This window comes from Enterococcus hulanensis, from assembly GCF_005405485.1.
Taxonomy (GTDB): domain Bacteria; phylum Bacillota; class Bacilli; order Lactobacillales; family Enterococcaceae; genus Enterococcus_A; species Enterococcus_A hulanensis.
On sequence record NZ_BJED01000017.1, the window covers coordinates 1 to 57,671 of the forward strand.

Below are 57,671 nucleotides of genomic sequence, written 5' to 3' on the forward strand. Positions count from 1 at the left end.
TTATCTCGCAATTACTATTTTACAAGGAAATCATCTATGAGTCTTTTTTGTGTTGCACTTAAAGTGTAAATCCGCCAGTCAAAAAAAAGCGATTGAAATCAAATTGATTTCAATCGCTTTAAATTTACTTTTTACGCTTTTTTAGTGTTGTCACAGTTTGCCCCTGCTGCACCCTCATTCGTATTCGCTTTAGCTAATCCTTTGATCGCCGCACGAATAATCATCGAAGCCGTGAAACCAACCAACGCTAAAACTGCGAAGATTCGTAAAACATTCGTATAAGAATGGAACATCTCAGTAACCTTGCCTAGGAAAATTGGGCCAAACATTCCGGCCGCAGCCCAAGCAGTTAAGATATAACCGTGAATCGCACCGACTTCTTTCGAACCGAAAACATCCCCGATATAAGCGGGCACGATCGAAAAGCCTGCGCCGTAGCAAGTCATCAATAGACAGATCAATGCTGCAAACAGCAACGGTGAATTTACTACTGATAAACTCAATAGAACGACGATATCGATCACGAAAAGAATCGTAAAGACATTTTTTCGACCTAAGACATCTGAAATCAGCGCCCAAACCAAGCGGCCGCAGCCGTTGAAGACACCCATCACACCGACCATCGTAGCAGCCATTCCAGCTGACATTCCGGTAATTTCTTGAGCCATTGGCGAAGCTTCTGAAACAAGCGAGATTCCGCAAGTAATATTTAAAAATAGCATAAACCATAATAACCAAAATGTTTTGGTTTTGATTGCTTGATTGGCGGTCAATTGCACACCGCTGTATTGGACCTTCACTTCTTCTTTTGGTTCTGGCGCTTCAAAGCCTGCCGGCGTCCAGCCAACTGGCGGTTTTTCCAAATAACGCGAAGCAGTGAACATCACTAAGAAATAAGCAACCCCTAAAATATAGAAGGTATTAGAAACACCGACACGCACCATTAATTGTTGGGCGATCGGTCCGGTGATCATGGAAGCAAAACCAAAGCCCATGATAGCAAGTCCGGTAGCCAAGCCTTTTCTATCCGGGAACCAGCGAATCATTGTTGACACAGGTGTAACATACCCCGCTCCTAAACCAATCCCGCCGATAATTCCGTAAGTCAGATACAGCATTGGCAATGATTGACTAGAAATGGCAAACCCAGTCGAAATAATTCCTAAACCAAATAAAATCGATGCGACCGTTCCGGTTTTTCTCGGGCCAAATTTCTCCACAAATTTCCCCATAAACGCCGCTGATGTTCCTAAACAGAAAATCGCTAAACTAAATGCAAAAGAGATCGACGATTTGTCCCATCCCGTCAATTCTTTGATCGGTTCTTTAAATACACTCCACGCGTATGCTGAACCGATAGACAGATGAATCGCTACTCCTGATAAGGCGATCAGCCATCTATTTTTTTCCCTGCGCATTCTTTTCCCTCCTGATTTCAATCCATTTGTCTGTTTGAGTGCGATAAAAAAGAGATAACATCTGTTATCTTTTTTTATTTAAAAAAATATTTTTTTCAAACACCCAATAATCACGAGTATACGCTCTCATTTACTTAAATTCAACAAAAATTTTAATATAATCCGATTATATTCGACGTTATTAAAAAAAAGAATTTTTGCTGGTACTTTTGATAGAAATTTCCCCTATTTTTAAGCTGTTCAACCTAGATCAGACTGATTATTCCAAAGAAAAAGGTCGATGAGTAACTTTAACAGAACTCATCAACCTTTCGACTCTTTTTAAATTACGGGTCAATCAATTGTCCACTTCAACAATCGATTCTTAATTTTCTCAAATATCTGCATCACCAACACTAACACTAATACCATGAAGATGAAGCCGCCCCACATATTTTTGTATATTCCTAGGCTGGAATAGCGTTTGACATAAAATCCTAAGCCATAAGTTGCGCCATACATTTCAGCATAAACCAGCATCACGAAAGAGCTGCGCAGAGAATTGACAAAGCCTGATAAAATCGACGGACTAGCAGCAGGCAAAATCACTTTAAAAAATTTCTTCGCCCCATGCAGTTCCAATGTCGCCGCGTTATCCAAATAACGTTTATCAATCGTTTGGATACCTGTAATCGTCGCGAAAAGTGTGGCCCAAACCGTCCCATAGACGATTAAAATGACTGATGCCCACCAAAAATCGGGAGCTAATAAAACGACAAATGGCGATAGTAATATTGATGGCACACAACTGAAGGCATAAATGATTGGGTGCAAAATCTCCCGCAATCGTGTATTCATCCCCACTAACACGCCTAAACCCAAGGCAATCACTAACGTTACCGAAATCGAAGGAATCAAAAGCTTTAATGAGTACAGTAGATTAAGCACTGCATAATCGCGATCCTTAACAAAAGCTTCCCAGATATCCTCAATTGGCGGAAACATTAAGGCGTTAAACATTTTATTGTCCGAAACATACTTATATAGAAAGACAAAACCGACACAAATCAGAAAAGTGATCCAATATTTTTTGATGAATAGACTAATTTTTTTCATCTATATTTTCCTTTAGTCGGCTATAAATTGTTCTCTTCATAGAACTCAACGGCATTCTTATAAAACTCTGGATCTTCGTCACTGTATTTTTCTACAGCATTATCCAACGCTTCCTTATATAGATCAGAGTAAATCCGGTCTTCAAGCTTCACGTTTTTGTCCTCTTGATCAATTCCGCCAACTGCTTTCATATATTTGTAATTATCCATGACAATATTCTTAACCGTATCCGGATTGATACGATAGTGTTCATTCAGCATGTAGGCCTCAACATACTCTTCATCGGTTCCTAACTGCTCTGCCATCAAGCCTACACATTTTTCACGATTTGCTTCAAAATAGGCTTGCGCACGAATCAAAGCTTCATTCAATAATTTAACCGTCTCAGGATTTTTTTTGACCCATGAATCCCGCGCAACCATCCTGCAGCATGAATAATTTGGAGTAATATCGCTACAGTAGTCCACAATCTTGATGCCTTTAGTATTTTGGACTTGGTACATCTTGCCAGTACCGATCACAGCATAATCAAGCTCACCTTTTTGAATTGCGGTGATTTCGTCATCATCACTGATATCGACAAATTCGATTTCCTTTTCTAGATCATGACCCTTTTCATATAATTCATGCAAGGTCGCATAACGAGAGATCGTATCTCCGTATTTACTGCCTAATAAAGATTCAGGCCCATTCCATTCTGCATCTTCTGCAGCAATGATTGGCATCGAACCAGTCAGCATGAAGCCGCCGATGATCGCCATGTCATCTCCAGCCGCAATCATTTGTACAGGTGTCCACGTTCCTGAATTAGAAGCAATGTCTACTTGTCCAGTCGTAACGGCTTCCAACTGTCCTTCATCCAATGGAACCTCATCAATCGTCAAACCCAGCTCCTTGAAATAGCCTTTGTCTTTAGCGATGCTTACCAACACATTCCCACTATTTCCTTGAGCCCAAGTAATTTTTTTAGACTCACCTTTTTCTGCCTTAGAGTCCGTTTTATCGATCTTCGCTGAATTTCCGCCGCAGGCACCCAACCCTAAAACCAATGTGGCTAGTGCCAATAAAGCAATCAATCTTTTTTTCATGTTTCTCCTCCTAATACATTTCCTATTCAATATGTTTCTCGACATCACGATTAATGTTTTTAATTAACGTGTTACGCAGCTTTAAAACTTCTAGATTTTCAAACTGGGTATCACGGGTCGCTCTTTTTTCCTCAGGAATTCGGCATTCGTAAATAATATTGCTTGGAGACTGTCCCAAAACAACGATTCGATTGGCTAAAAGGAGTGCCTCATCCACATCATGAGTTACGAAAAAGACCGTCTTTTTCGTTTCTTCTTTTGACCACAAATCTAAAATCAAATCCTGCAATCGAGCCCGTGTCACCGCATCAAGAGCTCCAAAGGGTTCATCCATCAATAAAATCGGCGAATCGACACTCAATGAACGCGCGATTGCACATCGTTGCTTCATCCCGCCCGAAAGTTCCTTTGGCAATTTTTTATAAACAGATGGGGCCAAACCAACCTTTTCGAACATGTCTAAAATAAGCGACTTTAATTCCTTTTTGTCTTTTTGCGGATACTTTTGTTTTAATGCCAGCAAAATATTTTCACCAGCACTCATCCACGGAAACAAACCGTAGTCTTGAAAAACTACGCCGCGCTCCAAACTTGCCCCTTTAATCGGTATAGAGTCTATGGTGAGAGTTCCCGATGTTGGCATTTCTAATCCTGCTAACAACCTTAAAAAGGTACTCTTGCCACAACCCGATTGTCCTAATAAACAAACAAACTCGCCCGACTCTATCTCCAAATTAATGTCCTTCAAAATCAATCGATTCGGGACTTCCTTGTACGCAAATGAAACGTCGGTAACTCTTATCTGCTCCATACTTCTCCTTTCTCAGTTAAAATATCTTTTTCATTTCACCTATGAAAAACACTCGTTTACCTCAAAGTATCTATGATTTTAAAACGGCAAAAGCTTGCTCAAAATCGGCAATGATATCTTCTTTATTCTCTAATCCACAAGATAAACGGATCAAATTATCTTTGATACCTGCTTTTTCCCGATCCTCTTTTGGCATATTCCCATGAGTCATACTAGCCGGATGCTGTACCAAAGTTTCCGGATCGCCGAGACTCACAGCGATTGAAGCGACCTTCAATTGGTTCACAACTTTTTTACAAGCAGTAAAGCTGTCCATGCCATTAATCTCTTCTTTTAATTCAAAAGCCATGATACCGCTGAATTGGTCATTCATCTGTTTCTTAGCCAGTTCATATTGCTGATGACTTTCTAAGCCTGGGTAATAAACTTTTTCGACAAAAGGCATATCCTCAAGATATTTTGCGGCCGCCAGACCATTCTCACAATGACGCGCCATCCGTAATTCCAAAGTCTGCATACCACGCAATACCAAAAATGAATTAAACGGACTCGGTGTTGAGCCGCACAGTTTCGTTGCAGCATCCTTGCGAATCGTCGTGACATCCTCTTCATTTCCGATCACAAAACCAGAAATTACATCACCATGCCCATTGATGTATTTCGTACCGCTATGAACCACGATATCTGCACCCAGCTGCAATGGATATTGGATTGGCGGCGGCGCAAATGTATTATCGACAACAACCTTGATATCATGCTGATGCGCTAATTCAGAGATTGCTGCAATATCCGTTAACTCCAAGGTTGGATTTGTTGGTGTTTCAAAGTAGATCATCTTTGTATTCTCTTGAATCGCCGTTTCCACTGCAACTAAATCACTAGTGTCTAAAAATGTAGTCGTCACACCAAATTTCGTTAATGTATTCTTTAAAACGAGTGATGAACACCCATAAATACATTCGCCGCTAATCACATGATCCCCCGCTTGCAGCAATCCAACGAAAACCGAACCAATTGCACCCATACCAGAAGCCGTTGCAATACACGCTTCACCGCCTTCTAAAGCAGCTAGCTTATTTTCTAATGCTGTTGTGGTTGGATTTCCGCCACGAGAATAAGCATATCCCGGAACTTCCCCATCAAAAACTTGACTTCCTTTTTCAACGGACTCAAAACAAAACGTCGATGTTTGATAAATCGGTGTTGCTAATGCGCCATACGCTGGGTCCGGTTCTTGTCCGGCATGAATCGCCAAAGTACCAAACCCTACTTGTTGCAAATCAATCTTACTCATTTTTACCCTCCAACTTGTTTTTAAATTTCATAGATAGTTTGGATTCATTCGATTAGAATGCTTTTTAATACGAACGTTAGTAAACAGACAGCACTTTTTGTGCACGACAAAAAGAGGCATACCAGTTAGTATGTCTCCTCATTTTCCAATCACAAATAAACCCACTAATTATTGAAAAAAATGAGGTGAGAAAGTCTGTCTATTCTGTTAGCTGTCCTAGAAACTCTAAGATTTAGCGATCTTCACGCTCAGTAACGCTGCATAAACATTTTCTCACCTCCTGCTTCATTCCACCTAAGTGAATTCCATCACTAGTATACCTTTTCACGATAGCGTTTACTATATCATCGCTGAATATTATTTTTTTAATTCTTTTTGACAATAAAAAGACCACTAAACGATCAACGCCTAGCAGTCCCTTATTTCAAAGTGAATCCCTTCGTCTACTATTGTGCCTTTTTCTTAACTGGCGCATAGAATGACAGCTTTCCGACACTTGTATATTCCTCTAAATTAAAATTACCGGCAATTTGATAAGCCTCATTTTGCATCAATTCGCCGTAACTCTGACCGATTAATTGATCTAGCTCCACTTGATCTGTGTAGCTCAAGTCAAAGCATGTGTAAGTTCCAGCGGGCAGCTCGAACTCCGAGGGACGTGTTTCTGCTGTTTCGGTATCACCGATCAGATAACACTGATCCCCATCGATCACCGCATTCACAGCCAACAGCTCTCCCTCAATTTTCGAGGCATACTCTTCTTTAGCTCGCATTTTTTGTTTGCTCATCTCAGCCAATTCCTCCGGCGAATTCGACGGCTGCAAGGTCGTCAGCCATCCATGAACCGTCACCGCTTCTCTCTCAACTATCTTCAACATGACTAGATTCCTTCTTTCTTCGTAGCTATCTATCATTAAACTTTCTTCCAATAAAGAAAATTCGGGATTCACGTATTACATGCTAAATATATGCCCCTCATCTAGCCAATGCAATAAAAACGCTTACTGAAATACCTGTAACAAGACCATCAGAAATGAATCAATCCCATCGCTGCAAGAATGAAAATCATCAAACATAAAAGTGTCACAAATAAAGCCGCTAATAAGAAAACACTGGCGGCCGTTCGAATAGGAGCAGCCATTTCCTCCTTCAGATTTTTGAAGTGGATCACACACAACCATATCGCAGCGATCACGATCAAAAGCTGAACTGGGATAATATTTTCCAGTCTGCCGCCATTGGACGCTGTCAAAAAACTAATAATTGAAAAGATCAGCAGCGCTCCCCCACAGATTCCTGAAAACAATCCGATCCGGATCGTCTGCAGCAGCCTCGCCTCGTTTGCCATCTTAGCCATGTACTTCGCATCTCCTTTCATCAAATAATCAAGAGAAATCTCATAATAATCACTGATAGCCACCAGCGTTGGAATATCAGGATAATTTTTCTCATTCTCCCAATTCGAGACCGTTTGGCGAGTCACATTAAAAATCTCCGCCACTTCTTGTTGCGTCTGTCCCCGCTTTTTTCTTTGCGCCTTCAAAATTTCAGCAATCACAGTGATCCCTCCTTCTTAATTTAATGATAGAATTTCTTTTTTAATTATACTAGAAAGCCCCGCTTGCTTACTGGTTTTATCGCGCAAGCATTATTTGACATTCCTAATTTAGCGGACTCCTTTTGCAACAAACACATCTTTTAATGCAACAAACGAAAAAAAGATTCTTTCTGTAGCAAATCCTTGCTATGCTAAAGTCACAAAGGAGGAAACACATGAATATCAACTTTACCTGGGTGAAAGAAAAAGCATTAAACGAAATAGATATCTTCGCAAATCCGGAAAATAAACCAAGGCTGCTGCACCTTGAAAAACACTTAAATCAAGAACAAGAAATCCTAGCGATTGATCCAAAAAATAATCGCTCCGTTAAATTACCGTTACATCAAATCGAATCATTCGAAACGATGGGACATCTCGTCAAAGTAAATTTGCTGAATCAGCAGAACTATCTCATGCAAAAACGTCTTAAAGAACTGATCAATCTAGAGAAGGAAAACTTCTATCGGATCAATAATTCACAGATTTTAAATCTAAGCAGTATCCAATCTTTTCAATTAGGAGAACACGCCCGCTTAGAAGTTCAAACTAAAACCGATACTACTTATGTCGTCAGCCGCCACTATGCAAAAAATATTAAGGAGAGACTTTCATGTTCAAACAATTAAAAAATTCTTTCTTCCAAGCCGCTTTCGGATCGTTGATTTGGATCACGATTCTTTGTTCCATCACCGATTTATTTTCACAGATCCCCTTCACTTATACCTGGCACTTGATCGGGATCAGCAGCTTGGTCGGTCTAGTATTTGGTGTGATCTATCCCTACTTATGGAACTATTCAACCTTGAAGGCATCGACTAACATTATTATCTGTACACTGGTTAATACCTTTTGTGCCTATGCAGGCGTCTACCTTTACTCCGTTCAAATGTTTGATTTTATCCGCCCATTCTTTGTTGGCGTACTATTATTGACCCTGATATTGCATATCATTGCCTTCTACTTTTATTCCAAATACGACAACAAAAAAATGGCTGCCAGCTTAAATCAGTTGAATAACTAAAAAATTCCCTGACTTGATGATCCAAGTCAGGGATTTTATTTATTAGAATGTCACGATCTTGTCTGCCCACTCCACCATTTCCACGCAATCAAACATCGTTGAGATCGGACAAGAGGTCTGATCTTCTAATTGTCTAGATTTTAAGCAAGTCCCGCAGGCCAATAATTCTCCGCCATTTTCCTCCAGCTTCTTCATTTCAGCTGGCACATCATACTGTTCGTCTTCGATGCTTTCGACTTCTACTGCTTCTCCCATCAAGAAAAATTTAACTTCATGCGTTTTCTTCAGGGCAGCCACACCAAAGCGAAAGGCATTCCACGCTTTTTCGTGCTCCTTTGTTTCCAAAATGATCGCTAATTTCATTTCATCCGCTCCTTTAATTGATAAAAAATTTGGTAGATATTTTTATCCTAATCACTTTAAAGTATAGCGTTTTCAAACGCTAAAAACAATCTGCCTAAGATTCTAGGTGCACGCCAAAAAAGGTATCAGCCAATACCTGCCGATACCTTAATTAAAATGATTCATTAATCTTCGGAATTGATGACATTTTCCTGCATTTTTCCTTGCGCAAGGATATCTACTCGGGTTTGCATCTCTTCGTACAGTGACAATACAGATTGACGTGATTCGATCACTTCGTCGGAAATTTCCTTCGCCTGTTCATTGATTAAGGCCAACTCTCTCTTAGCTTCTTCAATGATCCTGTGAGCGTCCATCTTAGATTTTTCTACCATCCGATTGGCTTGTTTCCGTGCTGAAATCAACACTTCCCCAATTTCTTGCTGGGTCGAAACGGCATCTTGCTTCAACTGCTCATTTTCTGCTTGGAGCTGCGCAACCTTTTCACGTAGTTCACTCGTTTCCTTTGCCTGAACTTCTTTGGCTGCTTGTTCTTCGATCATTCGATCCATCGCCTGATCCTTCTCAACGATTACTTTATCTAATTGAGAATACTGTTCGTCCTTCTCATTGATCTCCGCAATAAGGTCATTGATTTGACCTTCCAGTTGATGGATTTTTTCAAGTCGTTGGATTTCTTCATCTTTTTGCTGAGCAACCAGCGCTTGATGTTCTTCGTGAATTTCTTCCAGCTCCTGTTCAACTGTAGCTAAATGTTCCACTGAATCTTTCAGTTTTTTGTTTTCTTCCTGCACTTGTTCTAATTGCTGTTTCAAATTATCCAGCTCTTGCGTTTCTTTTAGTCGCTGAACTTCTTGGCGTGCTCGTTGAACCTCTGCCTCCAAGTCTTGGATTTGACGACGGTTTTGCGCCTTTTCCTCACCCATTCGTAAAACTGATTGACGATAGTTTTCATTTTCCTTCGTCAATTGCTGGGTCTGAGCCGTCATTTCTTTTTTATATTTCTGTAAAACCTGCTCCTTTTCAAAAATCAAACGTTTCAGTTCTTTGATTTCTTCTGCCTGTTTTTCCGGCGACTCAGGAACAGTGTTATCAGAAACCATTTTTAATGCAGGTGCAGATTTTGGCTGCGCTGGTGCTGGGGTTGGTGTTTGATTTTGTGTTGGTGCCTGCGTTTCATTTTCCACTTTCTCCTCCGGAACGGAATTGATTTCATCGATAATGTTCTTATTGAAAAACCATCCGCTCTTCTTTTGTTGTGCTACCATTGCTTTCCCTTCTTTCCGTTAGTCTTCTTCTTGAATCATTACAAATTTATCTTCTCCATTCTCACGAGAGAAAGTACAACTATAATCTTGTTTCTGCTGCTCGCCATCCCTTACGTTCAGCTGGAAGGTGATCTGTGTCAGATTTACTACCCCCTCTGCTTCAGCCGCAAACGACTTGATATTATCTTTAATTTGCTGCCGATTATCTTCACTAGTCAAATCTCCCGCCAGAGCAATGTTCAACGTTTGGGTCGGTATATCTAAGACGATCAAGGTCGTCGGCAAACCAAAATAAGGACTGAGTTTGTTGGAAAGATCACTCTCCATCGCGTATTGCTTTTCGCGACTTTCATCGGTGAATAATTCATCCCATGCATAATCCTGCAGGCCAAGCCCTTCTTTAGGGTACTCTTTGACCGGCAGCTTATTGATCAGCTTCTTTTGTTCCTTCTTCATCACCTGAACATCATCTCTCAACGTACTGTTTTGTTCATTGGCCGCATATAGCTGATCCTGCACTTGAAACAGGCTGAAAGTATTCAAAAAAAGGACTACTGCTAAACAGAAGGTGACGAATAATAACGCCGATATATGCTTTGATTGTTGAATTTGCTTGACGTAATCCAACTTTCGCTGAAAAGTCGCCGAAGCATCTCGCGGCGGCTTAATCAATTGCAATCGAACGTTGATAATCATTCGATACAACCACACTAGGAGCACTATAATAATAAGCCCTACGCAAACCCAATTAATGATTATCACGTGTTTTCCCCTTTTCTTTTAGTTTTTTACTTTAGCGAGATGAATCGCTGGGAAACGGAATTGGACAGTGCCTTCGATTGACTTCCGATGAACAAACCCAAACGTCCGGCTGTCTTTAGAAACATCGACATGGTCCCCGATCACAAAATAAACATCCTCTGGAATTCTGTTTAACGTTTGAAATTCATCTGCCACAGTCGGCGATAGGTGAAACGTGTTCGTTGTTTCAAAATCACCCTGTTCGCCGATATTCAAAACCATTCGATCATTTCGGACAAACATACTGTCGCCGGGTAAACCAATCACGCGTTTGACAAACATCCCCTCTTCCTTATCAACTGAGAACGTAATAATATCGTAGCGTTGGATTTGAACATTTTTTTTCACTAGAACCTGATCCCTTTCAGTGAGCGTAGGAATCATCGAAGTCCCAGAAATTGTATGAACACTGTAGCGCTTTTGTAACTGTCCTCTCATAACAAACAGCATCGTTACAGATAAAATGATAAGAAGGACGATGGTTAAAATGACTGCCCTCCTGTCATGCGGCGGATCCTCTGCGTGCTCGTGTCGCCTATTTGCCATGAGTAATGGCACCCCTTTATTTTGCTTTAATATAAGTTACTAAATCAGATTTCGCTAAATTCGCGTCGATCACACGATAGGAAATCACCGTACCTCCATATACGTTACCTTCTGAAATCAAAATCCCCTCTGGTCGAACTGCCTCAACAAAAGCTACATGACCATAGCGCGGATCTGACCCGGCCGTACCCGGTGTGAAGGAAATCAGCCAGCCTGCTTTAGGTTCGCGACTAACCTCGTAACCCAGTGCTTTGCCTTTTGTTCCCCATTCACCGCCATTGCCCATAAAGTCGTCAACGCTCTTTCCTAACTGTTTCACACGATTAAAGGCGTACCAAGTACATTGTCCAACTGGATACGAACCTGAGGTATTGTAATTGACTCCGTTATAATCCGGATAGCGCATCATAGAGCGATATTCTTCTGGGATCTCATCTTTACCTTTAATAAAGACCCCTGATGACTGATCGACTTTTACACGATCGTATTGCGTCAAATTGTAGACCGCGATGATCGAATTCAACTTTCTATCATAAGATGTATCTGTCGCATAAGTCCCCGTCAGCGCATGGGTTGACCGTAAATAATTCTTCGCAGTCGAACGCCAAGTTTTTTGATAGTACCCGTCATTGCCAGAGATGCCGCCGCGTAATAATTGAACGTAGTCACCTAATGAAGCGGCATAGTTTGGATACTTGCGAAATGCGGAATTAATCGAGTACAGATCCCCATTTCCGCGATCTTCTTGAGTCGCCATGGAGACGGCTTGTCCTTGATAGGTTCCCTTCACTCCGAAAAGATTATAGTTCGGTGGCAACGATAAGCTGCTGCTGCCAGAACCGCTTTCCAATAATGCCTGAGCGATCATTACTGATGCAAAAACATCATATTCTTGTCCCAGCTTGCGTGCATCTTCCGCAATCGTCGAAATGAATTTCTTCGACGCTTCATTTTCGGTGAAATTGATCGAAGCAGGGTATTCTGCCAAGGTAGTTTGACCATATTCAGTCAAAGTAACCTCTGGTAAAGCCTGCACTAACAGCTCTTCATCAATATCCATCGGCTGCAAAACGACCTGCCGCTGCTTTTCTTTTTCGGCTGAATCTTCAGTAGTTTCTTTATCCTCGTTCGGATCAGCCTCTTTTGCATCAGCGTCTTCGGTATTTGTTGAATCCGCGGAAGCCTCTACTTCTACATCCTCAACCGTTAAGTAATAATCTTTGCCGATGTATACCCCGATCATTTCAAGCTGATTATTTTTCTTTTGATAAAGCAAACTGCCGACACTGATTTCGTCCGTCTGCTTTTCAGGTGTTCCTGTGATTTCAATCGCGAAAAGATCGCTGTAAAGCTTAGCCGCTAATTGCTCTACATTGAAATCCTGCTCTTGTTCAACCCCAAGTTTTTTGATTCCATCATAGATCAATGCCGCATGTGCTTTATTTTCAAAACTAGAAAGCAAGGGCAGCTCATAGCCTTTCAAATCTGATTGAGCGACTTCGGCTGTCTTCAATTCACTTGGTAGTTGTAAGGTACTGGTTTCAGAAAAAGCATCCGGTGTATCTTGGATAACAGCGGTGCTAGCTTGAACTTTAGGTTCGCTTGGTGCCGGCGGTGTTGGCGTGTTTGGTGACGGATTTTGAATCGAGCCTGGTGACGTCGGAACCGACGGCGTACTCGGTTGCGGCTGTTCCTGACTAGTCGCTGGTGGCGGTGTAGACGAACTAGTTGTCGTCGTCCCTGTCGAACCATCGTTGCTTGAGCTGGTAGTGCTGCTCGGAGTACTGCTAGAAGTTGAAGTATCGCTTGTAGAAGTACTAGGTGTCGTTGAACTGGACGTTTGACTTGTAGTAGTCCCGCCAGTTGAACTTTCACTCGTTGTTTCTCCGTTAGTCGTGCTTTCAGTGGCCGAACTTTCACTCTTCGGCGGTTCAACCGTACTGCTTTCCGGCGTTGATTCCGGAACAGGCTCCTTTGCCGGCGTATTTTCTTCTGGCGCTTGTTCCACCGGGGCCTCTGGCACAGCAGGCGGCTCAGTTACAGGCGGTTCCGGCGCCGGAGTTTCTGGACTTTCTGCCGGCTCAGCTGGAGTTTCCGGTACAGCTGGCGCTGGTTCTGCCACAGTTGAGCTTTCTGGAACTGTCATCTCCACGACAGAAGATTCTTGAAGTAAGTTATCAGCTTTTAGTGCCCCGCTGCGCAAGCTAGCTACTCCCCAACAAAATACTGCTACCCCACAAATTGCCATAACAATCTTTTTCATGAACATTTCCCCTTCTTTCTATTCCTAAATCAAGCTAAGTATTCTTTAAAAATACTGGGGCAACCAATGATTTAAAAAAAATCAAGGATGCTGACAATAATCCGCATCCTTGATTCAAACTTCGATAATGATGCATCCATTCTTTACAAGTTACCAATGAATGCTGATCATCCTACGCCGCTCATCGCTAAGACTCTAACTAGCATCTGATAAGTCACAATATTTCACTGATTCGCGGCATTTTGGCTTTTCCTGATAAGGAAAGATGCTATCAACATGATTCATTGATTGAGTACCCATCAACCTTCAGCATGCTGTCAGTAATAAAATTACAATGACCGGATCTCTTATGTATATTATTTGATTTGTTTTTTTATGTACTTTAATAGTAGACAATTGACCACTCTAAAAATTCTCAAAATGAAATCCTTCGATAGTCTCATAAACCAGAGAAAACACCTTCATTACGCACACCATTGGTTACAATATTATTCTACCCGCATTTATAAGGAATGTCTCAGCCATTTTTAAAATATAAAATTTAATTTTTGGGTAAAAATAAGCAATCCACGCGCATGTATCCGCTTTCTTTTCTGTGCTTGCTTACATCTAGCTATATTTCAAAGCTGTAAATAGAACTGCAAGACAAAAATTCTTTTTTTGTTTTTTTTATTCACTTTTTGGGTAATTCATTCAATCGTTATATTCTTCCTAAAAAACAAATAAACACCGACTATAAAAGTCGATGCTTTGCTCTAATCAAATACCGTTTCGATTTTTTTCCCGCGCAATTTTTGAATCGTCGAATGCTCTTGTAAAACCTCTGCTAACTCCAATAAATTTTTTACACAAAAATCGGCGCCATGCTGGTAGAATTTTTCAGCTGTCAGCTGGTTCAAACGTTCCATCTCTTCCTTTGAAAGACTTTTATACTCTTCCAACGAAAGCCCCATCTCCGAGCTGCCTTCTGTTACCGCGATACTCAAGACGCCAGCGTTCTTACCTTCTTTAATATCAGAGATGGTATCTCCGACTTTAATCACTTCCTCCATCGAATGATTTTCAAAATAGCGCATATTCTCAAAAATCATAAATGGATAGGGGCGACCCAACGAGTCCACATCATCCGGCGTCACAACATAGTCCGGATGGTACCCTTCGACTTTAGCCGTTTCAAAAACGACGTTCATCATTTCTTTAGTGTAACCGGTAGTCGAACCGATATTGTAGCCTAGCTGCTTGATTTTTTTCATCGCCTGCTTGGTTTCTGGTTTTAGGTGACTGTTTTCCGCCAGATCTGCAAATAAATATTTTTCAAAGTCTTGATAGATACTTAATACATCGGCTTCCACTGAGGGGCGGCCATACAGCTCCAACCATTGCTTTTTTACTTTATCAAGCGAAAGCAGCTGCTTGATATGATCGATTTTAAGCATTCCCATGGGTTCTCGAATTTCTTCATACGTAAGCTCGATCTTTTTATTTTCAAATGCTTTTTTAAAAGCTTCGACCGGAGCCATACAGCCAAAGTCAACGGTCGTTCCCGCCCAGTCTAAAATAATTGTATTAACTGACATACGCCACCTCCGCATAATTTTCAATCACCTTAACTAAACGATGAATATCTTCAGGATAGATATCACCAATATTACCAATCCGAAAACAGTCTGCTGTGCTGATTTTCCCTGGATAGATCACAAAACCATTCTCCTTCAAATGCTGATAAAAATTGTCAAAATCAAAGGACGCTTGCTTTGGAAACAGGAAAGACGTGATAAATGGTCCTTGATACTGCTTGATAAAGGGGTGATATCCCAACTCCTCCATTTTTTGCCGCAGCAGTCGATTATTGGTCAAATACCGCATATAGCGCTGGTAGATTCCCCCTTCCTCATCCAGTTCTTTCAATGCTTGCTGAAATGCCAGAACTGTATGAGTTGGCGAAGTAAAGCGCCACTTCCCATCTTTTTCCATCGTTTCGTATTGGTCATAAAGATCCAATGACACCGTTCGAGCATAACGCCGTTTTTCTAACTGATCTCTTTTCGCTAAAATAAAGGAAAAGCCCGGAACTCCTTGAATACATTTATTTGAACTTGAGATCAAAAAATCAATCGACAGCCCGGAAACATCAATGGGAATCCCGCCGAAACTAGACATCGCATCAACAATAAACAGCAGTCCATTTTCTTTAGCCAGCTGCGCAATATCTTCCAGCTCATTTAGAATACCGGAAGTCGTTTCACTGTGAACCATTGCGATGGCTGTGATAGAAGAATCATTCTTAAGAATTTCCGTAATAGCTTCTGCTTGAGGAATCTCATCCTCAGCAACTTCATACACTGTGTAGGTCAGATTGTGGCGTTCGCTCATACTGACAATTCGGAGACCATAGGCACCATTTACACAAATCAATACATGATCCTCTTCTCCGATGACCGAACTCAAGACAGATTCCACCCCAAATGAGCCGCTGCCCTGCATCAAGATCGTGGTATATTCCGTATCTGTTACTCCTGCTAGGGTCAATAGTTTCTGACGAATATCTTGAGTGATCGTTTTATATTCTTGATCCCACGTACAGTGATCGACCATCATAGCCTGCTTAACTGATTTAGTCGTCGTCAATGGTCCAGGGGTTAATAATTTATATTCCATACTGAACTCCTTAATCTACCAATTTTTGGTGTTTTTCTAATAATTCTGCGGTTAATTCGTCTGGGAACACTTTCTGATCCTTCGCTACTTGTTCCGAGTTAACCGTTTCTCCTTCGTATAACGCACTAGGGTAAATCTTCAATAAATCCTTGCGGCCTTTTTCTAAGATCAGGTTCAGCATTTTTTCTGCTTCTGGATTCGTCTTTTCCCCTTTATCAACCACCGCCAGAGATTCCGTCAACGTGTAAGTCCCCTCTGATGGCTCAACAAAATCAATCGGCAATCCGTCCTGTTTATCTTTGACTGCCTGATGCCGCAGTCCAAAACCAATCGCGACTTCTCCTAGGCGAACCTTTTTCAAAGGACCAGAACCAGAACTTTCTAGGTGATCTCCGGCATTTTTATAGATTCCTTTTAAGATCGTTTTGGCTTCAGCTTCTCCATAGCTGTCAACCAAGCCTTGGAACAATAACCATGCGGTAGAAGATTGCTTGATATCCGAGATGGATATCGCATCTTTGTATTTAGGATCTGCTAAATCTTTTAGACTTGTAGGAACCGGCAGCTTCAGTTCGTTTAAAACATCCGTATTGTAAAAAATCGTTCCTTCTTGTACCGTGAAAGGCGCGGTATAGTCAGGAATCTTCGTCAATGAATCGACAGACAGGTCCAGCTTTTTAAACATCTTTTCCTTTTTTTGAGCACTATTTAAATAGAAGGTACTCATCGTCACTAAGTCAGCTTCGATATTTTTTCCCTCTGCTAGAAGTTTGCCGCCTAACTCCGACGTTCCAAAAGATTGCAGCGTGTATTTGCCTTTGTAGCCATTTTTGTCTAAAACATTCTTAATCACTTCCACCGGCTCTTCGTCGGCATTGGTGTAGATGGTGACTTTCTCGTTCGCCGCATTACTTTTGCTGCAGCCTCCTAATAATAGAAGGAACAGCAGACTACCTAGTAAAGCAACTAGTTTCCTTTTCTTCATTCATCATTCTCCTTTTTCAAATTAGTGGATTAATTTTTAAGCTTTTTTTCTTTGTACAATAGTAGTTACTTTTGTGTTTAGCTTTCTTTTCGCTTGTCGAACTGGTAAATGTGAAACGGACATTTTTTTCAATAGTTGGGTAAGTCCCTGCATAATTAAATTGATTATCAGTAAGAACAACGAAAGCATGAAGATATCGTTAAAGCGGCCAAAGTGCTGCAGTTCCTTCAATTTGGCGGTAATAACCATCGTATTGGCGCTGGTTAAAAAAATCACCGCGCTGATCGTGACCATCGAATTGAAAAAGTAATAGGCAAAAATATCTATAATCGTCACTCTGGAGTTGGGAATCAAAATTCGCCAGACTGTTTTTAACCAGCTGTCCCCCATTAATTTGGCGGTATTCTCCCAGTTCAAATTCATTTTTTGCAATGCTTCTTTAGCCATCTGATAGGGTGTCGAAAAATAATGGACGATCGTCACAATAACTAAAACCAGCAAGGTGTTATGCAGCTGGCTGCCGCTAAATAGTAATAAATAGGCAACACCCAGAACCATTCCTGGAATCGAATTCGTGATCGTCGCGATACTGTCAATGATCTGGTTCACTTTATAGATTTTACGTTCTCTAGAAGTCAAAATCGCTGCCAAATAAGCAATGACCGTTCCAAGCCCAGCCGTCAATAACGCCATTAGCAAAGAATTTTTCAAAGTTAGAACCAAGCTGTCATCTTGGATAAACTGTGCAAAATTGTTTAAGGTCGGCTTTAGGTCATACGGCCAATTCGTTACCATTGGAATAATAATCAAGACCGCAAATACTCCTAAAATAAACAGAGAGATACTGACAAAAAGCAGTTGGAAGCACCAATCCCTCACATCATTCTTTTTGATTACTGCCTGCCGCGGCCGTTCGTAACGGACCACCTTCTTTTGCAAATGATTCAGGATCAAAATACTAATGATCGACGGCAATAGCATTGTTAAAGCGACTAAAGAGCCAAATTGGAAGTTCGGAATCGTCCCCATAAAACCTTCATATAGCAGTGTGGTAATGAAGGGTGTTTGCCCACCCACCGCACTAGGAATCCCAAAATCGGTAAAGGACATGAAGAACCCCTGCAAAAAAGCCACAGCCAAAACCCGTGTCAATGGCGTCAAGATCGTCTTATAAAGTGAACGATACCAGCTATCCCCCATCAAGCGAGAAACGATGAATAACTGCGTATCCAAATATTTCATCGAATTATTGATCAAAATAAAAATCGGCGGCAGCGTATAAATGATAAATCCCAATAAAATACCAATGGAGCCATAGATGTGGAACAGTTCCTGTTGAAAAACCTTGCTCCATAATCCCTGCTTGCCAAAAGCATAAATAAGGACAAATCCATAAGTGATCGTTGGTAAAAGCATCGGAAAATGCAGGATGCTCTCATTCAGCTTCAAAAATCTCCGATTGATTCGCGTAAAATTATTCCCATAAGCGAGTAAAAAGCCTAGGACCGTCGAACAGCTAGTTGCGGCCAGCGAATATTTCAAGCTATTGCTAAAGGAAATCCGCCAATCGTGATTAAAGATATCCAGACTAGCTTTATCTGTTTGCGAAAAAGCTGTCAGGATGATTTGAATGATCGGATAAGCTAAAAACAGAAAGAAGAATGCCAATACGATCCAGCTGATCAGCTTTTTCAATGAAACTGTGATTCTCATGATGCCGCTCTTTTCATTGATTGTTGAAAAATTTGTTGAATGTTATGCTGTTTGATCGCTAATTGATTGACGATAAATTCTTCGACGAAATGACATGAAGCTTGGCTCATGATCTCAATCGGCGAACTGCACTGCGCAATTTTCCCTTCATCAAGAACGACGATTTTGTCAGACATCGTCAGGGCTTCCTCTGGATCATGAGTAACGATCACAATCGTTAGATGCAGTTTGCGAGCAATCTCTTGGATTTTTTCTTTGATCGATTCTTTGATGACCCCATCTAAGGCGCTCAATGGTTCATCTAATAAAAGCAGCTGCGGCTTCATCACCAGCGTTCGGCCTAGAGCGACCCGCTGTTTTTGACCGCCTGATAATTGATGGATTGGTTTTTCTAAATGCTTTTCCAAATTCAGCAATTCGATCAACTCGTCTACCTCTGCTTTAGTCGAACATTCTTTATTGTTGCGCAATCCATACGTCAGGTTTTGATAAGCCGTCAAATTCGGAAACAGCGCATAGTCTTGAAAGACAATGTTGAACGGCCGCTTTTCCATCAGCGTGTGTGTAATATTACTTCCATTAAAGAAAATCTCGCCTCCGCTAGGTTCCTCTAAACCTAAAATCAGATTCAGCAAAGTTGTTTTACCAGAACCAGATTGACCCAAGATAGAAACGATCTCGCCAGACGCAATTTCCAAATTGATATTTTCCAGCACCGTCGTCTCTTGAAATTTTTTCGTGATGTTTTCGAGTTTTAGCACACTTATTTCCCCTTTTTTCGTAATAAGGAGCCCATTTCGCCAATACTTGTTGAAAGCAAAAAGCGACTAGCACATCGACATCCTTTGATAAAAAGTATACCGATGCAGTGTAAAGACACGATCAAGTTTATGCAAAGTTAAAATAAAGATTGTTATGGTTGTGTAAAGAATGTTAATTATTGCACATGGCTTTAGAAAAAATCGGTTGAAAAATCTCAAAGCAGCCTATTGGGAAACTTTCAGCTCATAATCGTTGCGCCCGCAACATTTTTCTTTTATACTGGTATGTGCTTGTTTAATGAGAAATACCGAGGAGGATTTTTTTAGATGGATTCTTTTGTTAAAATGGTCAATCGCATCTCACGGCTGTCGGCTTTGTACCGCGAAAAGGAGTTCAAGAAGCTGGGCTTAGGGGAGATGCACCACGCGTATATCCTAAGTGTCTGTGCTGAACCAGGGATTTCGCAAGAGGAATTAGCCTGCAGGATATTCATCAATAAAAGCAATGTCGCACGCCAATTAGCTCAGTTGGAACAAAAGGGCTTTATCATTCGCCAAAGCGATCAAAAGGATGCCCGGCGGTTAAGAATTTTTCCGACAGACAAATCCTTGGCACTAGAAACAGAAATTCGTTCGATTTTAGCAAATTGGAACCAAACGTTGTTAGCTGAAATTCCGGCTGAACAGCAAGAAGCCGTCTTGTCTGGTTTACAAACCATCATGGAAAAGGCCGAAACGGAAATGTGCGGAGGAAAATAAAGCCTTCAAAGTTTTTTATGAACTGATACAGAATCAAACAACTATGTGAGGAGCAAAAATGAAATTAATAATTAACTACCTGAAGCCCTATCGTTCTCGGGTAACCTTAGGCGTGATCATTAAATTTTTAGGAACCATGATGGAATTGGTTCTTCCATGGAACTTGGCGTATATCCTTGACCAAGTCATCCCGCAAAAAGATCCCAAGAAGATTCTTTTTTGGGGCGGTGTGATGCTGGTAGCTTCTGCCTTTGCTTTATGGGCAAATATCGTCGCCAATCGGATGGTCTCACGGATCGCAAAGGATACGACCGAGCACATTCGTGGGGATCTCTTCCATAAAATTACTTATTTGGATACGACGCAGATTGAAGATGTCGGAGTGTCCTCTCTAGTTTCACGTGTAACATCTGACACCTACAATATCCATTTGACCTTGGGAGTTATGATGCGGATGGGGATTCGCGCACCGATCCTTTTAGTCGGTGGAATATTGATTACCACCACATTGGACCCGATTTTGACATTAGTATTAGTCGCAATCATGCCGATCGTCTTCGTGATGGTGACACATATTTCTAAAAAGGGCGTTCCGCTCTTCGGCAAGCTGCAAAAGCAAGTCGACCAGCTCGTTTTGACGGTACGGGAAAATGTGACCGGATCACGAGTGATCAAAGCCTTATCCAAAGAAGCCTACGAGCGTCAACGCTTCGAAAACGTCAATCAGTCGTTAGTAAATGCTGAAACAACCGCAAATGTTACGCTGGCTGCCTCCCCTGCTTTGTTGGATCTATTTTTAAACTTAGGTCTGACATTAGTGATCGTCGTCAGTGCCTATCGAGTGAACGCTGGCTTGACACAACCGGGCGTCATCGTGGCTTTCTTGACTTACTTCACGATTATTTTGAATGCGATGCTTTCCATCACGCGGATCTTCGTCTTGTATTCTCGCGGTCTGGCTTCGGCTAATCGGATCAATGAAGTTTTACGCAAGAAACCGACAGTAGTTCCCGGAGCTATCGATCAAAGAAAACCAACTTCTACAAAATTGGTTTTTGATGATGTGACGTTTGCCTATCCTGACGGCGGACCGGCGATTGAAAATATTAGTTTCAGCGTTAAGCCCGGTGAAACCTTAGGGATCATGGGTGCTACCGGCAGCGGAAAAACCACGATCGCCAGTTTGATTTTGCGTTTATACGACCGAACCGCTGGGCAGATATTATTCGACGGGCAAGAGATTAAACATTACTCGCTGGATGCTCTGCACCAAAGAATCGGTGCGGTTTTGCAAAAGGATGTGCTTTTTGCTGATACGATTCGGGAGAATATTTTATTTGGCCGCACATTTTCCGAGGAACAACTTCAGCAGGCAATTGACGATGCTCAGGCTCGCGAGTTTATCGATAAATTAGCGGATGGCCTCGAGCATCATTTGGAAGCCAAAGGTCAAAACCTTAGCGGCGGACAAAAGCAGCGGGTGCTGCTGGCGCGGGCACTGATCGGTCAACCGGTTTTGCTGATTTTAGATGATTCTTCTAGTGCGTTGGATTACCACACTGATGCCAATTTGCGAAAAGCGCTGCGAACACATTTTGGTGATACAACAAAAATCTTGATCGCTCAACGGGTCAGCTCAATTCAACATGCGGATAAAATTTTATTGTTGGATAAGGGCAAAATGATCGGCTACGGTACGCATGATGAATTGTTAGCCGCAAATCCAACCTATCAAGAAATTTACCAAGGACAGACGGGAGGGCAAGTCATTGAAGAATAACGATTCACGCCGAGGCACGCTGCTCCGTTTGTGGGGATATCTGTACCATTTCAAGTGGCTGCTGTTTTTAGCCGTAATCCTGACGATCGCCAGCAATTTATTTGCTTTAGTCGGTCCCCTGCTGTCTGGTTACGCCATTGATGCGATCCAGATTGGTAAAGGCAACGTCGCCTTCCAAAAAGTTTTCTTCTATTGTAGTTTGATGGTGGGCTTCTATTTAGCCTCTGCGATTTTAAGCTACGGGATCAGCCGCTTGATGATCTACTTGAGTCAAAAAATCGCCTTTCGTCTACGGAAGGATCTATTTAACAAAATCGTTTCGCTGCCGGTCGGTTATTTTGACCAGCATCAAACTGGGGATATCGTCAGCCGTATGAGCTACGACATCGACACGATCAATACTTCTTTAGCGAGTGATTCGGTGCAGGTCCTAAGCAGTTTAGTAACGATCATCGGATCTTTTGTCATGATGCTAGTAATCTCGCCATTAATGGTGACGATCTTTTTAGTGACAGTACCGGCTTCGATTTTATTGACGCGCTTTTTGACCAATAAGTTCCAACCCTTATTCCGGAAACGTTCGGCTAAATTAGGTGAATTGAACGGGTTAACAGAGGAGCTCTTATCTGGGGAACAAACGACCAAGGTTTATCATCAGGAAGAAACCATGATTTCTCGCTTCGGCAAGAAAAACGAAGAAGCCATGAATGCGTATTACAACGCGGAATACTACGGCAGTATGACCGGCCCTTCTGTTAACTTCATCAACAATGTGTCACTATCATTGATCAGTATTTTAGGTGCCTTTCTATTCTTATATGGTCACCTAACATTAGGGAAGCTTTCCTCTTTCGTCTTATATTCACGGAAATTCTCTGGTCCGATCAATGAGCTGGCAAATATTTTCAGCGACCTGCAATCTTCTATCGCAGCGGCTGAACGAATCTTCAAGCTATTGGATGAAGAACCAGAAGTCCAAGATGTGCCGGATGCTCATGTCTTTGAAAAAGCCCACGGAGATATTCGCTTTGACCATGTCTCTTTCAGCTATCAAAGAAAACAGCCGGTGATCAAGGATTTATCCTTTGATATTTCTGCCGGCAGCGTCGTGGCCATCGTTGGTCCGACTGGTGCTGGAAAAACGACCATCGTTAATTTATTGATGCGTTTTTACGATCCTGATAGCGGCGCGATCTACTTGGATGGACAAAATATCAAAGAAGCGACTCGCGCTAGCTTGCGCAAGCAATACGCGATGGTCTTGCAGGATACGTGGCTCTTTACTGGGACGATCTTTGAAAATCTGACCTACGGGAATGAAACAGCCACTTTAGAAGATGTCATCAGAGCAACAAAGGCCGCCCACATCCATGATTTCATCGCGCAATTGCCAAAAGGCTATGACACTGTGATGACGGAAGATGGCTTAGCAATCTCTCAAGGGCAAAAGCAATTACTGACGATTGCTCGGGCAATGCTTTTAAACGCCGAGCTCTTGATTCTTGATGAAGCCACGTCAAATGTCGATACGCAAACAGAATTGCAAATCCAAGAGGCTATGGGGAAATTGATGGTGAATAAAACCTCCTTCATTATTGCCCACCGCCTTTCAACGATCCGTGAAGCTGATTTGATTTTGGTCGTCAATGACGGAAATATCGTCGAGCAAGGAACCCATACAGAATTATTAGCGAAGCAAGGTCGTTATTATGAACTGCATCAAGCCCAATTTGAAAATTAAAAAAAAGGTGAAGACCGCGGCGGTCTTCACCTTTTTAGCTATTTAACATATTTTCGACGATTTCTTTACCTAAAAATGTTTTCTCACCTAATTCATCTACGGTCATTCCCTCTGCCGCCAATCGTTTCACCATGACGGTCAGATCTTCACCGACTTGGATTACATGCTTATCGGGATCGTAGAAACAGGCAACCTTTTGTCCCCATTCCATCGTTGCGACGTCTCGCAAGAATTCTAATCCCTCTCCTTTAGTCCGTTCAATGAAGGCGTCAAAATCCTTCGTCTCAAAATAGAATTCCACTGTATTATTTTTATAGTTGAATATCTCTTTGTCACAACCGGTAAAGCGAATCCACGATTCCTCCGTTTGCAGCGATAAGCCCCCATTAAACGTCACATTTTCTCCAAAATCAGAAATAATATCTACTTCTAAAAACTTTCGATAGAACACTTTTGACCGTTCCATATCTTTTACTACCAGCATTGGTCCGCGATATTCCATTCAATCCCTCCATTTTTTAAAGCGTTTACATTATTGTTTACTATATCACAAAAGGGTTGTTTCGTGTTTGGAAAAATTAACAAAAAACTTGGAGCCGAAAGACTCCAAGTGTTCAAAATTATTTTGCTTCTATATAAGTCAGTTTTTTCCCAGTCATTTCTTCATAGTCATTAACCATGATATCCCATGCTTTAGCGATATCTTCGTCTGAGCCGAATAGTCCGCTGCGACCAACGATATAGATATCTGGGCCGGCTGCATCGATTCGTTTGAAGGATTTGCGATTGGAAGAGCCATCCATCTCGATTACGTAGTCATAGCCTTTTTCTTCTCGTAATTCTCGTAGTGCAACGATTTTATCTAACGTGCTTTCGATAAAACGCTGTCCGGCAAAGCCTGGATCGATCGTCATGATCGTAATTTTATCAACGAGTTCAATATAAGGGAAAATCGTTTCGATCGGTGTTTCAGGATTTAAAACAACTCCCGCTTTCAAGCCAGCATCATGAATTTGATCAATCAAACGAAAGGCTAAGCCGTCTAACACTTCGGCGTGCATACAGATCCATTCGCAGTGCAGATCGACTAGCTGCTGAACCCAAAAGCTGGGATCAGTCACCATCAAATGGGCCGACATCGGCAGTGTGGTAATTTTTCGCAGCTCTTCGATAAACCACGGAGAGAGCGTAATGTTCGGCACATAATGTCCATCCATAATATCAATGTGATACGAATCTACCTGATCGTTCAAGAAAGTGATTTGTTCTTTAAATTTATCCAAGTCCATCGTCATTAGTGATGGAGAGAATTCTACTTTTTTCATGTGTCGTCACTCTTTCTGCCTTAGAAGATTTGAATATCTTCCAGATTAATATCGTCTTCTTCTTTTTCAACGTGCATCGCTTCATCTTCTTCTGTAACATTTTTCTTGATGACTGCCAATACGACAGCCGTTACAACTACATTGACAAGAATCGCGATCACCCCTGCCCATGGTCTCGACATGGTCGGGATCATCAAGACTCCGCCAAACGGTACGGTCGCATCTGCACCTAAGATCATGGTAGTTGCTCCGCCGGCAAAACCGCCGATCGCTGTTGCGACAACACCGCGCACAATATCATTCATGACTAACGGAATGACCCCTTCAACGATGTTAATGACACCCATCGGTACCGCTGATTTCAATGTTTCGACTTCCAGTTTTGTATAAATATTTTTTCCGAACAGCTTCGCGATAAAGAAGGCTAAGCCAAAACCAATCGGTGTTGCAGTATTAACTAACTGTAAAGCAGTGATCGGGCCATTCAAGCCTTCCGCCTGCATCGTCAAGACAAAAGCGAAAACGGTTTTGTTGATGGGACCGCCATAATCGACACCACTTAATAAACCAATCACACCACCAAAGACTAATAATGAAGAATTGCCTAAACCATCTAAAAAGTTTGTTAATAGTGAAGTCAGTGCTGCGATCGGTGCGCCAATGATATACACCATGATCAAGCCGCCGATGATTGATGTTAGAAATGGAATGATCAGCGTTGGCATCAAGCCTTTCGCCCAATTTGGCAGTTTCACATATTTTAAAATTGCTACTACTAGATAACCTGCTAAGTAACCGCCTAAAATTCCGCCGATAAAACCAGCGCCGATGGCATTGGCCGTCAGTCCAATAATAAAACCGGGAGCGATCCCTGGTTTGCCGCCGATAGAAAATGAGATCCCCGTCGCGATCACAACCGGCAGCAGGCCTAAGCCTTTACCGCCCATCGTTGCCAAAGCATCCCAAATCGTAAACTTGCCTTGCACCAATGCATCCTGACTTGAACCGCCAAAGGCCATCCCGATGGCGATCAAGAAGCCGGCACCGCAGACGATCGGAATCAAATATGAGATCGCCGTTAGTAAATGCCCTTTAAGATTTAACTCTTTAATTTTTTTCATTTTTCTTCCTCCATTAAGCGAATGCTTCAACAACATCTTCTGGCTTTTTCGCCTGCAACAGATTACCAACTACTTCATCGTTTCCTAGTTTTCTGGCAAAAAGCGACAATAGTTTTAGATGATTGGTCGCACCGTCATTGTCATTTCCCACCGCAAAAAGAATGATCCCCTTCACGCCTTTGCCGTCTAATGTTTCCCAAGGGATCTCCTCTTGATTAATCCCGATTGCTACGCCGACTTTATTGACGAAGGAGCTTTTTCCATGAGGAATGGCAATATAATTTCCAATGCCCGTTTGACCTTCCGCCTCCCGCGCATAGATATCTTTGATAAATCCTTCTACTTCTGAAATATAGCCATTGTCCAACAACTGGTTTGCCAAATCCTTCAAAGCCTCATCCTTGGTTTTGACCGTCATATTGGTTTTGACAATATCTAAATCCACAATGTCCTTTACTTCCATCTCAATTCCTCCTATTTCGAACGAACGTACTCATTTTTCAAAAGGAGAAAAATGAATTCGATCCTCACTACGAATATCATTCCGCTAAACTTTTCACTCGCCATCCTTAAAAAAACGGCTGTTTGCAGTAATTCTTTTTGAACTGCGAAAAGCGGAACTGACATCCTAAGCCTTCTGGGCAACAACCTCTTGGGCTTTTTCGATCAATTTGTTAGGTGACTTCACGGCAATTTCGGTAGGTACTTGAATGATCCGCTTACCGTCAAAACGTTCCCGTCCCGAAATTTTTACATCGACTGCTAAAATCACAATATCGGCTTGATCGATTTCTTCTTGTGTCAATTCATTTTCGATACCGATCGTTCCCTGTGTTTCGACTTTCATTTCACAACCCGCTTTTTTTGCGGCGTTTTCTAATTTTTCTTGTGCGATGTAGGTATGGGCGATTCCCACTGTACATGCTGCGACTCCAACGATTTTCATAATTTATTCCTCCAATTTTTGGTAAAAAAGCTCTACATTTTCAATATTCAGTAATTCCTCGAGAAAAGCCTCATCGGCTAAGCGCCGGGTGAACTGTGCGATTTTCTTTTTAACTTCCTGACTTTCGCCGCTTTTCAATAAAATTGTAATCACGAGTTGAACTTGCGGTGTTTCTTCGTCAAAATCGATCGCTTCTGCTAAGCGGACAATCAAGATTTGACTCTGCTTGATTTTTGGACTCTCTAAATGCGGCAGGATCACATGCTCTGCGATCATCGTGTTGCCGACCTTTTCCCGCTGCTGTAAAAGTGCGATCAGCTCCTGTGCTTCAGCCCGATTGGCAAAATCTGCGATAAAGCGCTGAATTTGATTTCTGTCTGTTAATGGTTGGTTTAAATAGACAGTGAAAAAATTATCGTTCATCATAGATCGCCTCGATTTTCTTTTGTAGTCGGTTCTGATCGTCGCGGGTAAACATCGCACTCACCAGTAAAGATGGGATCGGGATCGTATCACTGACACTGATCGTCGTTAAGATCAAATCGATTCCCGGATATTTTTCCGTGAAGCGTTTGGCATCTCTTGAAGCCACCACATCGACGATCTCCAATTCAGGAAATTTCTTCTCGATCTTGACCCGTAACAGTTCCGAAGTGCCGACGCCCGTCGTACACATAATCACCGTACGGATCGGTAATTGATTGGTCTCGATGATCCGGGCAAAATACAACGTAATAAATCCATTTTCATCTTCATTGATCCTCGACAATTCAAAACGCTGACTCACTTCATCAGAAACATCACTGACATCTGCAAAAATTGCTTCATAGGTCATTTTGATCTGATCCAGCAAGCTATTTTTTACGTGAATCCCATGTTCCAAGCGATTGATCATCGGCTTGATATGATTGGCTAAATCAAGAAAGATCGAATCCCCTTTGATCGGGATATTCAACCGTTGGCCCATACCATCCAGATAGGTATTCGTGATCTCAACGACCCTTGAAGAAAATTTCGTTACTTTACTCAAGGAGCCCTGCATTCGTGAAGAGGCCAAATATTGATAAAGATAGTAAACCTCTGACTCTGGCAGCTCGTTGTGCAAGTAATTCTCCACATTTATGATCGCGGCTTTGGCAACCTGATAAAGAGCCGTGTCCTGCTCCAAGCGTTCCTGCTCTTTTTTAGAAAGCGGACTCATTTCTTCGTTCGGCAGTTTACGGATCTTACGTAAACGACTGATTAAAATATATAAATGAGTAAAAATATTGACGTTGTATGGATACGGGATCGTCAGCTGCAATTGTTTTTCGATCAATTTCAGCTGATCCAAAATGAACAATACATCGTAGTTATTGAAGTTCAATTCAGAATTATTCTTCAGTTCGTCGATCTCAATGATGTTGTGCATCTGGATCAAATCCGCGATCGCACGACGAATATTGGCTTCTTTTCCTAAAACAGCTAATGTCCGCTGCTTGCGTTCCAGTTTCAACTCGTAGCGCTGCAAATGCTCCGCGATGAGCTGCTCATCGCTGAAGATAACCGACTCGCCAACATAATAATCCTCAAACAAGTCATAAACACTCTTCGCATTAGGCGATGAAAGTAATAATTCCTCCGTCACCCGATTTCTGCGCTCTTGTGGTGAATATTGACTGTGCTGGCTGGGTTGGACATTTGTCTGATTGATATATTTCTCGTAGTTTAATTTGTAGCCTCGCCCCTTTTCTGACTGGATCAGTCCTTCGCCATGTGTTTCGTTGATTTTTTTGATTAGGCGATAAATGGTCTTCTGCGAAGTTCCTAGGTGCTCCGCCAATTCATCGGACGTGATATAATCATGTCGTTTCGTTAGAAGTAGTAACAGCCTTTGTTCACGATTTTTCTTTGCTCCCATGGCTATCAACCTCCCCTTCTTGTTTTTATCATAACCTGTCAGAAAGAAAACGCTTCACTTGGTTTTGACCGTTGCAACGGACAAAAAATAAAAGCCTTCCTCTCCATTATAGTCAGGAAGCCTTTAATAAGTAGTAAATGTTAGGATAAATCATAGCGTTCATTGTTAACTAAAAAATGTAGAAATGGCAGTTGCCTCTTTTTAATAGAACTCATTTTTCGGTGCGCATACCATTCCGCTAAACTGCTCGGCATCTAGTTTAGTGGAAAACCGTTAGTTTCGATCGACTAATATTAATAAACTGGGAAAACTGGAACTGGCAGCTACCTCGACTTCACTGATTGTATTTTTCTAAAAAACAGAAAAATACTTTTATTTTCGGTGCACATACGATCCAACTATACTTTTTGCTCCCTAATTAGTTGTACTTGCAAGATAATCTTTTTGAACAAAGTAAACTGGGAAAAGTTGGACTCGCAAATAAGCGTGAGACTTTTTTTTCGTCTCACGCTTGCTTGTATTTTATTCAATTACCAGCCGCCTGATGCGCCGCCACCGCCGGATGAACCGCCGCCGAAGCCGCCCCAAGAGGAGCCGCCGCCACCTGATCTGCTGTCATTATCCCAATTGCTGGAATTATAATTCGACGCCAAGTACGCTGTCGTTAATACATCGCCGTTACCGGAATATAAGGTATCGCCGATCAATATACGGCCGAACATTTTCTTTTCAGCCGAAGGGTTTCTTAGCAATCTTCCTTGGATGATTGCCCGTTTGATTCCTTTTACAGACATCCCGATCAATAAGCCGCTTAACAAAATTTGGTAAAGCTCTGTGTGTTTAATTTTCCGTTGAAACTCTTCTTCACCGGTGATAGAAGCTGTTTCTGACTGATATTTTTTGTAGTTCTCTTTTAGGAAAACGCGTGCTCGTAAAAGATTGACTACTAATAACAGACTGACGAAGAACAGCAGGCCTAAGACTACCATACCAGTCCAGTGAAAGAACATCAGCTGTGTCCGTGAACTCTTGACCTTTTTGATCTGTGAATCTACCAAGGCCGTCTTCGTATTCATGATCGCGAACACTTCATCCAAGACCTGATTGACACCCTTGTCATAATCTTCATCCTTGAAGGCTTCTACCACATCATCGTCATTAATGATGTCATCTGCCTTCCCGTCAGGAATCAGACCTTCCAAGCCATAGCCTACTTCCAAACGAAATTCTCGTTCGTCTAAAGCAACCAAGTACAAGACACCATTGTTCTCATTCTTATCACCGATCCCCAATTGATTAAAGATCGTATTGGCATAAGATTCAATATCTTCTCCTCGAGGCAATTCTGGAATAGTGACCACTACAAACTGTGCGCCGTTAGTGCTGGCGGCTAATTGTTTGTTTAACTGATAAATTTTCTCCTTTGTCTTCTGACTAAGCATCTTGGCGTTATCAGATACAAAGATATTATTTTTATTGATGGTCAAATGACCGTCGGAACCTTCGATCGCCACATCATAATTATTGGCTTTTTTAGGATATTCCTTCAAATTCGCCAAATTATCATTCATCGTCGTTTTGAAGGATTGACTAACCGTGACTTTTTTACCAGACAAAATATCTTCACGTTCTTGGTCTAAGGTAGTCAGCTGCTGATCGTAAACCTCTTTTTTATCGTTGTAGCTGTTACTTGTAAAGAGATTGAACAATCCGAATCCGCTGACCAGCATCACAACCACTAAAATTATGGAAAAGCCCCCATTGCGTTTGCGTACCTTACGATAATTCTCAACGACCTCTTGATGGAGCTGTTTCCCTGAAGTACGCTGTTCCCTTTTCATCTTCCTCACCCATTCTTATTCAAAGCTGACATCTGGCACTTCTTTTGCCTTATCGTCGGCTTTGAAGTTCGCCTTTTTCTCAAAGCCTAAAACTTTCGCTGCCATGTTTTTAGGGAAACGAACCAAGCTTTGATTGTAATCATTGACCTGTTCGATATAGTTTTTCCGTTCAACTGAAATGCGGTTTTCTGTACCTTCTAACTGCACCATCAACGTTTTGACATTTTCATTTGAAGCCAGTGTCGGATAATTTTCCTGAATAACATTTACCATTGTGCCTAAGCTTTGTTCAATTTGATTATTCGCGTCATTTTTCTCAGCCGGTGTCTTCGCGCTATTGTAAGCCTTCCGCGCATCGGTAATTTCTTTGACGATCTTTTCCTCATGATTCATGCTGCCTTTAACACTGTTCACCAGATTTGGAATCAAGTCTGCCCGCCGCTGCATCACATTTTCCACTTGCGACCATTTTGCATCCACGTTGTTTTCTGCTGAAGCCAATGAGTTATATGTCGTTATTAAATATGCTCCGATTGCCAGAGCGATGACGACAATCCCAACAATGATACCTGAACCTCTTCGTTTCATTTCTATCCCAACCTTTTTTCTGATTTTTTTATTCTTTGTGGTTGAGCTAATTATAGCACTCCGGGAAACCTGCACCTCAGACTTTCGACCGATATTTGAGTTAGGTGGTTGACAGATAATTTCGCTGATTTTTTTCCTTCATATATAGAGATTGAAAAAGCCTTCAAACTTTTTTTTAAGAAGTTTGAAAGCTTTTTGGGTTTTAGCTAAAATGGACAGGTCGTGCTTCGATGTAGCCGCGATAGCCTTGGGGTTCCAACTGGATGCGAGGGGCGTCATTTTCCGCCCATTGGCAATTATTTAACTTAGGATCATAATGATTGATCTGCTCGATCACTGCATTGATCGCTTCGTCAAATCGTGCTTCATCATAAGGGTCTCCTTGAAACAGCAGCATCGTACAAGCAGGCAAATCGATCATTTCAAAGGCTTCAGGAATGATCCCTTGATAATCAACGGGGACTTCGACTCCTTGCGCATACCTTGATGTTCCGGCTGGCCGCATCGTCTCAGGCAACCACAATCCTACCGGTTCATACAACGCTTCCTTGATACTGGCAAGAATGCCCCACACATCGCAGCCTGCCTCGCGGGCATATTCGATATAGCTTTCTGCTTGCTTTCCTCGTAAGAGAATCAGCTTGCGGGTGGGAAAATTAATTAAACGTACATGGAGATTTTTCGATATTGGCGGCAAATCAGCATGCTTTTCTCCCATTAAATAATAGCTTTCGACAGGATACGGGGTGAATAGTGGGATCGGCGGTGTCTTTTTTTGATAGCTTTTGGGAGTGACACCAAATTGTTTGCGAAACGCTCGGGTAAATCCTTCATGAGAATCAAAGACAAAATCCAAGGCCACATCGATCACCCGCAGCTGCTCATCTCGCAAAACCAAAGCCGCCTTCGATAAACGCAATTTGCGAATGTATTCGAACGGTGATTTATCCGTGTACTCTTTAAACATTTTGGCACAATGCCACGGCGAATAGCCCGCTTGCTGCGCTAACGCATGCAGGGTGATCTCCTCAGCTAAGTTTTCTTCTATATATGTCTGCATCCGAGTGACTGCCGCCGCATGATCTAAATTTGCCATAATTTCCCTCCAATTTTTTCTTACTATGTATACTCGATCCACCAAATCATCACAAGGAAGGTCAAGAAATGCTTTCCAGCCTCTCCTATAATTAGGTTATCAGTTAGCGAGAGGTCAGTCCAACGTTATTAAGCTGATCGATCCAAAAATACTGAGTCAAAAAAGGATGCCAGTTCAACTTTTCACAGTTTATGAGAAATGAGAGGAGAAAATAAGCTTATCTGAATTACGTCACAAGAATCTAGTTGGATGGTATACGGATGGAAAATCGAACTTATTTTTCCCGAACTTGGAAAAATAAATTCTTTATTATGAAGAAGGATGCCAGTCCAACTTTTCACAGTTTATGAGAAATGAGAGTAGAAAACAAGCTTATCTGAATTACGTCACAAGAATCTAGTTGGATGGTATACGGATGGAAAATCGAACTTATTTTTCCCGAACTTGGAAAAATAAATTCTTTATTATGAAGAAGGATGCCAGTCCAACTTTTCACAGTTTTATAAGAAATGAGAGGGGGAAAATAAGCTTATCTGAATTACGTCACAAGAATCTAGTTGGATGGTATACGGATGGAAAATCGAACTTATTTTTCCTGAACTTGGAAAAATAAATTCTTTATTATGAAGAAGGAGTGGAAAAAAATGAAAAGTATCAAAAAGAGTGTAGCAGGTCATATGGAAAAATTGTGTCAGGAAATCGGGCCGCGCGCGACAGGTTCAGCTGGAAATAAACTCGCGGTGGATTACGCTGCGGAGAAATTTCGTTTGTTAGGGTTTGATGTTCAGTTACAGGAATTCCCGTGTATGAATTGGCAAAATGACGGGGCAGAGCTTTTTGTAGATGGTCAAGCAGTCGAAGTAGAAGCGGCGGAATATGCGATGCCTTGCGATGTTAGCGGGGATCTGATCTGCGTACAAACGATTCAAGAGCTGCAAGCAGCCGATTTAACCAATAAAATTTGTGTGATGTACGGTGATTTGTGTAAAGAACCGATCATGCCGAAAAGTATGGTCTTTTGGAATCCGGAAGAGCACCAAGCCATCATTCGTGAACTGGAACAAAAACAACCGCTAGCGGTGATTACAGTGAGCTTCCTTGAAGAAGTAGCGGTACCAATCATTCAAGACGGTGATTTCACTGTTCCATGTGGAACAGTGAAGGGTAAATTTTTGCCTTCGTTAATAAATAAAAAGAACGCCGCCCTTCGACTATTCACTGAACGTAGAGCCGCCGTCGCAGCAAACGTGATCGCCACTTACGGCAAAGGAAAGAAGCTCGCTTATTCAGCACACATCGATACGAAGCCTACCACACCGGGAGCGTTAGATAACGGAACAGGTGTCGCAACGCTGCTAACCTTAGCCGAACAATTGGTTGAAACAAAGTTGAATCATCAGCTTGAATTTGTTTTGTTCAATGGTGAAGATTACTATTCGATGCCGGGAGAAATGACCTTTATGGCTCAATCGTTAAATCAGCCGGAAGAATATGAATTCGCCATTAATGTAGATGGTGCCGGAATGCAAAACAGCTCCATCTCCTACTCACTTTATGAATGCTCCGAACAATTGACCGCACAGCTAGACACGTTTTCCAAAGCTTATCCGACTGTCGAAAAAGTCGAACCTTGGCCGATGGGCGATCATATGCTGTTTGCAGGAGCGGGCATCCCGGCAGCTGCCATCACTTCCACACAAATCTACTTACTAATGGAAGCAGTCATGCACACACCGAAAGATAATCTATCGATCGTTGATTTCCAACGCTTAGAAGAAACCGTTCAATATTTAGTTGAGCTGACTAAATGTTTAAATTAAAAAGGAAAAGCAGTCTGCCGATTTTCGCAGACTGCTCTTTTTACGTTCAAACGTTCCGCTTTATTGCTCACTCCACTCACAAATAAACTCAGCGCATTTTTCGATATCCTCGGAAGAGCCGGACTTGCGCCGAATCAAATAAAAATTTCGCTTGTAGCTGTCATCCAGTCGTTGATGGGAGATCCCTTCTGCTGCACGCTCTGAAATCAACGAACAGCCGAAGCCTTGTTTCAACAGCCCCACAATAACTTCATTGTTTTGGATCTCCATGACCGGACCATCAATATCCTTTTCTTCCAAAAAGCGCTTTGTATAGTAATAAACGCCGGAAGTATTTTCCCGTACCAACCACGGTCCTTTTTCCGTATCCCCTGCCAAGACCAGCTGATCCTCCATCAAAGAAAAACGTTTGATGTTAGGAGCAGACAATGGTTTTTCAATAAAGCCGATGTCCACGGTATGGTGCTCCAGCGCTTGTAAAACCTCTAAAGAATTCATCATCCGAACACTAAAGCGAATTTGCGGGAACTTCTCGTGCATCTGGATCAAAAGTGACGGCAAAACGTAATTGGCAAATGTGTGGGAAGCACCGATCACACAGCGAATGATCTGCTGCTGTTTTGTTTGGACGGCCTGATACAGCTTATCCCAATCATCCATCAAATCCACGACACGTTCATAAAGAATCTCCGCTTGCGGCGTCACCAGCACTTCTTTGCGCCCGCTGCGGATAAATAATTGGGTGCCAAATTCATTTTCCAATTGCTTGATTTGCGAGGAGACGGTTGGCTGGGAAACAAATAAAATTTCCGAAGCCTTCGAAAAATTTTTCGTTTCATATACTACCTTGAAGGTTTCTAGCCACTTAAACATCGTAATCACTTCCATTATCTTTTTCTATCTAAGGTATTATATCAATAAATTATAATAATGAAAGTTATCGGTTATAATTTGTTTTGCAAATGAAAGGGCCATGAAAAAACGTTGACCCTTTTAGTGAGAAACATCTTTTAATAACGTTCGGTATAAAAACGTGAACAATCGAAAGAAATCATCAACTAGAAAGAGGTCGAACTATGTTTACTAATTTTTACACAAAAGCCAAACCGATCTTGCCAGGTCTGGGATTATCTGTCGGCGTGGCAATCTTAGCGAAATTATTGGCGTTGCTAGTACCCAAATTAGGTGGAGCTACCTTAGCCATTCTATTAGGGATCATTTTAGGAAACACGTTATTCAAGCAGCCCGCTTTAGCAGTCGGCACAAAATTTTCTGAAAGTCGTTTGTTGGAATATTCCGTCGTCCTGCTAGGTTTTACTGTAACCTTCCAAACAATCGGCGAGATGGGGATCAAAGGACTGATTTTCATTTTATTAATGATGACAACCGTAATCGCAGGTGCTTATTGGATCGGCCGCAAGCTGGGCTTCAATGAAAAAATGTCCATGATGATGGCAGGCGGAAATGCTGTTTGCGGATCATCGGCGATCGGCGCGATTGCCCCTTCCATCGAAGCAAACGATGAGGAAAAGGGACAGATCATTACCCTTGTCAATCTGCTGGGAACAATCATGATGCTGACACTTCCTTTTTTAGGCATCGCTTTATTCGGCGATGCGCTATTAAGTAAGAGTGCGTTGCTTGGCGGAACCCTGCAGTCCGTCGGCCAAGTCGTTGCCGGCGCCAGCTTAGTCAATCCAGAAACCGTTAAATATGCGATGCTGTTCAAGATTACTCGCATCATTTTTTTAGTGGTCGTCGTCTTTGTCTTTGAACGCAAAGCGCAGCGTGACGGCATCGTAACAAAAAAAGGATCGAAGAAAAAATTCCCGATCCCTTGGTATGTCACTTGTTTTTTGATTTTCTGCATCATCAATAGTTTCTTTACCTTACCCGCACTTTTCAGTGACGGCGCTCATTTTGTCAGCACATGGTTTGAAACGACCGCCTTAGCCGCGATTGGATTGCGCTTAGACTTCCGAAAATTCTTGAAGGAAGGTCCCCGCTTTTTACTTTACGGTTTGTCTGTCGGAGCTGTTCAAACGATTGCGGCGCTGGTGTTTATTTTTCTTTTGCATATTTAGAATTAAAAGGAAACGATTCGGGTTCCGTGTGCCTCTGACAGCTTTAATGTAGTAAGCAACTCGTCCACATTATCAAAACGGATTCCCGCTCCTGGCAAAATAATGATTCGCTCGTTCGCATACGAAATCAATTTTAATAAATGCGGAGCCGTTTCGAAAATTGGTTTTTCACCGCTCCCACCATGCGTTAGGATACGGTCCACACCATTTTCAGCTAACCAATCAATGGCTCGATATTGATTCTCTTCACTTAGTTCATCAAAAGCCATGTGAAAAGTAACTGACAGATTTCCGGCTTGATCCAATAGTGCTCGAATGAGTTTTTCATCTAACCAATGGTCTTTTAAACAACCAAAAACAATGCCGTCTGCCTTCAATTCTTTGCATATTTTCACATCAGCAAGCATGATCGCAGCTTCCGCTTCATTATATTCAAAGTCTCCTCCTCTGGGTCTGATCATGACCATGGTGGGGACATTTTTTTCCTTAGCATAAGAAAGGGTCTGCTTTATTACACCATAGCTGGGGGTTGTTCCGCCTTCTGCGAGATTATCACAAAGCTCAATTCTGCCGGCACCAGCAGCGATCGCTTGGGGAATATGTTCAAAATTCTCGGCGCAGTATTCTTTGATTACTCTCTTTTTACTCATACCAAAATCTCCTATCCTAGATCGCGTTATCGTTGAGTGCTTCAAGCAGGCGATCCATTCCTTTGACTAAAATCTCACTTGGACAACCAAAATTTACCCGAATGTACTTTCCATCAATCTCTTTAAAAATCGTTCCTTCATGCACATCGATGCAGTACTTTTCTTTTAATATTGTCCTGATTTCATCCGAATCAGCACACGGACTATCCAATATCTTTATCCACGCCAGATACGAGCCTTCAGATCTGATTAATTCAACTCGTTCGATATCGGCAAAAATTTTTTCAAGATAGTGATAATTTTCTGCTAAAACTTCAATTAGGCTTTCCAACCAGCTAAGCGCCTTCTCTGGGTTTCTATAAAGACATTCCAGCGTCTCTATGGCAAATAAATCTAAGTCGTTCAAGCCATTTCGTTTAAAGGCTTCTTCTAATTGCTTTTTTATAGCAGGATTTTTCGTAACGACATACGAAGCCTTGATCCCCGCAACATTAAATGATTTTGCTGGCGAAGAAAGTACGATCAGCTTTTCCACAGGACGGCAATTTCGTAAAACCGAGTTGAATGAATATTCATTGAATACAAGGTCGCCATGAATCTCATCCGCTATCAGATATAACTCTCTGCTCTGCACCAGTTCCTTGATTTCATCTAGTTCAGTCCTATTCCAAACGCGCCCGACCGGATTATGCGGATTGCATAAAACAATTGCTTCTACCTGCTGGTCCTCATTCACGATTTGTTTTACCTTTTTAAAATCGATCTGATGACCGTTATCAACATGCAGAAGCGGTATTTCGATCACTTCTACCCCGCTTTTTTGGGCAATAGTTATCAACGGTGGATAACTCGGTGTAAAGACTATTATTTTTCCACTTGTTGATAAGCACGTTTCAATGATTATCCGATAACTGTGTAAAACACTTGTGGAAAAAAGAAGATCCTCTTTCTTCACGTCACAGCCGTATTGCGCTTTATACCATTGGCAAATTCCCTGATTTACCTCCTGCGGAATATCCGTATATCCGAAATAATTATCCTGAACCCTAGAAATTAAATGCTCCGTTAAAAACTCAGGAGATGGGAAATCCATATCCGCGATCCAAAAGGGCAGGATATCTTTTTCTCCATAACGCGACCACTTTTTCGAATGGGTTTTCTTTCTAACCTTTGCTACTGTTTCCATTTTATGCTCCTATCTGTTAATTAGATATTCGCAAATGCGAACCAACTAACATTCTAAAAAAGCCTTAAACTTGAAGAATCAAGTTCAAGGCCCCATTTTTTAAATATGGAAGATCCGATCAGCATATTTATCTTCGATCGCTAGATTTCGTTCATGTCCGCCATCAACATTTGCACTCATATATACAGGCGGTTCGAAGCCTTTTTCCACCATGATTTTAATTGCTTCAAACATTGTTTGTTGTAAAAGCAAGGTTGCAGCAAACGAAGAGGTTCCGCAAACTTTTGTATCCAAACCTTCGATTTCTAATGCTGCATCGCCAAAACCAGAGTGATTATCCAACACCACATCCGCAAATTCATATAGCATTTTTCCGCTAGGATGACGTGAAGTCGTCGCCTTCGAGATATCTAAAGCAGTAAGAACGATCAGTTTGTTTCCGCGTTTTTTAACTTCCTCCGCAATTTCGATCGCCATAGGATTTCTTCCTGAGTTTGAGATCAAAAAGAAGATATCATTAGGATTAACCATAACCTTATGCATCAGTGTTTTCCCAACACCTTCACATTGTTCGTACATCCCGCCCGCTGGGTCCATGATCGCCTTTGATGTGATCAATCCACCAGCGCGCCCGCTGATTTCAATTGCTGCGGCATAAGAGTGTCCGCTGCCAAAGGCTTGGGTAATCCCGCCATTCATAATTCCCTCAGCCACAATTTGAGCCGCCTTTGAAATATTTTCTCCTTCATTTTCTTCGAGAACTTTTGTAATTCGTTTGCATTCTTCAAAAAATTCTAATGTCATTTCTGATTCTCCTTCTTCCTACTGATATATTAATTTTCTAACCTGCTAAAGCAGGGAGTAAAACTGATCTCCGGACTGAGCTAAGTCTCTTTATCCTAAAATCTTAAGATTATAAAATACAATCGACAGCACCATTACTAGTAAAATAGCTTTTGTCGAAGTCATTCCTTTTTTACCTAACAGCCAATAAACTAACGCGACTAGACAAGCTGGAATCAAAGCAGGCATGATCTGATCTAAGATCTCTTGCAGCTTCATTGTCACTTCGCCGGATTTATAGACGAAGGAGACATTCGCTGTAATAACTGTAGGAATAAGTGCCCCTACTACCGTAACTCCCAGTAAAATCGCCGCATCTGTCAACGCGTTCAATTTATCACTGAATTCATTTACTAATTTGAGACCTTGCTTATATCCAAATGGCAGGAACGTAAGTCGGGCGATACATACCGCAGTATTTACCAGCAGCCAAATAATGACACCGGTCACATTCCCCTTTTGCCCCATGTAGGCAGCAATCGATCCTAAAACGGTAGGAAGCAAAACACCAAATATCGTATCCCCTACACCTGCGAAAGGTCCCATCAAACCAGTTTTGATCCCAGTAATAACTTCTTTTGATTCAAAGCCTTCTTGCTCTTCGATCGCCAGATCTATTCCGACAATGAAATGGCCCATCATTGGATTACAATTGAAGAATTGATTATGTGTTTCCAGCATTTCTTGAAGCTCTTCTTTATTGTCCCCATATTTCTTTTCTAAAAACGGCAACATCGTATAGAGATAACCAGTAGACATCATACGTTCATAATTCCAACAAATTTGGCTTCCTAACAACCAGCGGTAACTAGCGCGAAAAAGATCTTTTTTGGTGATTATATTATTCTTCATATTCTCCATCTTCATAGCCCCCTATAGTTAGATTCGTATTGGCAGCAGCAACAGGTGCCGCTTCTGCTTTCTTGTCCTCACCAACCTTGCGATTGAAATGATTGATCGCTAAAGCTAGTCCAACCATAGCAACCCCTAGCATCGGCACTTTCAAATAGGCGGCGCAGAAGAAACCAGCGATTAAATAGGCAATATATTTATTCGTAGGAAGATATTTCAATAAAACTGCGATCCCAACTACAGGAAGCAAGCCCCCAGCTACCCTAAGACCTCCCATCAACCAATCAGGCATATCATTTACGATCACATCTACAACTTTTTGGCCGAAAATAAGCATGATGCCGACTGGAATCGCGCGTGATAATCCCCAAGGAAACATTCCCAGCACCGTATTTCTAGCGATCCCTTTAGTATTCAAGTCTTCAATGTTCTTGTCGATTCTATGAAGAAAGAACGTGTTGGCAAATCTTGCCAATACATCTAATTGAACCATCAAAAGACCTACTGGAACTGCTATGGCTAAGGCAAATTCAATCCCTTTTCCAGAGACATGCGCAAGCGCAGTCCCGACTATCGCACCAGTCGTAAAGTCTGGGACGGAAGCGCCTCCATAAGTTCCCACACCAAGAACCATCAACTGCAAAGTTGCCCCAATCGTTAGACCTAAAGTAACGTCACCAACAATAAATCCTGCAATTGTTCCAACGATAACTGGAAATTGCATACCAATAACTAAAGTTAAATTATCTAAGATACAAAAGAATGAAAAGATAATTAAGATAGCAATTTGCCAAGTAGCTAATTCCATATTAATCCCCCTCCTTTAATAGTTTCATGAAGCTGCTCTTATCTTCATTGGGTACCATTTGTGCTACTAGCTTCACACCTTTCTCATTCAAATAATTAAATGATTCGATATTTTCAGGTGTGACACCGATTGATTTCGCCACTTGCTTTGAACCCTTCTTCGCGGACATGTTTCCTACATTTACTTCGACCAGTTCCACACCGCTATCCACTAATTCAATGAGCGTCTCAGGATTTTTTACAATCAGAAAAACCTTTTGATTATCGTATTGTCCATCCTTTATTCTTGCAGAAGCACCCTTTGTCGTTAAAATACTGAGCTTAACTGAATTAGGCTTAGCCATCTTAAGAACGTCTTTTTCCATCTCATTTTTGACAACCTCATTATCAACGACCATAATTCGATTAGCCTTTAAATGATTCGTCCACATTGTCGCTACTTGACCATGGATCAAGCGTTCATCGATTCGAACATTAACAATCATTTTCTTCGCCTCCTTTTCTACAGCTCTTTTATAGAATCCTTCGCATCTGCTAAACTCTTTTCGCTATCTTTCTCCATAACTAAACTCAGGAGCATAGATAAATTCAAGCCAGTGAAAACGCGCACGCCTTCATTGCTTTTTTTGGTTAGCAATGCCGCGTTCGCAGGACTGCCCCCAGGTATATCGCAGTAAATCGATACGCCATCTGCAGCCGCTGCAATTCGTTCATTGTACCGTTCGATAATATCAGTGACAGACATGTCTTCTGTAAAATCAACCGTGTAGATATTTTCCTGTTTACCTGCGATCATTTCCAAACTGTTTTTGAGCGTTTCGCCGTACTTCCCATGTCCGCATAAAATAATCATTTTTCTGCCCTCCTATACTGATGTCACAGTAATGTCAAAGTAACTATACTTCTTATACGAAAGAATAAATTCAATTAATTTGTTGTCGGTTGAGTATGTTTTTTGTGTCATAAGAACTACCGGTTCTTCTCCAGAAATCTTGAGTAATTCTTTGATTTTATCTGATACAGGGAATAAAATTTTGAAATTTTCTTCGAATCGATTATTAAACAAGTTAATATTTCGCTTTTCACGAACAGTGTCGTAAATCGATTTTAGTTGTTCCTTCGAAGCCCCTTGAATATAGTTGGAATCCATATAAGTGACGGTCAATTGAATAGGATCGTTTCCGGCATACTTTAAGCGAGTGATTTCTTGAACTTCAATACCTTCTTCAAATTCACCGATGATTTCAGAAGTCGATTCATTTTTCACAGAAATAACTTCTGTGCGTTCATCACTACGATCAAAATATTTGTAATCATTCTCAAAATATCTGACAGCGGTCCCTCTAAGCGCCTTAGTCACAAAAGTCCCTTTTCCTTGAACCCGATAGACATAGCCTTCTGAAACAAGTTCATTGAGAGCTTTTACTACCGTCGTAGAGCTGACATTGTACTTGCTTTTCAATTCTGCTTCGCTGGAAATCTTTTGTCCCGGCTGAAATTCCTTTGAAAGAATGCGTTTAACGATATCCTGTTTTATCTCTTCATATTTTGATATGGCCATAATGATCCTCCTTTTATAACTTAACACGTTAACCTGTTAACACCTTGATAGTAGCATCCTAAAATAATATATGCAAGCGTTTTCTACAAAATATTTGTTTTTCTTTTATCAAAAGTAAAAATAAATTCTTTTTATTCCATTATAAAAAGCCTCCCAAATAAAAACGGAAGGCTTAAAAATATCTATTTAAATACCGCTTATTACTGCTTCACTACTGCGACGATCTCAACTTCTACCAAGGCATCTTTTGGTAAATTAGCGACACCGACACAAGAGCGGCTGGGCTTTTCGTTATCGAAAAAGCTTTCGTATACCTGATTGAAGGCTGTAAAGTCAGACATATTTTTCAAGAAGCAGGTCGTCTTTACCACTTGATCATAATCCGCATCGACAGCGTTCAACAGGCCGCCGACATTTCGTAAAACCTGATAGGTTTGATCCTCAATCGTTTCACCCACCATCTCGCCGCTTACCGGATCTAGCGCGATCTGCCCAGAAGCATAGAGCATACCATTTACGACTTTCCCTTGTACGTAAGGACCGATTGCTTTTGGTGCGTCCTTTGTTTCCACTGTGTAGATTGTTGGTTCTTGAAAATCCACCTTCGTTACATTGTTTTCCATTTTCCCCACTCCTTTTTTTTATAGAAAGATTTCGTGAACTAACGTTGTGCCCTTGGCTAGACTTGACAGCTGATACGTTAAGGCATAGTCAACAAAAAAAGCATCTCACTAATTGCTTAGTGGGATGCTTTGGAGAATCCCACTCAACAAATGTCAAACAGGACTTCAAACTGTTTTTTGCAAAACAAGCTTCAAGTCCTCAGTCTAATAATAATCATTTGTTCAGTAGTCGTCGCGTTCATAGAAATTCTCCTTTTTAAAATTAAATTTAAATGGCATTTAAATTAATTTATGATTGTAATGATAACGGAGGTTCTTTTAGTTGTCAATGAGTTTAAAGAATTTTCTGACATTTCAATCTCTCATTTTTGTAAGCTGATTGTTCGTTCAATAAATGGTGCACGATTCCAAAAATCGGTATCGTAGGATTATAAATTGAGAGGAGTTTTTTTATGAATAAGGGATTGACTGGTTTCCAGTTAAAAGTAATCGGGGTTGTGTCGATGGTGCTCGATCACCTCGCGGAATTTTTCCTGTTTTTAGGCGTTCCTATGTGGTTCCACTGGATCGGCCGGATGGCAGCACCGATTTTTCTATTTGAAAGTTCTGAAGGATTCATTCACACGAGTAATCGTAAAAGATATATGTTTCGTTTGTTAGCCGGCTTTTGGTTGATGGGAATTATTAATATGATTTTGAATGAGTTTTTTACCGTTGGTAGTTCGATCGTGATTAACAACATTTTTGGTACATTATTCTTAGGGACGGTCTACATGCAAGCCTGCGAATACTTCAAGCAAAGAAAAACCTTTGTTAAGGGTCTGATTTGGTTCTTTGTGCCGATTCTTTTAAACGTCTTTTCGATGATGCTCTTATCTAACGACAGTCTGTTCAGCTCAAGATTCGGAATGCTTTTCTTCCGCGGCTTCACCTTGTTGGTACCGACACTTATGATGACAGAAGGCGGAATTTTATTTGTCGCACTAGCAGTCTTGTTCTATCTGTTCCATGGCAAAAAAATGCTGCAAGTAGCTGCGTTAGTCGCTGTCGCGATCATTACGTTAGTCTTTGGCGGCGGTGTCCAACATGCCTTCACCTTTAATTACCAATGGATGATGCTCTTATCAGCGATTCCGATCATTCTTTACAGTGGTGAAAAAGGGAAGAGTATGCGGAATTTCTTCTATATTTTCTATCCCGCACACATCGCATTTTTTGCTATCATCAGCTTTTTCCTTCAACGCTAAACTTGACCTTGTCCGCAAAAAGCTTTACAATGCTGTTTGTGAATAAATCGTACAGATAACACGCATTGCGTGTCGAGAGAGAGGCGGTTTCTATTAATTTAGAAACCACCTCTCTTTTTGCGAGTTCAACTTTTTGCAGTGTTCATAAGATGAGGTGTTTTTTGTTTGGCCTCGCCTACTAAAAGCACGTGTCGTTTAGTTGAATCGTAGGCGTGACGAAGATTAATGTATTTTTCCGGTTTTTGGAAAAATACTTTCCACTGACCTGAGGTAGCTGTCAGTTCTGCTTTTCGCAGTTTTGTAAGTTAGGTGATCAGTAACTAAATTTTTTCATTACTCAAAGGTTCGAGCTGTCTAGCAGAATGATATGCGTAGCGAAAATAGACGTATTTTTCTGGTTTTTTAGAAAAATACTTTCTGCTGCCTTGAGATAGCTGCCAGTTCTGCTTTTTTCAGTTCTACAAATTAACTCCCAATCCAACTTTTGCAATGTTCATCAATCTAAGTTATCTGTCGAAATAAAGTGAGGTTATTACATGAAAGAAAAGAAAATCCATTTGTTGTTAGCTGTCCTTGCCACCGGGATCATGTCCTTTGCCGGCGTTCTGATCGAGACCGCCATGAATGTGACCTTCCCCACCCTGATTAAACAGTTCGGGATCTCCACCGGGATGGTGCAGTGGGTCACCACCATTTATCTCTTAGTGATCTCTATCATGGTGCCCTTCTCTAATTATTTATTGAAAAATTTCTCGATCCGTAAATTGTTTATCGTTGCCAATCTCTTTTTTATCGCGGGGTTAGTGATTGATTTATGGTCGCCTTCTTATAGTATTTTATTAGTCGGGCGCTTGTTTCAGGGGATCAGTACAGGGATCGCTTTGCCCTTGATGTTTCATATTATTTTGAATTTCACTCCGATGCACAAACGCGGCACCATGATGGGTGTCGGTACGTTGACGACTTCGATTGCACCTGCGATCGGCCCAACGTACGGCGGGATCATGACGGCAAGTCTTTCTTGGCACTCTATTTTCTTATTCCTATTGCCGGTCTTGGCGATTTCTCTGGTCATCGGGCTGTACGCTATTCCTGAAATGCCGGTCAAAAAAACTGGAGCTCTGGATATCATGAGTCTGATTGGGGTCGCGCTGCTGTTTAGTGGTCTGCTGATGTTCTTAAACCAAATTGGCAGCTTGATGGGCTTTGTCTCACTTGCGGTGGGTATCGTTGGATTAGTGATTTTTTATCGCCAAGCGACACGCGCGAAGAATCCGCTGGTGCGCATTACGGTTTTGAAAAATAAAGTTTTCGTCTTATTCCTGTGCGGCTTCTTGGTTTGTCAGTTCTTGCTGTTAGGTATTTCTTTTGTGCTGCCTAACTTTATTCAGATCGTTTTAGGCAAAGATGCCTTCATCGCCGGTCTAGTCATGATGCCTGGTGCTGCGGTAGGCGCGATCTTGGCGCCGATCTCTGGTCGTGTCCTCGATTCTTTCGGTCCGAAAAAACCGATCCTGCTTGGATTGAGTTTTGCCACGATCGGCTGGATCGCTTTGACACTGTTATTGCGTTCACCGTTGTTACTTGGATTTGTCGCAGGACATGTCTTTTACATGATCGGTATCGGTTTTGCTTACAGCAACTTAATGACTACTGGGATGAACCTGCTATCAGAAGATGAATATGGAGACGGCAATACGCTGTTCAATACGCTTCAGCAATTTTCTGGTGCGATTGCGACCGCGATTGTTGCGACGATCATCAATTTGGCGCAGCAAGCTCAACCCGATTTTATTGCCGCAACGGTTACGGGTTCACAAATTTCATTGATCGTTTTACTAGCTTTACTATTGGCCGTTTTGCTTGCTTGTCTGATTCATTTTCGGAAAGAACCGGTCGTTAGATAAGAGTTAAGAATACGGGCAAAAGTTCAGCCGCTGTTCGCTGGTTTTCATGGTACATCCTGCTAAACTTAAAGTATCAAGTTTGGAGGGATAAACATGACACTAGGAAACAATTTCTTCAATGCCCGAAAAAAACAAGGACTGTCACAAGAAGAGGTGGCAGAAAAACTTGGGGTGAGCCGACAAACCATTTCCAAATGGGAGCTCGACGAAACACTGCCGGATATTAACCAATCAAAAAAATTGGCCGCCGCCTTCAAAGTATCCTTAGACGAGCTGATCGAATTCGATCCTGATTTGAACGACATCAAGGAAGTGATCGCTAAGACCAGTGAAGAAAAACAGCAGGCCATCGATTGGACAAATGTGTGGGCGGAAAAATATCCCGTTTTAGCAAAATATCAACAAGACGTCCGCCTCGATGACTACATTCCCCAGATCACTGATATGCTGAAGCGTTTGAAAAAGGATTATGGCTACAACGATCAAGATGCCTTTCTAGTTTTCAAGGATATTTTGGCACAGGTTTGGAAAAACAATTAAAACGAAAGCCGTGGCTTCAGTACCCACGGCTTTTTGCTTGCGTAAATTTGATTAATTTCGGCATTCTTCGGCTTCATCTAGTGAAACAGCAGATTCGCTTTTCCTTACCTGCATGATCAACAGAATCGCGAATAGAACAATCACTGCACCGAAAATAGGTGTGTAGGCGATCCCCATTTTGCCAGTGACCTGCGCGCCGACTGTCGAGCCTAGCGTGATCCCGATATTGAAGGCCGCGATATTAAACGCCGAAGCCAACGTTATATCCTGTGGTACGTATTTTTCTGCCAGCTGCACCACATATAACTGCAATCCGGGTACATTCATGAAGGCGAACAACCCTAACAGCAGGGCGGCGAACAAGCCCAAAATAGAATTGCCGATCAAGGTCGTCACAAATAAAAAGACAAGGGCCGTCATCAAAAGACCGAACATCTTGATCAATGAATCCAACGGTTTTTCATTCGCCAAATGCCCGCCGACCGTATTGCCGATCGCGACCATTACACCGTAGACGATCAAGATAATCACGACTGCACTGGCCGAAAAGCCAAAGCCTTCCAAAATTGGCGATAGGTAAGTGTAAGCCGCAAATGTTCCGCCGTAACCAAAGGCAGTGATCAAGAAAGACATCACGAGCGGTTTATTAGTAAAGATACGGCCAAAGCCCTTCAAGTCCACCTTACCGGGAATCGGTAAATGACGGGGAACTAAGAAGCTGCTGGCGATCAGACCAAGCAAACCGACCACGGCGATAAAAATAAAGGACATATTCCAAGTGGTCTGCTGACCAATGAAGGTTCCAAGCGGAACGCCGGTCACTGTCGCTACCGTCAAACCGGTAAACATGATGGCGATCGCACTTGCGCGCCGTGAAGGTTCCACAACATCCGCTGCAATAACGGTAGAAACCGACATAAAGATTCCGTGAGCCAATGCCGCCAAAATACGACCCAGCAATAAAATCGTAAAGGTCGGCGCAAAAGCCGCTAACAAATTTCCGCCGATAAACAGCAGCATGATCCCCAGCATCAAATTGCGGCGATTCCATTTTCCGGTTAAGACCGTCAGCAAAGGTGCGCCGATCGTCACCCCTAAAGCATATAAAGATACGGTCAGACCGGCTTGGGCGAGTGTGACATTGAAGCTTTTAACGATCATCGGCAAAAGCCCTACGCTGATAAATTCTGCGGACCCGATCGCAAAAGCATTGATTGCGAGAGCCAGTAACGTTAAGTTTGGTGAGATTTTCTTTTCCATTTTAGTTCCTCCAATAAAAGTATTTGTAACCTACGAGAAGATACTATATACTGTTGATGACCTTTTGATAAGTACCCACTTTTTTGTACTATAGGTACCTTTCAGTAACTTTTGGATCATATCAAGGTTTTTAGGAGGAATCTTTTTTTGGAAAATCGTGCATACATGATCGGCGTCGAGGCAACGATGGATGTTATCGGCGGAAAATGGAAACCTATTATTCTTTGCAACCTGCGCCATGGACCGATGCGCCCTAGTGATTTGAAACGCGGAATCACCGGCATCAGTCAAAAAATGCTGACACAGCAGCTGCGTGAGTTAGAGGATGATAACATCATCGACCGCAAAGTTTATCAGCAAGTCCCGCCAAAAGTGGAATATTCATTAAGCGACTACGGCCGCAGCCTTTCAGATATTTTAGACAGCCTTTGCAATTGGGGCGAACAGCATGTCGCTCACCTGCAAGAACAAGGACAGGATATTTGCTTGAAGGCAAACTAAAAAATCAGGCGTTCTTCTCACTTATCGAGAGGAAGGCCTGATTTTTCTATATTCTGAATTAGTTGATTACAATATCATCATCCGTCATTTGCGCCCAATGATTGGTCGGCCCATGACCGTGACCTACGAAGATCGGTTGGCTGATGGCGGCTTGGATAAATTTCTTCCCGATGATAATCGCTTCCTTCAGCTCGGTTCCTTTTGCCAACTCAGCTGCGATACATGCGGAGAAAGTATCCCCTGTTCCATGGGTGTTTGCCGTTTCGACGCGCGGCGCGCTCATCCAAAAGCTTTCACCTGATTCCAGCAAAACAAAATCCGCCGCAGCTTTATTTTGGCTGTGTCCGCCTTTAACGACCACGTTTTTCGTGCCGAAAGCCTGCAGTTTTTTCGCCGCCTCGACCATTTCTTGATCCGTCACGATTCGTTGACCAATAATCACTTCTGCTTCCGGCAGGTTGGGTGTAACGATCGCAGCTAACGGCAACAACTCTTCATTGATGGTTTTCACCGCATCGCTTTGCAACAAATGATGCCCGCCTTTTGCCACCATCACAGGGTCAACGACTAACGGTCCGAAATCGACCTGCTTCAATTTCTTCACGACGGTCTCCACTCGTTCCACGTCTGCTAGCATGCCAGTTTTCGCCGCACCGATCGCAAAATCCGCCGCTAAAGAGTCAAACTGCTCTTCAATAAAGCTGCTGGGAATCGCCATACTATCCTGTACGCCATACGTATTTTGCGCGGTCAATGCCACGAAAATACTCATGCCAAAGGCCTTTCGCGCTTGGAATGTTTTCAGGTCTGCCTGAACGCCCGCGCCGCCGCCTGAATCAGAGCCGGCGATCGTGACAACTTGAGGTGTTTGATTGATCATTTTTCTGCCTCCTAATTTCTATTAAGGTTTTTTTACTAAGTCTGAGTTTCACGCCTAAATCACTAGTCTTCTATTTGTAAAGTGGGATCGGCATCCAATACTTCAACGATTTTTTCCTTTAATCGGCGAACCTTCTCACCGACAGCTTCTGCCCGCATGATCTCACTGACGATCGAGATCCCTGCAATGCCTGTTCCGCAAAAATCCGTTAAGTTGTCTTCCTTGATCCCGCCGATCGCGACACTCGGAATTGTCACCGCCACATTGATGGCCTTCAATGTTTCCTTAGAAGTCAGCGGTGTATCCTTCGTTTTTGTCGGGAAAATCGCACCGATCCCTAAGTAATCCGCGCCGGCTTCCTCAGCTTCCAAACCTCTTGCGACTGTTTTGGCCGAAACGCCCAAGATTTTTTCCGGCCCGATCAATGAACGAACAACATCCACTGGCAGCTCATCGTCTCCGATGTGCACACCTGCCGCATCGACTGCCAAGCAAATATCCACTCGATCATTAATAATCAACGGAACCTGATACTGATCGGTCACCGCTTTTACTTTTAAGGCCAGCTCATAAAATTTTCCCGTTACCAATTCCTTTTCCCGCAGCTGAACCAAGGTCACACCGTTTTTGCACGCTTCTTCGATCACTGCTAGAAATTTTTCATCGCTAAAATCATAACGCCCCGTTACCAGATATAAAGTTAAATCCATTGCTTTTCCCATCCTTTCACCTCAGTCCACCAATCTTTTTCCATCAATAGCGAGAGCTGGTTCAATGTTTCCTGCCGAAAAGCGGCTAAACCGATCGCATCTCCTGCCTGCTCTCCGCAACAATTGAAATAGCTGACCGCCGTCACGACCGCAGCCGCTGGTTTTACCCCGCTGCCTAATAATGCGGCGATCAATGCGCCAACAATATCACCCGTCCCAGTGAAGCGATCCAGCGCCGCCACTCCATTTGTTAAGCGCCAAATGCGGCTTTGCTCAACGACAATATCTTGACTGCCAGTTGCTAAAAAGATCGTGTCCGGATAAGTCTTAGTTAATTGCTGCATTGCTATCGTTAATTCTTCCAACGCTTCATCATCTTGATCCAACTCACTGCCGTCCACGCCGCGGGCATGACTTGGCAAGCCGCAAAAATTCCGCAGCTCAGAGATATTTCCTTTTACGACGGTAGAATTTTCCGCCGCCAGCCAGCGACCGACTTGATCGCGGGTCTGACTGACACCATACCCGACCAAATCAACCACCGTTGGTTTTTTCACCTTATTCGCCAGCTTGGCTGCCGCAACTAGGCTGGCTTCCCGTTCTTCCGATAAATGCCCCAGATTCAGCAAGAGACTATCCGTTTGCCGGAACAATTCAGCGAACTCTCGCGGATCAGACGCCATGATCGGTTTTGCCCCGACATACAGCAGCGCATTCGCCACCGTTTCACAAGTAACCTCATTGGTTATGCAATGAACTAAAGGTGCCTCTGTTATAGGAAAACCTTTAGCAAAATTCGTATTAATCATCCAAACATCCTTTCACTGGAAAATAACCGCTGCCATCGTTTAAAAATTGTTGTTTCCTGTAATTTTACTAACACGACAAACGCGATCGCCGAACCGATCAACGTCGCACCCACAAAGCGCGGCGTGTAGATCAGCCAATACAGATCACTCTGACTGCCGGTGAACCAAACCATCACAGGGTAAGACAAAAGCGAACCGATAATTCCGGTGCCAATGATTTCTCCTATCATCGACCAGACCAGCTTTTTCCCTATCCGATAAAACAAGCCCGCCAAAAATGCGCCAAAAACCGCGCCTGTCAATGCCAACGGCGGTATCCCCAGCATGGTCATCCGTATCAGTGCACAGACCACCGCCATCACGGTTCCATAGAGCGGCCCTAGCAAAACTCCGGCGATAATATTCATCACACTGGACATCGGCGCCATCCCTTCGATCCGCATCAAGGGAGACAAAACAACATCTAAGGCGATCATTAAAGCCAGCAGCGTTAATTTGTGGATTTTATTTTTCTCCACGACAAATAACCCCTTTCTCATTTATCAAGAAACAAGCGGGGTATCCCAAAAGACAGAAAAACCCAACCAAAATAAAATGGTCGGGTACGATCAGTCAACTAGCTACATTTCCCTGCGACAGTCTTAACTGCATCAGGTTCCATGGGTATAATCTCAGCTAAACAGCACCCCAAATGTTTCTCTTCAATTGATTGGAGTATAACATACTTTTTTTAATCCAACTAGCTTATAATAAGAAAGGCTTCCCGAACTCGCTCAGCTTTTGAGCAATAAGACTAAAATTTTGATAAGTCGCTTCTCAGACTTAACAAAATTTTCGCTTATTGCCGATAAAGCTAGTTCGTGAAGCCGGACACCGCAATTTATTGGGACCATGGCTATTTACTTGAAAAAACTTATACTTTCTTAAAGCTTAAGAAAAACAGAAAGGGTGTTTTTATGGTTAAACCAGATTTTTCAGCGATCCATCATGTCGCTATCATTGTTTCAGACTATCAGAAAGCTCGCGAATTCTACGTGGATATTCTAGGGCTGCCGATCATTCGCGAAAATTACCGGCCCGAACGCCAAGATTATAAATTGGATCTGCAATTACATGACGCGGAACTAGAAATCTTCGCCGTCCAAAATCCGCCCAAGCGCCCCAGCTTCCCTGAAGCTGCCGGCTTGCGCCACTTGGCCTTTAAAACAGCAGACATCGAAGCAACCGTTGACTATTTAAAAAGTCACGGCATCGAGTGTGAACCGTTGCGGACGGATGATTTTACCGGCGAGAAGATGACCTTCTTCTTTGATCCTGATGGCTTGCCGTTGGAGTTGCATGAATAGCTAAAAAAATAGAGCAGAATTTTCTGCTCTAAACTTTTTTATTCCTATGTTCAACCCTACGCTTCTTCCACCGGATACTTGATCGCGTTTTTCTTCAGCTTCTCACTGATGATCTCATCTATGTCAAAGTCCAAATTGTCTGCCATCATGTAAGAATAAATCAGTACATCGGCTAATTCTTCCTTCAGGCGTTCCGTTTGGGTGCGTGCTTCTTCTGAATCCTTCCATTGGAAAAGTTCCAATAATTCAGCCGCCTCTAAACAGATCGATAACGCTAAATCTTTCTCATTGTGAAAAGAGCGCCAGTTTCTTTCGTCACGAAATTGATTAATTTTTTCCATACTATTCATAGTCAACCTTCTTTCGTTTCTATTTTATCACAGAAACGAAGCTGCGTTTTTCCTCAAGCTCGTTGATCGTATCTTGAATCCAGCGCCTGCTTTGGTTGGTCAAAAAAGGATCGATCACCACGACTGGATAGTTCTTCGGCAAGCCTTCCGCCGAACCGGTCGTAATCAGGCAATCATAGTTTTTCAATTCATTATGTAACTCCGGTGTACCGCCAGATAATTTTTCGAAATGAACGATCAGAAAGTTGCCGTAGATCGTGTCAGAAATCTGCTTAGCCAAAAAGCTTTCCTCGGTCGGCGTCAAGTCAGACAGCAGCAAAACCTTCAGCAGCGGTTCTTGACTGGCCAGCCATTCCATTCCGCGTTCTTCGGTGGTAATCAGCAAATAAACATAGTTACGAATGAAGTCCTCTTCTTCATACATGCGATAGCATTTAACAAACTTTTGGACCAGCTCCCGCACATTTTCCACTCCACGGCTATAAACCTTTGAAACCTCCGATAGGAAAATCGAGCGATTGCGCCACAGCAGACACACATATTGCCCTTGAGGATCATAAAGGTAAAAATCATTCGATAAAACCGTCGCCAAGTTGATCTGGCTTTGCTTGTCTAATCGATGGCCCAGCATTTCGTTGTATTTTTCCACCAGTTCATAATGCCGCATAAAAAGCTGCTGGTATTTTTCATTATCCGCGATAGCCGACTCACGATGGGAAATACTGAAGACGATCGAATCGGAAAACAACAGCCAAAGACCGTCTCGCACCATATCCGGCGTTAGGTCCAATTCCACACCTTCTCTAACAGCATGCTTCAGCAGCTTATAAGGCAACGCCATCGGCAGCATCAAGCCTTTGGTCCGCAGCTCTTCTTGTGGGAATTCATGCCCATTTTTCATTCGCCAAATACTGATATAGAAGTTGTAAATCAAGCGTTTTTGAAAAACATACTTCTCATGAATCTGGTTGAGCTTCACGAATTCTTCCACGTAGCGTTCGATAATGTGATAGTGGGGCGAAGGTAATTTAGGCAGTGTGCTTTCAAATGAGATCTGGCGCTCACTGTAAAAGCGAAAATAAAAATTACGGATCTCCCCTTCGTTGCCCTCCACTCGCAATGGACGATAACACAATTCCATCCCGGCTTGAGTCAGAGCCTTCTCGATTTTCTTCAAATAGCGCTGGGTGTTGGATGAGCTGAGATACAGTTTCTTAGCCAGCGCCGTAATATTCTCACATTCCTCATACAAAAGCTCTTCGATAATTTGAAATTCAGGACTGTTGTTCAAAATATTGGCATAAAGATACCCTAGATTAACCCTTTTATCCACCTCTAAACGATAAAGCCCCTTAGTTTTCGTAATCTGAAAGCTAGGATACTCTTCATTAATCCATTCGATATCATTCAATAGAATCGGCAGCGAGCAATTCAGTTCACTTAACAGCTGATCGCTCGACCAATCATTCCGACGATAATAAAGTTGCTCCACTAAGGCCAATCGCCGTTTGTTGCTTGTTCCTAATACTGCACGAAAATCCATGATTCTCCCCCTGTCAAAAGAACGCCTTCCCCTAAAAAAATGACTCTGCTTTAGAAAGTTCCACTCAGTCTTTAAGCACTCAGCGAAAAACCGAGTTCGTGAATTCATCCGTCGTAAACATCCGTATCAAAGCTGTTTTACTTGTGAAAAACTCATACTTTCTAAAGAAATCAGAAAACAAGTATCCGTTTTTTTGTCTAAAAAAATGAAATCTGGTATTCAAAAAATATTCTTCACGATAATTTTCCAAACATCTCCCATTAGTTACATGAAAGTAATAGCAAATACTTGAATTCCTTTTGTTGTTAACAAATAATAATACGGAACTATAAATATGGCAATTTTTGGTCAAAATCTTTCAAAAAGCATGATTTTAAAATCAAATTCTTTTAGTTTAAGAAAAAAAAGGGAAAAAAGATGCGCCAAAATCGCCAAAAAAAGCGGCCCCAAGCCCAATTTCGGCCTGCAGCCAAAGGAAAAACACCTTTTTTAAGCCTTTTCCCAATTTTTTGCAAAAAAATAAAAAACAAGGGAAGTTTTCTCCCTTGTTTTTCGCGATCATTTATACGGTGGTTTGCTGCAAACGGCGATACTTAATGAACGCACCCAGCATCAATGCCAAACCGACGATTAGAAAGGCGATGATCCCTTTCCCACCAGTCGATGGCAAGAAGCCGCCTTTTGAAACATTGGCGATCCTCAGCTGCTCATTTTCGTCGAATGATCCTTTCGATACTTCAAACTCTTTATCTTCCGTCAGCAGCTGGAAGCCGTTCGGCGCTTCGATCTCTCGCAAGTAGTAGGTGCCGAAAGCTAGGCCGCTGACCTGCAAATGCCCGCCATCTTTAGAAACAAAGTGAGTCGCGCCAGCATAGTCTTCATCCGCTTTAACCTCGACCCATTTCACTTGGTCGCCGGCATTTGTATAATAGTAGAATTTCTCATTTTCTTTTTTAATCACCACGAATTTGGCACCGTCTAATGCTTGGTTTTCCTTGCCGGCTTCGTGCTTCATGAATTTCTTGCCGCCAGTAGTGATCGGCGATGTCGGCGTATGATTTTCAGAATCCTTTTGGTCGCCATCGTGAGTCATTTCGACGGAAAATTTATTGTTGATGTCGACATCGACCGGTGTTTCATCCGTGAAGGAGACAGCATAATAGATATGGAGCGTTTTACCGCCAAAATCCTTCAAATATTCTGCTGTCGTTTTTGATTTTTGGAAGTCCTCAGCGTTTTCACTGCTTTTTGCCTTATTCAAATTCATTTGAATATCAAAGCCGGCAAGTCCAGTGTAATTAGGAACGGTATTCGTATATTCTACCGCACCATGGGACAAGAAGGTCTCCTTGATATTCGTCGCTGTGTCGCCGATCGAGATGCGATCGATTCCTTCAAATTTGACTCCCTCTTTACTCACCTCATCCTTAAATTGCAGCTGCGAATAACGCGTCTGCTCAGCACCATCCTGATTAAGAATCTCGCCGATTTGGTTAGGGATCGTGAAGCTGGCATGGTAATAGATTTTTTGGCCGACTTCAAAGTCATAACGATTTTCCCCAGTTAACGGTGCACCCGTTTCATCGACTAATTCTTTGCCGATATCGCCTTTGACCTTATTTTTCGGATACAAATGGATATCCGTATTTTCTACATCATCTTTGACGACGGGCAAAATTAAAATCAATGGGTAGCTGGAGCCTTCCACGCCATCCGCTGCTTTTTCCTCGAAAAGATAGACTTTGTAGATTCCTTCTGCGGTTCGTTTGTCCAGTCCGCTAAATGTAACGATACCCGCTTCGTTTGTTACGTCGCTGCCTTTTGACTGAGCTTTTGCCGCTTCCTCTAGTTTAAAGCTTTTCATCAACCCTTTGACGGCGGTCGTATATTCCGCGTCCGACGCATTTTGACCGACAATCCCATTTAACTTTTCATAAAAATCCGCCGTGATATCCCACGCTTCAAAGGTAATCCCTGGAAGTCCTTCGTATTGGTTAAATTCATCCATTTCCTCCCCGGTATTTTCAACATCATGGGTTGGGAATTGGTCCATTTTTTTCTTGTGCAGTGTTACATTCACCTTTTCTTCTGCCGCTTGCGCCGCATTCCCAAAGCCAAACGCCCCCGCGATCAATGGTAATAGACAGATGATTGCCGTTACCATATTTACTATCCTCGTTCTTTTCATTTACTTTTCCTCCTGTTTTTGTTTTTGATAAGCCAGACCCATGCCGCCAATCAAGGCCAATAACAACCCGCCAAGCAAAACATTACTGGACACTTCATTGGTTTGAGGCAATTGTTTTTCTTTTGATGGCTTATTCACTAATTTTTTTGGTTCCTCGACAGTTTCTGCCGGCTGCTGCTCTTGGTATTTCCCGTAAAGCGCGAGTGTTTCGCTGGGAAACTCCTTTGGCATAAAGAACACCATGGGTAAAAACTCTTGTGTTCCCGTCTCACCTGATGCTGCCAGTAAATACACCGCCGGCTGTTCCTGCTGTTGATACGGAAGTTCTATCCGGGCGACCCCGTCAGTATCAACCATTAAAGGACGAGCATTGACTTTCGGCAAGGCTGCCTTTTGCACATACTGCTGAAACTGCCTTTTACTCTGATAACGATTCAGCCAAAATTGCTTCACGTCTTTTTCACTCTGCTGACTCTTTTGACTCCAAGCGGTCAGATCAAAAACGTCAAAGCAGAGCGTTTCGGTCCCTGCCACTTTTTCACCCGCTGCCTTCGTATCGATGAGGATGGGCACAGAAGCCTCTATCCCAGAAACGGGCTTTGAATAAAAAAAAGAACCAGCAAAATAAAAATAAGACTGACTTTCTTCACCACAGATCACTCCCTTCAAAAACGCCTCTAATGAATAGAAACTAATAGCCAGCGACTCGTATATATCATTTTAACCAAAAGTGCTTTTTGGCAATAAATCGGAATTTAGTTATTTATTAAGATGCGATTTATTGTTAAATATAGGATTCAGGACTTTTTTAGTATGATAACTAGTTATAAACCTTTTTTTATTACTAACAATTCTAAAAAAGGTTTTTTTATTTTCGTGGTTTGCCATTAAAAAAAAACACTCATTGGTCAAATGAGTGTTTTTTTAATCGCTATTTTCATTGTTATATCAACGTTTATAGAAAAACCGTTCGTTACGTGGTTTTTGTTTTTGACCTGTTTTTTTAGTCGCTAATTAAGGATAAATAATAGTCTTGCCAAAATTCCTCGGTCACAACTTTTTCGCCATCCTCGATCACGAATTCCCCTGCTTCCGGTTCAATGATGCGGTCATCTGGCACATGGTAAAGCCGCCGCTGACCCTTGATGGGAAAAGGTTTGATGCAGCGCACATTCTCAAATA

60 protein-coding genes and 1 riboswitch (1 of these 61 running past the window's edge) are annotated in these 57,671 nt (G+C 42.2%); of the genes, 13 read left to right on the top strand and 47 right to left on the bottom strand.

What is annotated here, in order from left to right; all coding sequences use genetic code 11:
• Positions 1-131: 131 nt before the first annotated feature.
• The 7 genes from FFR60_RS16955 to FFR60_RS16985 form a co-directional block, all read right to left on the bottom strand.
• Positions 132-1,418: an L-lactate MFS transporter gene (locus FFR60_RS16955; protein WP_137665051.1), complete on the bottom strand. Its 1,287-nt coding sequence runs from the start codon at positions 1,416-1,418 to the stop codon at positions 132-134.
• Positions 1,419-1,751: 333 nt separating this feature from the next.
• Positions 1,752-2,513: an ABC transporter permease gene (locus FFR60_RS16960; protein ID WP_137665052.1), complete on the bottom strand. Its 762-nt coding sequence runs from the start codon at positions 2,511-2,513 to the stop codon at positions 1,752-1,754.
• A gap of 20 nt (positions 2,514-2,533) precedes the next feature.
• On the bottom strand, positions 2,534-3,601 hold the full coding sequence (locus FFR60_RS16965) for an ABC transporter substrate-binding protein (protein ID WP_137665053.1): 1,068 nt from the start codon (positions 3,599-3,601) through the stop codon (positions 2,534-2,536).
• A 22-nt stretch (positions 3,602-3,623) separates the two neighbouring features.
• On the bottom strand, positions 3,624-4,412 hold the full coding sequence (locus FFR60_RS16970; protein ID WP_137665054.1) for an ABC transporter ATP-binding protein: 789 nt from the start codon (positions 4,410-4,412) through the stop codon (positions 3,624-3,626).
• 70 nt (positions 4,413-4,482) lie between these two features.
• Positions 4,483-5,706: a trans-sulfuration enzyme family protein gene (locus FFR60_RS16975; RefSeq protein WP_137665055.1), complete on the bottom strand. Its 1,224-nt coding sequence runs from the start codon at positions 5,704-5,706 to the stop codon at positions 4,483-4,485.
• A 446-nt stretch (positions 5,707-6,152) separates the two neighbouring features.
• A complete protein-coding gene (locus tag FFR60_RS16980) occupies positions 6,153-6,584 on the bottom strand; it encodes an effector binding domain-containing protein (protein ID WP_137665056.1) in 432 nt (143 codons plus the stop codon).
• Between the two features lie 149 nt (positions 6,585-6,733).
• On the bottom strand, positions 6,734-7,264 hold the full coding sequence (locus FFR60_RS16985) for a helix-turn-helix domain-containing protein (RefSeq protein WP_137665057.1): 531 nt from the start codon (positions 7,262-7,264) through the stop codon (positions 6,734-6,736).
• Positions 7,265-7,479: 215 nt separating this feature from the next.
• Between FFR60_RS16985 and FFR60_RS16990 the strand changes: the two genes are divergently transcribed.
• Positions 7,480-7,932, top strand: coding sequence for a LytTR family DNA-binding domain-containing protein (locus FFR60_RS16990; protein WP_137665058.1), 453 nt, complete (start codon positions 7,480-7,482; stop codon positions 7,930-7,932).
• Positions 7,917-8,327: a hypothetical protein gene (locus FFR60_RS16995; RefSeq protein WP_137665059.1), complete on the top strand. Its 411-nt coding sequence runs from the start codon at positions 7,917-7,919 to the stop codon at positions 8,325-8,327. Before FFR60_RS16990 ends, FFR60_RS16995 begins: the two co-directional genes overlap by 16 nt.
• A 42-nt stretch (positions 8,328-8,369) precedes the next feature.
• Here the strand turns inward: FFR60_RS16995 and FFR60_RS17000 are convergent, their stop codons facing one another.
• The 10 genes from FFR60_RS17000 to FFR60_RS17045 form a co-directional block, all read right to left on the bottom strand.
• Entirely contained in the window at positions 8,370-8,690 is a 321-nt protein-coding gene (locus FFR60_RS17000) for a DsrE/DsrF/TusD sulfur relay family protein (protein WP_088933889.1), read from the bottom strand.
• 164 nt (positions 8,691-8,854) lie between these two features.
• Complete coding sequence (locus tag FFR60_RS17005) at positions 8,855-9,958, bottom strand: coiled-coil domain-containing protein (protein WP_137665060.1); 1,104 nt, start codon at positions 9,956-9,958, stop codon at positions 8,855-8,857.
• An 18-nt stretch (positions 9,959-9,976) separates the two neighbouring features.
• Complete coding sequence (locus tag FFR60_RS17010; protein ID WP_088933891.1) at positions 9,977-10,720, bottom strand: hypothetical protein; 744 nt, start codon at positions 10,718-10,720, stop codon at positions 9,977-9,979.
• An 18-nt stretch (positions 10,721-10,738) separates the two neighbouring features.
• Entirely contained in the window at positions 10,739-11,305 is a 567-nt protein-coding gene (gene lepB, locus FFR60_RS17015; RefSeq protein WP_137665061.1) for a signal peptidase I, read from the bottom strand.
• Between the two features lie 16 nt (positions 11,306-11,321).
• Positions 11,322-13,568 (bottom strand): glucosaminidase domain-containing protein, encoded by a 2,247-nt coding sequence (locus tag FFR60_RS17020; RefSeq protein ID WP_137665062.1) that lies wholly within the window; start codon positions 13,566-13,568, stop codon positions 11,322-11,324.
• A gap of 755 nt (positions 13,569-14,323) precedes the next feature.
• Positions 14,324-15,145, bottom strand: a complete 822-nt coding sequence (gene phnX, locus FFR60_RS17025) for a phosphonoacetaldehyde hydrolase (protein ID WP_137665063.1) — start codon at positions 15,143-15,145, stop codon at positions 14,324-14,326.
• Positions 15,135-16,226, bottom strand: coding sequence for a 2-aminoethylphosphonate--pyruvate transaminase (gene phnW / locus FFR60_RS17030; RefSeq protein ID WP_137665064.1), 1,092 nt, complete (start codon positions 16,224-16,226; stop codon positions 15,135-15,137). The genes phnX and phnW overlap by 11 nt, the downstream gene beginning before the upstream one ends.
• A gap of 10 nt (positions 16,227-16,236) precedes the next feature.
• Positions 16,237-17,211 carry an extracellular solute-binding protein gene (locus tag FFR60_RS17035; RefSeq protein WP_137665065.1) on the bottom strand — a complete coding sequence of 325 codons (975 nt, stop codon included), beginning with the start codon at positions 17,209-17,211 and terminating at the stop codon, positions 16,237-16,239.
• Between the two features lie 36 nt (positions 17,212-17,247).
• A complete protein-coding gene (locus FFR60_RS17040) occupies positions 17,248-18,924 on the bottom strand; it encodes an ABC transporter permease subunit (protein WP_137665066.1) in 1,677 nt (558 codons plus the stop codon).
• A complete protein-coding gene (locus FFR60_RS17045) occupies positions 18,921-19,685 on the bottom strand; it encodes an ABC transporter ATP-binding protein (RefSeq protein WP_088933898.1) in 765 nt (254 codons plus the stop codon). The genes FFR60_RS17040 and FFR60_RS17045 overlap by 4 nt, the downstream gene beginning before the upstream one ends.
• A gap of 327 nt (positions 19,686-20,012) precedes the next feature.
• Between FFR60_RS17045 and FFR60_RS17050 the strand changes: the two genes are divergently transcribed.
• Genes FFR60_RS17050 through FFR60_RS17060 form a run of 3 tightly spaced genes read left to right on the top strand, consistent with a single transcriptional unit; the run spans position 20,013 to position 23,965 of the window.
• Entirely contained in the window at positions 20,013-20,444 is a 432-nt protein-coding gene (locus FFR60_RS17050; RefSeq protein WP_088933899.1) for a MarR family winged helix-turn-helix transcriptional regulator, read from the top strand.
• A 58-nt stretch (positions 20,445-20,502) separates the two neighbouring features.
• Positions 20,503-22,224: an ABC transporter ATP-binding protein gene (locus FFR60_RS17055; RefSeq protein WP_137665067.1), complete on the top strand. Its 1,722-nt coding sequence runs from the start codon at positions 20,503-20,505 to the stop codon at positions 22,222-22,224.
• The gene (locus FFR60_RS17060; RefSeq protein ID WP_137665068.1) at positions 22,214-23,965 is read left to right on the top strand and encodes an ABC transporter ATP-binding protein; all 1,752 of its coding nucleotides are present in this window, start codon (positions 22,214-22,216) and stop codon (positions 23,963-23,965) included. Before FFR60_RS17055 ends, FFR60_RS17060 begins: the two co-directional genes overlap by 11 nt.
• 34 nt (positions 23,966-23,999) lie before the next feature.
• On the opposite strand, the gene FFR60_RS17065 is transcribed toward FFR60_RS17060, so the two are convergent.
• From FFR60_RS17065 to FFR60_RS17110, 10 genes are all read right to left on the bottom strand, one after another.
• On the bottom strand, positions 24,000-24,467 hold the full coding sequence (locus FFR60_RS17065) for a VOC family protein (RefSeq protein WP_137665069.1): 468 nt from the start codon (positions 24,465-24,467) through the stop codon (positions 24,000-24,002).
• Positions 24,468-24,585: 118 nt separating this feature from the next.
• Positions 24,586-25,290, bottom strand: coding sequence for a D-allulose 6-phosphate 3-epimerase (gene alsE, locus FFR60_RS17070; protein ID WP_137665070.1), 705 nt, complete (start codon positions 25,288-25,290; stop codon positions 24,586-24,588).
• Between the two features lie 20 nt (positions 25,291-25,310).
• Positions 25,311-26,411 carry a PTS fructose transporter subunit IIC gene (locus FFR60_RS17075; RefSeq protein ID WP_137665071.1) on the bottom strand — a complete coding sequence of 367 codons (1,101 nt, stop codon included), beginning with the start codon at positions 26,409-26,411 and terminating at the stop codon, positions 25,311-25,313.
• A 13-nt stretch (positions 26,412-26,424) separates the two neighbouring features.
• The gene (locus tag FFR60_RS17080; RefSeq protein ID WP_137665072.1) at positions 26,425-26,874 is read right to left on the bottom strand and encodes a PTS sugar transporter subunit IIA; all 450 of its coding nucleotides are present in this window, start codon (positions 26,872-26,874) and stop codon (positions 26,425-26,427) included.
• 165 nt (positions 26,875-27,039) lie between these two features.
• Entirely contained in the window at positions 27,040-27,357 is a 318-nt protein-coding gene (locus FFR60_RS17085; protein WP_137665073.1) for a PTS fructose transporter subunit IIB, read from the bottom strand.
• A gap of 3 nt (positions 27,358-27,360) precedes the next feature.
• Positions 27,361-27,783 (bottom strand): PTS sugar transporter subunit IIA, encoded by a 423-nt coding sequence (locus FFR60_RS17090; protein WP_137665074.1) that lies wholly within the window; start codon positions 27,781-27,783, stop codon positions 27,361-27,363.
• Entirely contained in the window at positions 27,770-29,257 is a 1,488-nt protein-coding gene (locus FFR60_RS17095) for a BglG family transcription antiterminator (RefSeq protein WP_137665075.1), read from the bottom strand. Before FFR60_RS17095 ends, FFR60_RS17090 begins: the two co-directional genes overlap by 14 nt.
• 530 nt (positions 29,258-29,787) lie before the next feature.
• The gene (locus tag FFR60_RS17100; protein ID WP_137665076.1) at positions 29,788-31,098 is read right to left on the bottom strand and encodes a TPM domain-containing protein; all 1,311 of its coding nucleotides are present in this window, start codon (positions 31,096-31,098) and stop codon (positions 29,788-29,790) included.
• Between the two features lie 15 nt (positions 31,099-31,113).
• Positions 31,114-31,686, bottom strand: a complete 573-nt coding sequence (locus FFR60_RS17105; RefSeq protein WP_088933906.1) for a LemA family protein — start codon at positions 31,684-31,686, stop codon at positions 31,114-31,116.
• A gap of 202 nt (positions 31,687-31,888) precedes the next feature.
• Positions 31,889-32,782 (bottom strand): helix-turn-helix transcriptional regulator, encoded by an 894-nt coding sequence (locus tag FFR60_RS17110; protein WP_137665077.1) that lies wholly within the window; start codon positions 32,780-32,782, stop codon positions 31,889-31,891.
• A 644-nt stretch (positions 32,783-33,426) separates the two neighbouring features.
• On the opposite strand from FFR60_RS17110, the gene FFR60_RS17115 reads away from it, so the two are divergent.
• Positions 33,427-34,602 (top strand): M28 family metallopeptidase, encoded by a 1,176-nt coding sequence (locus FFR60_RS17115; protein WP_137665078.1) that lies wholly within the window; start codon positions 33,427-33,429, stop codon positions 34,600-34,602.
• A 60-nt stretch (positions 34,603-34,662) separates the two neighbouring features.
• Here FFR60_RS17115 and FFR60_RS17120 read toward each other — a convergent pair whose 3' ends face one another.
• Positions 34,663-35,475 (bottom strand): LysR substrate-binding domain-containing protein, encoded by an 813-nt coding sequence (locus FFR60_RS17120; protein ID WP_249355029.1) that lies wholly within the window; start codon positions 35,473-35,475, stop codon positions 34,663-34,665.
• Between the two features lie 203 nt (positions 35,476-35,678).
• Here FFR60_RS17120 and FFR60_RS17125 point away from each other — a divergent pair, with 203 nt between their 5' ends.
• On the top strand, positions 35,679-36,686 hold the full coding sequence (locus FFR60_RS17125; RefSeq protein ID WP_137665080.1) for a YeiH family protein: 1,008 nt from the start codon (positions 35,679-35,681) through the stop codon (positions 36,684-36,686).
• Positions 36,687-36,688: 2 nt separating this feature from the next.
• Here FFR60_RS17125 and FFR60_RS17130 read toward each other — a convergent pair whose 3' ends face one another.
• The 9 genes from FFR60_RS17130 to FFR60_RS17170 form a co-directional block, all read right to left on the bottom strand.
• The gene (locus tag FFR60_RS17130) at positions 36,689-37,336 is read right to left on the bottom strand and encodes a copper homeostasis protein CutC (RefSeq protein WP_137665081.1); all 648 of its coding nucleotides are present in this window, start codon (positions 37,334-37,336) and stop codon (positions 36,689-36,691) included.
• Positions 37,337-37,352: 16 nt separating this feature from the next.
• A complete protein-coding gene (locus tag FFR60_RS17135; RefSeq protein ID WP_137665082.1) occupies positions 37,353-38,522 on the bottom strand; it encodes a MalY/PatB family protein in 1,170 nt (389 codons plus the stop codon).
• Between the two features lie 99 nt (positions 38,523-38,621).
• Positions 38,622-39,326, bottom strand: coding sequence for an SIS domain-containing protein (locus tag FFR60_RS17140; protein ID WP_088933913.1), 705 nt, complete (start codon positions 39,324-39,326; stop codon positions 38,622-38,624).
• 90 nt (positions 39,327-39,416) lie between these two features.
• Positions 39,417-40,232, bottom strand: coding sequence for a PTS system mannose/fructose/sorbose family transporter subunit IID (locus tag FFR60_RS17145; protein WP_371853646.1), 816 nt, complete (start codon positions 40,230-40,232; stop codon positions 39,417-39,419).
• Positions 40,207-41,025 carry a PTS mannose/fructose/sorbose/N-acetylgalactosamine transporter subunit IIC gene (locus FFR60_RS17150; RefSeq protein WP_088933915.1) on the bottom strand — a complete coding sequence of 273 codons (819 nt, stop codon included), beginning with the start codon at positions 41,023-41,025 and terminating at the stop codon, positions 40,207-40,209. The genes FFR60_RS17145 and FFR60_RS17150 overlap by 26 nt, the downstream gene beginning before the upstream one ends.
• Position 41,026: 1 nt before the next feature.
• Positions 41,027-41,509 carry a PTS sugar transporter subunit IIB gene (locus FFR60_RS17155; protein ID WP_137665084.1) on the bottom strand — a complete coding sequence of 161 codons (483 nt, stop codon included), beginning with the start codon at positions 41,507-41,509 and terminating at the stop codon, positions 41,027-41,029.
• Between the two features lie 17 nt (positions 41,510-41,526).
• Entirely contained in the window at positions 41,527-41,877 is a 351-nt protein-coding gene (locus tag FFR60_RS17160) for a PTS sugar transporter subunit IIA (protein ID WP_137665085.1), read from the bottom strand.
• A gap of 12 nt (positions 41,878-41,889) precedes the next feature.
• On the bottom strand, positions 41,890-42,585 hold the full coding sequence (locus FFR60_RS17165; RefSeq protein WP_088933918.1) for a GntR family transcriptional regulator: 696 nt from the start codon (positions 42,583-42,585) through the stop codon (positions 41,890-41,892).
• A 200-nt stretch (positions 42,586-42,785) separates the two neighbouring features.
• Positions 42,786-43,208, bottom strand: coding sequence for a RidA family protein (locus FFR60_RS17170; protein WP_137665086.1), 423 nt, complete (start codon positions 43,206-43,208; stop codon positions 42,786-42,788).
• A gap of 452 nt (positions 43,209-43,660) precedes the next feature.
• Between FFR60_RS17170 and FFR60_RS17175 the strand changes: the two genes are divergently transcribed.
• From FFR60_RS17175 to FFR60_RS17185, 3 genes are all read left to right on the top strand, one after another.
• Entirely contained in the window at positions 43,661-44,455 is a 795-nt protein-coding gene (locus FFR60_RS17175) for a TraX family protein (protein ID WP_137665087.1), read from the top strand.
• Positions 44,456-44,991: 536 nt separating this feature from the next.
• On the top strand, positions 44,992-46,362 hold the full coding sequence (locus tag FFR60_RS17180; protein WP_137665088.1) for an MFS transporter: 1,371 nt from the start codon (positions 44,992-44,994) through the stop codon (positions 46,360-46,362).
• 93 nt (positions 46,363-46,455) lie between these two features.
• Positions 46,456-46,902 carry a helix-turn-helix transcriptional regulator gene (locus FFR60_RS17185; protein WP_137665089.1) on the top strand — a complete coding sequence of 149 codons (447 nt, stop codon included), beginning with the start codon at positions 46,456-46,458 and terminating at the stop codon, positions 46,900-46,902.
• Positions 46,903-46,953: 51 nt separating this feature from the next.
• On the opposite strand, the gene FFR60_RS17190 is transcribed toward FFR60_RS17185, so the two are convergent.
• Complete coding sequence (locus FFR60_RS17190) at positions 46,954-48,162, bottom strand: MFS transporter (protein ID WP_137665090.1); 1,209 nt, start codon at positions 48,160-48,162, stop codon at positions 46,954-46,956.
• A 147-nt stretch (positions 48,163-48,309) separates the two neighbouring features.
• On the opposite strand from FFR60_RS17190, the gene FFR60_RS17195 reads away from it, so the two are divergent.
• A complete protein-coding gene (locus tag FFR60_RS17195; RefSeq protein WP_088933924.1) occupies positions 48,310-48,663 on the top strand; it encodes a winged helix-turn-helix transcriptional regulator in 354 nt (117 codons plus the stop codon).
• 58 nt (positions 48,664-48,721) lie between these two features.
• Here FFR60_RS17195 and thiD read toward each other — a convergent pair whose 3' ends face one another.
• The 4 genes from thiD to thiW form a co-directional block, all read right to left on the bottom strand.
• The gene (gene thiD / locus FFR60_RS17200; protein WP_137665091.1) at positions 48,722-49,543 is read right to left on the bottom strand and encodes a bifunctional hydroxymethylpyrimidine kinase/phosphomethylpyrimidine kinase; all 822 of its coding nucleotides are present in this window, start codon (positions 49,541-49,543) and stop codon (positions 48,722-48,724) included.
• A 62-nt stretch (positions 49,544-49,605) separates the two neighbouring features.
• Entirely contained in the window at positions 49,606-50,253 is a 648-nt protein-coding gene (gene thiE, locus FFR60_RS17205; protein ID WP_137665092.1) for a thiamine phosphate synthase, read from the bottom strand.
• Entirely contained in the window at positions 50,244-51,062 is an 819-nt protein-coding gene (gene thiM / locus FFR60_RS17210; protein ID WP_137665093.1) for a hydroxyethylthiazole kinase, read from the bottom strand. Before thiM ends, thiE begins: the two co-directional genes overlap by 10 nt.
• Positions 51,059-51,538 (bottom strand): energy coupling factor transporter S component ThiW, encoded by a 480-nt coding sequence (thiW, locus tag FFR60_RS17215; protein WP_249355030.1) that lies wholly within the window; start codon positions 51,536-51,538, stop codon positions 51,059-51,061. Before thiW ends, thiM begins: the two co-directional genes overlap by 4 nt.
• Before the next feature lie 134 nt (positions 51,539-51,672).
• A riboswitch (TPP riboswitch) is annotated at positions 51,673-51,762 on the bottom strand.
• Between the two features lie 256 nt (positions 51,763-52,018).
• Between thiW and gloA2 the strand changes: the two genes are divergently transcribed.
• Entirely contained in the window at positions 52,019-52,408 is a 390-nt protein-coding gene (gloA2, locus tag FFR60_RS17220; protein ID WP_137665095.1) for an SMU1112c/YaeR family gloxylase I-like metalloprotein, read from the top strand.
• A gap of 56 nt (positions 52,409-52,464) precedes the next feature.
• On the opposite strand, the gene FFR60_RS17225 is transcribed toward gloA2, so the two are convergent.
• On the bottom strand, positions 52,465-52,758 hold the full coding sequence (locus FFR60_RS17225) for a nucleotide pyrophosphohydrolase (protein WP_088933928.1): 294 nt from the start codon (positions 52,756-52,758) through the stop codon (positions 52,465-52,467).
• Between the two features lie 19 nt (positions 52,759-52,777).
• Positions 52,778-54,301, bottom strand: coding sequence for an AcpB/EbpR/MafR family transcriptional regulator (locus FFR60_RS17230; protein ID WP_137665096.1), 1,524 nt, complete (start codon positions 54,299-54,301; stop codon positions 52,778-52,780).
• A gap of 334 nt (positions 54,302-54,635) precedes the next feature.
• Here FFR60_RS17230 and FFR60_RS17235 point away from each other — a divergent pair, with 334 nt between their 5' ends.
• Entirely contained in the window at positions 54,636-54,794 is a 159-nt protein-coding gene (locus FFR60_RS17235; RefSeq protein ID WP_171004963.1) for a hypothetical protein, read from the top strand.
• A 69-nt stretch (positions 54,795-54,863) separates the two neighbouring features.
• Here FFR60_RS17235 and FFR60_RS17240 read toward each other — a convergent pair whose 3' ends face one another.
• The 3 genes from FFR60_RS17240 to FFR60_RS17250 form a co-directional block, all read right to left on the bottom strand.
• The gene (locus tag FFR60_RS17240) at positions 54,864-56,489 is read right to left on the bottom strand and encodes a SpaH/EbpB family LPXTG-anchored major pilin (RefSeq protein ID WP_137665097.1); all 1,626 of its coding nucleotides are present in this window, start codon (positions 56,487-56,489) and stop codon (positions 54,864-54,866) included.
• On the bottom strand, positions 56,490-57,149 hold the full coding sequence (locus FFR60_RS17245; protein ID WP_249355031.1) for an LPXTG cell wall anchor domain-containing protein: 660 nt from the start codon (positions 57,147-57,149) through the stop codon (positions 56,490-56,492).
• A gap of 343 nt (positions 57,150-57,492) precedes the next feature.
• A protein-coding gene (locus FFR60_RS17250) for an ASCH domain-containing protein (protein WP_137665099.1) crosses the window boundary here: on the bottom strand, positions 57,493-57,671 show its 3' end. Its footprint extends 211 nt past the window's final position; the window shows 179 of its 390 coding nt (coding positions 212-390); the start codon falls outside the window, past its right edge; its stop codon occupies positions 57,493-57,495.

Bases quoted from the DNA above. Each gene is read 5' to 3' on its own strand.
- FFR60_RS16955 (WP_137665051.1), bottom strand. From the start codon at position 1,418: ATGCGCAGGGAAAAAAATAGATGGCTGATCGCCTTATCAGGAGTAGCG.
- FFR60_RS16960 (WP_137665052.1), bottom strand. From the start codon at position 2,513: ATGAAAAAAATTAGTCTATTCATCAAAAAATATTGGATCACTTTTCTG.
- FFR60_RS16965 (WP_137665053.1), bottom strand. From the start codon at position 3,601: ATGAAAAAAAGATTGATTGCTTTATTGGCACTAGCCACATTGGTTTTA.
- FFR60_RS16970 (WP_137665054.1), bottom strand. From the start codon at position 4,412: ATGGAGCAGATAAGAGTTACCGACGTTTCATTTGCGTACAAGGAAGTC.
- FFR60_RS16975 (WP_137665055.1), bottom strand. From the start codon at position 5,706: ATGAGTAAGATTGATTTGCAACAAGTAGGGTTTGGTACTTTGGCGATT.
- FFR60_RS16980 (WP_137665056.1), bottom strand. From the start codon at position 6,584: ATGTTGAAGATAGTTGAGAGAGAAGCGGTGACGGTTCATGGATGGCTG.
- FFR60_RS16990 (WP_137665058.1), top strand. From the start codon at position 7,480: ATGAATATCAACTTTACCTGGGTGAAAGAAAAAGCATTAAACGAAATA.
- FFR60_RS16995 (WP_137665059.1), top strand. From the start codon at position 7,917: ATGTTCAAACAATTAAAAAATTCTTTCTTCCAAGCCGCTTTCGGATCG.
- FFR60_RS17000 (WP_088933889.1), bottom strand. From the start codon at position 8,690: ATGAAATTAGCGATCATTTTGGAAACAAAGGAGCACGAAAAAGCGTGG.
- FFR60_RS17005 (WP_137665060.1), bottom strand. From the start codon at position 9,958: ATGGTAGCACAACAAAAGAAGAGCGGATGGTTTTTCAATAAGAACATT.
- lepB (WP_137665061.1), bottom strand. From the start codon at position 11,305: ATGGCAAATAGGCGACACGAGCACGCAGAGGATCCGCCGCATGACAGG.
- FFR60_RS17020 (WP_137665062.1), bottom strand. From the start codon at position 13,568: ATGAAAAAGATTGTTATGGCAATTTGTGGGGTAGCAGTATTTTGTTGG.
- phnX (WP_137665063.1), bottom strand. From the start codon at position 15,145: ATGTCAGTTAATACAATTATTTTAGACTGGGCGGGAACGACCGTTGAC.
- phnW (WP_137665064.1), bottom strand. From the start codon at position 16,226: ATGGAATATAAATTATTAACCCCTGGACCATTGACGACGACTAAATCA.
- FFR60_RS17035 (WP_137665065.1), bottom strand. From the start codon at position 17,211: ATGAAGAAAAGGAAACTAGTTGCTTTACTAGGTAGTCTGCTGTTCCTT.
- FFR60_RS17040 (WP_137665066.1), bottom strand. From the start codon at position 18,924: ATGAGAATCACAGTTTCATTGAAAAAGCTGATCAGCTGGATCGTATTG.
- FFR60_RS17050 (WP_088933899.1), top strand. From the start codon at position 20,013: ATGGATTCTTTTGTTAAAATGGTCAATCGCATCTCACGGCTGTCGGCT.
- FFR60_RS17055 (WP_137665067.1), top strand. From the start codon at position 20,503: ATGAAATTAATAATTAACTACCTGAAGCCCTATCGTTCTCGGGTAACC.
- FFR60_RS17065 (WP_137665069.1), bottom strand. From the start codon at position 24,467: ATGGAATATCGCGGACCAATGCTGGTAGTAAAAGATATGGAACGGTCA.
- alsE (WP_137665070.1), bottom strand. From the start codon at position 25,290: ATGAAAAAAGTAGAATTCTCTCCATCACTAATGACGATGGACTTGGAT.
- FFR60_RS17075 (WP_137665071.1), bottom strand. From the start codon at position 26,411: ATGAAAAAAATTAAAGAGTTAAATCTTAAAGGGCATTTACTAACGGCG.
- FFR60_RS17080 (WP_137665072.1), bottom strand. From the start codon at position 26,874: ATGGAAGTAAAGGACATTGTGGATTTAGATATTGTCAAAACCAATATG.
- FFR60_RS17085 (WP_137665073.1), bottom strand. From the start codon at position 27,357: ATGAAAATCGTTGGAGTCGCAGCATGTACAGTGGGAATCGCCCATACC.
- FFR60_RS17090 (WP_137665074.1), bottom strand. From the start codon at position 27,783: ATGATGAACGATAATTTTTTCACTGTCTATTTAAACCAACCATTAACA.
- FFR60_RS17095 (WP_137665075.1), bottom strand. From the start codon at position 29,257: ATGGGAGCAAAGAAAAATCGTGAACAAAGGCTGTTACTACTTCTAACG.
- FFR60_RS17100 (WP_137665076.1), bottom strand. From the start codon at position 31,098: ATGAAAAGGGAACAGCGTACTTCAGGGAAACAGCTCCATCAAGAGGTC.
- FFR60_RS17105 (WP_088933906.1), bottom strand. From the start codon at position 31,686: ATGAAACGAAGAGGTTCAGGTATCATTGTTGGGATTGTCGTCATCGCT.
- FFR60_RS17110 (WP_137665077.1), bottom strand. From the start codon at position 32,782: ATGGCAAATTTAGATCATGCGGCGGCAGTCACTCGGATGCAGACATAT.
- FFR60_RS17115 (WP_137665078.1), top strand. From the start codon at position 33,427: ATGAAAAGTATCAAAAAGAGTGTAGCAGGTCATATGGAAAAATTGTGT.
- FFR60_RS17120 (WP_249355029.1), bottom strand. From the start codon at position 35,475: ATGTTTAAGTGGCTAGAAACCTTCAAGGTAGTATATGAAACGAAAAAT.
- FFR60_RS17125 (WP_137665080.1), top strand. From the start codon at position 35,679: ATGTTTACTAATTTTTACACAAAAGCCAAACCGATCTTGCCAGGTCTG.
- FFR60_RS17130 (WP_137665081.1), bottom strand. From the start codon at position 37,336: ATGAGTAAAAAGAGAGTAATCAAAGAATACTGCGCCGAGAATTTTGAA.
- FFR60_RS17135 (WP_137665082.1), bottom strand. From the start codon at position 38,522: ATGGAAACAGTAGCAAAGGTTAGAAAGAAAACCCATTCGAAAAAGTGG.
- FFR60_RS17140 (WP_088933913.1), bottom strand. From the start codon at position 39,326: ATGACATTAGAATTTTTTGAAGAATGCAAACGAATTACAAAAGTTCTC.
- FFR60_RS17145 (WP_371853646.1), bottom strand. From the start codon at position 40,232: ATGAAGATGGAGAATATGAAGAATAATATAATCACCAAAAAAGATCTT.
- FFR60_RS17150 (WP_088933915.1), bottom strand. From the start codon at position 41,025: ATGGAATTAGCTACTTGGCAAATTGCTATCTTAATTATCTTTTCATTC.
- FFR60_RS17155 (WP_137665084.1), bottom strand. From the start codon at position 41,509: ATGATTGTTAATGTTCGAATCGATGAACGCTTGATCCATGGTCAAGTA.
- FFR60_RS17160 (WP_137665085.1), bottom strand. From the start codon at position 41,877: ATGATTATTTTATGCGGACATGGGAAGTACGGCGAAACGCTCAAAAAC.
- FFR60_RS17165 (WP_088933918.1), bottom strand. From the start codon at position 42,585: ATGGCCATATCAAAATATGAAGAGATAAAACAGGATATCGTTAAACGC.
- FFR60_RS17170 (WP_137665086.1), bottom strand. From the start codon at position 43,208: ATGGAAAACAATGTAACGAAGGTGGATTTTCAAGAACCAACAATCTAC.
- FFR60_RS17175 (WP_137665087.1), top strand. From the start codon at position 43,661: ATGAATAAGGGATTGACTGGTTTCCAGTTAAAAGTAATCGGGGTTGTG.
- FFR60_RS17180 (WP_137665088.1), top strand. From the start codon at position 44,992: ATGAAAGAAAAGAAAATCCATTTGTTGTTAGCTGTCCTTGCCACCGGG.
- FFR60_RS17185 (WP_137665089.1), top strand. From the start codon at position 46,456: ATGACACTAGGAAACAATTTCTTCAATGCCCGAAAAAAACAAGGACTG.
- FFR60_RS17190 (WP_137665090.1), bottom strand. From the start codon at position 48,162: ATGGAAAAGAAAATCTCACCAAACTTAACGTTACTGGCTCTCGCAATC.
- thiD (WP_137665091.1), bottom strand. From the start codon at position 49,543: ATGATCAATCAAACACCTCAAGTTGTCACGATCGCCGGCTCTGATTCA.
- thiE (WP_137665092.1), bottom strand. From the start codon at position 50,253: ATGGATTTAACTTTATATCTGGTAACGGGGCGTTATGATTTTAGCGAT.
- thiM (WP_137665093.1), bottom strand. From the start codon at position 51,062: ATGATTAATACGAATTTTGCTAAAGGTTTTCCTATAACAGAGGCACCT.
- thiW (WP_249355030.1), bottom strand. From the start codon at position 51,538: ATGATCGCCTTAGATGTTGTTTTGTCTCCCTTGATGCGGATCGAAGGG.
- gloA2 (WP_137665095.1), top strand. From the start codon at position 52,019: ATGGTTAAACCAGATTTTTCAGCGATCCATCATGTCGCTATCATTGTT.
- FFR60_RS17225 (WP_088933928.1), bottom strand. From the start codon at position 52,758: ATGAATAGTATGGAAAAAATTAATCAATTTCGTGACGAAAGAAACTGG.
- FFR60_RS17230 (WP_137665096.1), bottom strand. From the start codon at position 54,301: ATGGATTTTCGTGCAGTATTAGGAACAAGCAACAAACGGCGATTGGCC.
- FFR60_RS17235 (WP_171004963.1), top strand. From the start codon at position 54,636: ATGGCAATTTTTGGTCAAAATCTTTCAAAAAGCATGATTTTAAAATCA.
- FFR60_RS17240 (WP_137665097.1), bottom strand. From the start codon at position 56,489: ATGAAAAGAACGAGGATAGTAAATATGGTAACGGCAATCATCTGTCTA.